The organism is uncultured Sphingomonas sp. (assembly GCF_936927845.1).
Taxonomy (GTDB): Bacteria; Pseudomonadota; Alphaproteobacteria; order Sphingomonadales; family Sphingomonadaceae; genus Sphingomonas.
In genome coordinates, this window is record NZ_CAKZHV010000067.1 from 115,018 (window position 1) to 170,117 (window position 55,100).

A 55,100-nucleotide genomic window follows, 5' to 3' on the forward strand; every position below is an offset into this window, starting at 1 on the left:
TGGGCATCAACTCTCCTGTGGGCGCTGGCTGTCGCGCCAGTCGCGTTTGACCTTTTTCGCGAGGCTCCATTTGTGCACCTCGGTCGGCCCGTCGTAGATGCGGAACGCGCGCACTTCGCGGAATACCTGCTCGACGATCGTGTCGCCGGTGACGCCGGTGCCGCCCATCACCTGCACGCAGCGGTCGGCGATGCGCATCAGCGCTTCCGATACCGCGACCTTCGCCATCGAGCTTTCCGCGGTGCCGAGCGCGCCGGTGTCGAGCACATCGGCGCACCAGTCGATCATCAGCTCGGCCTGTTTCAGGTCGATCGCATTCTCGGCCAACATGAAGCCGACGCCCTCGTGATCGATCAATGGTTTGCCGAAGGCGTGACGCCGGTTGGCGTAGTCGGTCGCGATTTCATGCGCGCGCTGGCAGCTGCCCAGCCAACGCATACAATGCGTCAGCCGCGCGGGCGCCAAGCGGATCTGCGCGAGCTTGAACCCTTCGCCCGGATTGCCGAGCACCTGGTCGGCGGGGATGCGCAGGTCAGTGATCTGCACCACCGCGTGGCCGCCTGGCATCGACGAGTCAATCGTGTCGAGCACGCGCTCGATGCGGATGGCCGGATCAGGCAGGTCGACGAGGAACATCGTCGCGCCTTCTTCCGCCTTTGCCATGACGATGCCGACGCGCGCGCCTTCCGCGCCGGTGATGAACGCCTTGCGTCCGTTCACCACCCAGTGGTTGCCGTCCGCGACCGCGGTGGTCAGCATCATCGACGGGTCCGAACCCGCGCCGCCGTCCGCTGCGGGTTCCGTCATGAAGAACGCCGATCGCGCCTCGCCGCTCACCAGCGGGTCGAGGAAGCGCGCCTTCTGCTCCGCGCTCGCAGCCCTGCCGAGCAGGTACATGTTGCCCTCGTCGGGCGCCATCACGTTGACCGCGAGCGGACCGAGCGGGGAGAGCCCGGCGGCGCGCAATACCTCTGCGGTCTCGCGATGCGTCAGGTGGCTGCCGTCGGCGAGGATGTGCGGCGTGAGCACGCCTGCGATACGCGCCAGCCCGCGCAGTTCCTGCACCAGTTCGTCGGACGGGCCGTGCGCGCCGCAGCGCGGATCGCGCTCAAACGGCGCGACCGTCTCGCGCACGAACGCGGCGACCTTCGTCGCGATGTCGGTTCCGCGGGTCATGGTGCGCTCCTGAATGCCGGTTCCACGCTCCCTTGTCCTGTTTCGTTTGGTGTCGCCAGCCTCCGACATAACTTTTGTTGCGCCCCGCTCAGACGATCCAGCGCCACATGCCCGCTGCCCAGCCCGCCAGCGGAACGTGCGCCCATGTCGCCGCCAGCCACAACACCACGCCACCGCCGAGCGCGTGGCCCCCGAGCGTGCCGATCCGCGCGCGGCCGCCGACGATGGCGGCGAATGGCAGGTAGCTCGTCCGCCGCTCCCACTCGGGCCAGAAATCGGGTTGCAACCGCGCCTTCTTGCGGTCCTGCATGTGTGCACCCGCCAGTGCGAGGATGATGATCGCGCTCGCCAGCGCAACGTTCGAGGGATCGGGATAGACCAGGATGTGCACCCCGCCCCACAAAGCGAACGCCCACATCATCGGATGCCGCGTGATCGCGTATACGCCGCGCGCCTCGGGCACCGGCTTCGCCTTGCCGCCCGGGTCGGGGAGCGCGGGGTTGCGCACCAGCGAGCCCATGAACAGCACGCTCGCCACCAGCATGACGATCGTCGCAATCGCCCACAGCCCGTCACCGACCGGCCATAACGGATCACCCGCGGGTGCGGCGCGGTAGGCGCGGGCGAGCCAGATCAGCGTCGCGAACGCGACCAGACTGTAGATGCCGGCGAACCCGCGCTCGCCGACGCGCGCGACCAACGGCGCGCGCAGCTGGTGCGACAGGAGGAAGTGCGTTCCGACGAACGCCGCAGCGGCGATCAGCACTTCCCCCATGTCTTACCCTTTCCGCTTGTTATTGTACCCCGTGCATCCAGCGCTTGATCAGCGGCGACAGCGCCAGCAGAACCGCGCCGATCACCGCCGCGGTCAGCCCGATGGTCCAGAACACCTGATTGTAGGTGTCGAGGCTGACCTTCAGGTTGGTCACCTGGCCGCCGACCGTCTCGACCGATGCGACCTGCGCGACGATGCCCGCAACGTACTGCGCAACCGAGATCGACAGGAACCACACGCCCATCATCAGCCCGACGATGCGCGCGATTGACAATTTGGTGATCATGCTCAGGCCCACCGGCGAGATGCAGAGCTCAGCGACCGAGTGGATCAGGTAGAGCCCGGCAAGCCACCAGATCGCGACCTTGAAGTCGCTGCCCGCGAACTGCCCGCCCCAGACGAGGAACAGGAAGCCCAGCCCGACGCCGATCAGCGCGAGGCCGAACTTGACGGGTATCGTCGGCTCGATCCCGCGCGCGGCGAGCTTGGTCCACAAAATCGACATGACCGGCGCGAGTGCCACGATGAAGAACGCGTTGAAGAACTGCGTCTGCGGCGCGGTGATTGCGAAGCTCCCTGCGATTGTCAGGTCGGTGTTGCGATCAGCAAACAGCGTCAGGCTCGATCCCGCCTGCTCGAACAGGGTCCAGAACACGACGTTGAAGACGATCAGGATCATCGCCGCCAGCATCATCTGGAACTCGGCCTTGCTCCCCTTGGCATAGGACCAGATCAGGATGCCCGGCACGCTGACCAGGAAGGTGCCGAACAGCAGCTTACCCATCAGTGATAGGGACGCGATATAGCCGAGGATGCCCGAACCGGGCTCGGGCGCGGTCGAGTTCATCAGGTTGACGAACAGGAAATAGAATACCGGCACCGCCAGGATCGCGCCCGCGAAGATCGCGAGCGTGCGGTCGGGTCCGGCGCGCACCGGTGCCTCGCCGATGCCGTTCAGCTTGCCGCCGTTGAACTGGATCAGCGCCCAGGAGATCAGCATGCCGAACGCCGCGAGGCCGAAGCCCGCCCACCAGCCGACCTTGTCGGCGAGCAGCGGGCAGAGCAGCTGCGAGCCCAATGAGCCGAGATTGATCCCCATGTAGAAAATCGTGAACCCCGCGTCACGGCGGCGGTCGCCGCCGGCGTAGAGCTCACCCACCATGGTCGAGATGTTGGGCTTGAAGAAACCATTGCCGACCGAGATCAGGCTGAGTGCTAGGAGCAAAATCGCGGTCAGCAGCGCGCTGCGCTCGCCACCGGTCTCGAACCCGCCCTTCGCAATCGTGCGCGACACGCTCTTGTCGGGGTTGAGGAGCGAGACTGAACCGTCCTCGTTGCCCTTGATCTCCAGCCGCCCCTGCGGCGTGACGAGATAGCGCACCTCGGCCGAGGCACTCGTCGGCGCATCGCGGAAGCCGTCGACCTGCACCGCGTAACGCTGCCCGTCGATCGTCGCGTACGGCTTGGCCGTCTCGCCGCCGAAGCAGAGCGTCAGATAGCCGACCGCCATCATGATCGCGCCGAACTTAACCGACCGCTTCGAGCCGAGATACTGGTCGGCGAGATACCCGCCCACCAGCGGGGTCAGGTAGACGAGCGCGGTGAATCCGCCGTACAGCCCGGTCGCCTCGCGATCACCGAACACGAAATGCTTGGTGAGATACAGCGTCAGCAGCGCGCGCATCCCGTAGTAACCGAACCGCTCCCACATCTCGGTGGTGAACAACCGCGCGAGCTGGCGCGGGTGGCCGAACCAGGTTTCCTCCGCGGCGGGATTGGTGTGGGTGATGTCGGGTTCGGCGCGGTTGTCGGCCGTCGGGGTGTCCACCATTGTTCGAAATACGCTCCCTGAACTCACGTTCGCGCTTACGCTGACGCGGCGCGCGCGATGGTTGCAGCGGAGACTAGCGGCAACAGCCGTGCTGTAAATACGCGTTAACATTTCCTAGATGCGCGCCCATGTTCAACGACCGCTCCTCGCTGCTTTCGCATCTCTCCACCCGTCGCTCGGGCAAACCCCGCGATCTGGTCGCGCCCGGCCCTGATCACGCCGAAATCGTGCAGATGATCGCACTCGCCGCGCGCACCCCCGATCACGGCAAGCTCGCGCCGTGGCGCTTCGTGATCGTCGGCGCCGATCAGCGCGAGCGACTGGCCGCGCTGCTGGTCGAGGCGTACCGCGCCGAGAAGCCCGAAGCGCGGCAGGCCGAGCTCGACGCGATGGTGCAGTTCGCGACCCAGGCACCGGCGCTGGTCGTCGCGCTCTCCTCCCCCAAGACCGACAACAAGATACCCTTGTGGGAACAGGAATTGTCGGCCGGCGCGGCGTGCATGAACCTGCTCCACGCCGTCCACGCGCACGGTTACGCCGCCGGCTGGCTGACCGGCTGGCCCGCCTTCTCCCCTCGCGTCCGCGACGCGTTCGGCCAGCCGCACGAGCGGATCACCGGTTTCGTGTTCGTCGGCACGCCCGGCCGCGCGCTCGACGAACGGCCACGTCCCGCGATCGAACAGGTGTGGAGCGACTGGTAGACTTGCGCCCCATTTGCTGTATTAACGCAGCATGGCAGCATTGAGCAACGAGGACAGCCCGGTTTACATCCGGCTGCGCGCAACCATCGCCGCGGGGATCCTGCGCGGGGACTTCGTGGCGGGCGACCAGCTTCCCTCGGTCCGCGCGCTGGCGGCGGAACACGGCGCCAACCCGCTGACGGTCGCGAAAGCGTACCAGAGCTTTCAGGACGACGGCTATGTCGAGGTGCGCCGCGGCGTCGGCATGTTCGTGCTGGCGGGCGCGTCCGAGCGGCTGCGCACTGCCGAGCGCGAGAATTTCGTCGCCAATCAATGGCCGCGCATCCGCGGCTATATCGACCTCCTCGGGCTCGACCTGTCCGAATTGATAGAGCGTCACGACGCCTGAGCCGAACGGGGCGTGCGAAACCGTGCCGCCGGCTCGGCCGTTGTCGCACGCATGATCCTGCTCGTCTCCGCCCTGTTCGCCAGCGCCGCCGTTGCGACGCCGTCCGCCACCCCCGCCGCAGCGCGGGCGGTCGTGCAGCGTTATTATGCCGCGATCGACCGGCGCGACTATCGCACCGCATATCGCTTGTGGGACCGCGGCGGGCAGGCGAGCCGTCAGAGCTACGCGCAGTTCGTCCGCGGTTTCGCTGACACGCGCCACACTCGCATCATCACGGGTGCGCCGACGCGACCGGAGGGCGCCGCCGGATCGACCTACATCCGCGTGCCGGTGACGGTGCGCGCGACGCTCAAGAACGGAACGGGGCAGGTGTTCGCGGGCAGCTATACGCTTCGCCACGTCAACGACGTCGACGGCGCGACGCCCGAACAGCGGCAGTGGCACATCGACAGCGCGTCGCTGCGCCGGCGATGAGATACACGCCCGCGCTCCTGCTGCTGACCGCGCTGGCCGCGTGCAGCCGCGCGCCCGAGCCGCAGCCTGAACCCACACGTGCCACGGCAACGCCGACGCCCACCCCGAGTGCGACCGTCGCCGCCACCAACCTGTCACGCTATGTCGGCCGATACCCGTTCGATCTGGTCGCGGGTCGGCGCTTCGTCGACGAACCCGCGGTGCGCGCCGCGGTCGCGCGGATCGTACCCGATGCCGAGGTTCGCGATACCGTGCTCAGCCGCGACGTGACCGCCAATCCGGTCGCCGAACAGGACGGGCGCATCCTATCCTGGGCGTGCGAGGCGCATAATTGCGGGCCGCACAATTGGGCGATCGCGATCACCCCTGACGGGCGCGACGCGGCGGTCTGCTACCACGACCAGGACGCGGGCGTGTCGCGCTGGTACCCCGCCGACTATCGCAGCGCATCGCCCGACGGCTGCCCGTCGGGCGAATAGCCGGTCAGAACGCGTCGACCGAGTAAGCGTCAGAACGCGTCGGCGGTCAGCGCGTAAAGCTGGCTCGCCGGCGCATTCGCCGCCGCCTCCAGCCCCATCGCCTCGGGCACGATCTGGTCGAGGTAGAAGGCGACGCTCGCCTGCTTGACCGCGTCCGCACCTTGCGCACGCGCCTGCCGTTCGAGCAGCCAGCCGCAGGTCGCGACCGACAGCATGGTGAGAAACGGATAGCTCGCCGCCTGGCGATCATCCGCATCCACGGTCTGCAACCGCCGCCCGACTGCCTCGCATGCGTCGACCAGCGCAGTCAGTCGCGGGTGCTGCGCCTCGGCACGCATGTCCGCGATCAGGCTCGCGAACGCGCCGCCGTTCGACAGCGACAGCTTGCGCCCGACGAGGTCGGCGGCCTGAATGCCGTTCGTGCCCTCGTAGATCGGCGTGATGCGCGCGTCGCGGAAGAATTGCGCCGCGCCCGTCTCCTCGACGAAGCCCATCCCGCCATGGACCTGGACGCCGATGCTCGCGATCTCGTTGCCCAGATCGGTCGCGTGCGCCTTGGCGAGCGGGGTAGTGATCTCGAGCCGATCCTTCGCGTGCGCATCACCCATGCCCGCACGGTCGACCTGACCGCAGGCGTAATAGACGAGCGCGCGCGCCGCCATCGTCTGCGCCTTCATCCGCATCAACATGCGGCGCACGTCGGGATGTTCGATGATCGCCGACTGCGCTCCGGCGCGCGCGCCCTGGACGCGCTCGCGGGCATAATCGACCGCCTTCTGCGTCGCGGCCTCGGCGACCTGCACGCCTTGCAGGCCCACGTTCAGGCGCGCGTTGTTCATCATCGTGAACATTGCCCGCATGCCGCCGAACTCGGGGCCGATCAGCTCGCCGACGCAATCGTCATGATCGCCGAACGACAGCACGCAGGTCGGCGAGGCGTGCAGCCCCATCTTGTGCTCGATCGAGACGACGCGGACGTCGTTCATCGTGCCGTCCTCGCGCACCTTGGGCACCAGGAACAACGAGATGCCGCGCGTGCCCGCGGGCGCATCGGGCGTGCGCGCGAGCACGAGGTGAACGATATTGTCCGCCATGTCATGGTCGCCGAACGAGATGTAGATCTTGGTGCCCTTGATGCTGAACGTGCCGTCGCGCCCCCCCTCCTTTACGATGGGCGTCGCGGTCGCGCGCAGCGCGCCGACGTCGCTGCCCGCCTGCGGCTCGGTCAGGTTCATCGTGCCGGTCCACTCGCCCGTCGCGAGCTTGGGCAGATAGGTCGCCTGCTGCTCAGGGGTGCCGTGATGCTCGATCGCCTCGATCGCGCCGACCGTCAGCGTCGGGCAGAGCGCGAACCCCATGTTGGCGCTGCCCAGCGTTTCGAGCACCGCGGCCTGGACGACGAAGGGCAGCCCCTGTCCGCCGAACGCTTCCGACACGCCGATCGTGCCCCAGCCGCCCTCGACATAGGCTTGGTATGCCTCTCGGTAGCCGTCGGGCATGACGACGCCGTTCGGGGTCCATTTCGCACCCACCGTGTCGCCCACGCGGTTGAGCGGTGCCCATTCGCCGGCGGCGAACTGCGCCGCACCTTCGAGCACCGCGTCGATCACGTCGGGAGTCGCGGCGGCGAAGCGTTCGGTGTCGGCGAGCTCGCCGATGTTCGCGACGGTGTCGAGGACGAAGCGCTGCTCGGCGACGGGGGCGGTGAAGGCCATTTCTCTCTCCTGATCGTGCCCGCTATAGCGTGCGCACATGGAGGCTCAACCACCCGTCATCCGCGCCTTCGGTGAGGCCGCGATCGCTGAGGCCGCCGCGCTGATCCGCGCCGGCGGGATCGTCGCGGTGCCGACCGAGACGGTGTACGGGCTCGCCGCCGACGCCCGCGACGCTGCCGCGGTCGCAGGCATCTACGCGGCGAAGGGGCGGCCGAGCTTCAACCCGCTGATCGTCCACGTCGCCGACCTCGCAGCGGCGGAGCGGATCGCGCAGTTCGACGACGACGCGCGCACGGTTGCGGCGCGGTTCTGGCCGGGGCCGCTGACGCTGGTGCTGCCCCTTCGGGCCGACGCGGGGATCGCATCGCTCGTCACCGCCGGGCTCGAAACTATCGCGATCCGCGTGCCCGCGCACCGCGCGATGCAGGCGCTGATCGCCGCCAGCGCCGCGCCGCTCGCCGCACCGTCGGCGAATGCGAGCAACGCGATCAGCCCAACCCGCGCCGAACACGTCGCCGCCAGCCTCGGCGTGCGCGTGCCGTTGATCATCGACGCTGGCGCAACCGCGGCGGGGGTCGAGTCGACGATCCTGGCGGGTCGCACGATCCTGCGCCCCGGACCGATCACCGCCGAGATGCTGGCGGAGGTGCTGCCCGTAGCATCCGGCACCACGGCACACGTCAGCGCACCGGGCCAGCTCGCGATCCATTATGCCCCATCGAAACCGCTGCGCTTGGACGCGATCAGCGCACATTCCGATGAATGGCTGATCGGCTTCGGCGCGGTCGCGGGCGACGACACACTGTCGGCGCGTGGCGAGGTGGTCGAAGCGGCCGCGCGGCTGTTCGACGCGCTGCACCGCGCCGACGCATCATCCGCCGGGCGTATCGCGGTCGCGCCGGTGCCCGAACGCGGGATCGGCGTCGCGATCAATGACCGGCTGCGTCGCGCCGCGCACCGCTGATCACATCACGCGCGGTGATTGCAGCGATTGCAAACACCCTCTTACGCGTATGACACCTTGTCGCGCTCGACCCCGGCGCACTGCAAGGCGCCGGGGTCGCCTCGCGTCAGCGGACCGCCGGCGCCTGATTGTCGACGATCGCGGCCTTCTGCTCGGGGCTCATCGCGTGCGTGTTGAGGTCGGCGGCGTCGATCGCGTCGGCACGCTTTTCGCCGACCTTGCGCACCTGCTCGGCCTGATCCTTCAGATCGTCGGCGCGCTGTTCAAGCTGGTCGGCGCGATTGTCTGCCGCCTTCTTGACCTGATGCGCGAGCTTGTCGTCACCCGAACCGCCACAGGCAGCGAGCGGAGCGGCGAGGAGCAGGACGGCGGCGGCGAGACGAAGCGTGGACATGATCTCTTCCCTGTTCGTGGGCACCGGTCATTCCGGCAGCGCACTAACACAGATCAGCTATCCTCGTTCCCTCGCCGCCCCTCTGCCTGCAATCAGCCCTGCGCCTCGGCCATGCTCTTGGTGCGCGCGGCATAGCTCTTGCGCAGCTTCTGCAGCTTGGGCGGGATCACCGCCATGCAGTAAGGATTGCTGCGCCCCTGCGTCTCCCAATAATCCTGGTGATAGCCTTCCGCCGGATACCAGGTGTCGTTCGCCTCGATCGTGGTGACGATCGGCTTCGACTGGTCGCCCTGCGCGCGCTGGATCGCGGCCTTCGCCTCGGCGGCCTGCTCCTCCGACTGCGGGAAGATCGCCGAACGGTATTGCGTGCCGACGTCGTTGCCCTGACGGTTCAACTGCGTCGGATCGTGCGTCGCGAAGAAGATGTCGAGCAGGTCGCCGTAGCTGAGCTGCGCGGGATCAAAGCCGACCTTGATCGCCTCCGCGTGGCCCGTGTCGCCGCCGCAGACCTGCTTGTAGGTCGGGTTGGGCGCGTGGCCGCCGATATAGCCGCTCTCGACGCTCTCGACGCCGATCACGTCCTTGAACACGGCTTCGGTGCACCAGAAGCAGCCGCCGGCGACAATCGCGTATTCGGTCATATGAAGAAGTCTCCTTTGAGAAGGATGTAGGAAGCCGCTAGGGCGCCTGAAAGGGAGATGCAGATGGCTGGCGCAGCGACACTCGACGGCAAGGTGATGGTGACCGGCGGCGCGGGTTATATCGGCAGCCACGCGGTGCTGGCGCTGCTCGACGCCGGATACCAGGTGGTCGTGATCGACAACCTCGTCACCGGGTTCGACTGGGCGGTCGACGACCGCGCGACCTTCGTCGAGATGGCGGTCGAGGACCCGCGCGTCGCCGACGTGCTCGCCGAGCACGAGGTCCGCGCGATCATGCATTTCGCCGGATCGGTGGTAGTGCCCGAATCGGTCAGCGACCCGCTCAAATATTACCGCAACAACACCGCGGCGACGCGTAGCCTGATCGAAAGCGCGGTGAAGGCGGGCGTGCCGCACTTCATCTTCTCCTCCACCGCCGCGACCTATGGCACGCCCGAGCGCGTGCCGGTGACCGAGACCGACCCCACGGTGCCGATCAATCCGTACGGCATGTCGAAGCTGATGACCGAGGCGATGCTGCGCGATGTGTCGGCGGCGCACCCGATGAACTATGCTGCGCTGCGTTACTTCAACGTCGCGGGCGCCGACCAGCAGGGGCGCAGCGGGCAGTCGACCGTGGGCGCGACGCACCTGATCAAGATCGCGGTCGAGGCGGCGACCGGCAAGCGCGCCGCAGTCAGCGTCTTCGGACAGGATTTTGCCACCCCCGACGGCACCGGCGTGCGCGATTACATCCACGTCAGCGACCTCGCCGACGCGCATGTCGCGGCGCTCGCGTGGCTGGTTGAGCATCCGGGCGACAGCGTGACGCTGAACGCGGGCTACGGCCGCGGTTTCTCGGTGCTGGAGGTGCTCGACTCGGTCGACCGCGTCACCAACATGACGATCGAGCGCAAGATGGAGGGGCGACGCGCTGGCGATCCGGCCGAGCTGATCTCCAACAATGCCGCGATCCTCGCAACCATCGACTGGACGCCTAGCCGCGCCGACCTGGACGGCATCGTGCGCGACGCATTGGCGTGGGAGCGCAAGCTCGCCGAGATGGGGCGCTGAGCGTGCGACTGCGCTCGTTGTTGTTCGTGCCGGGCGATCGGCCCGAGCGGATAAAGAAGGCCGCCGGGCTCGGCGCCGACGCGCTGATCCTCGATCTGGAGGATTCGGTCGCGGCCAGTGTCAAGGCAGCGGCACGCGCCGCGGTGCGCGAGTTCGTTGACATGCGCAGCGCCGACGCGACCTTGTTCGTCCGCGTCAATCCGCTCGACAGCGCCTTCATCGCCGACGATCTGGCGGCACTCGACGGTGCGGCGATGGCCGGCGTGGTACTGCCCAAGGCAGAGGGGCGCAGCTCGGTCGCCGAGCTGCGGCGGCGGTTGCCGGGCGACTATCTCGTGCTGCCGATCGCGAGCGAAACGCCGCGCGCGGTGTTCACGCTCGGCGATTATGACGGTACTGGGCTGGCCGGGTTGACCTGGGGGGCGGAGGATCTGCCCGCGGCAATCGGCGCGTCGACCAGCCGCGAGGCGGACGGCAGCTATACCGATCCGTACAAGATGGTGCGCGCACTGACGCTGTTCGGCGCGCATGCCGCGGGCGTTCCCGCGATCGAGACGGTCTATCCCGACTTCCGCGATCTGGACGGGCTCGCCGCCTATGCGGCACGCGGGCGGCGCGACGGCTTTACCGGCATGATGGCGATCCACCCCGCGCAGGTGGCGGTGATCAACGCCGCCTTCTCCCCCAGCGACGCCGAGGTCGCGCACGCCCGCGCCGTGGTCGATCTGTTCGCCGCCAATCCGGGCGCAGGGGCGCTGCAATTGGACGGCAAGATGGTCGACGCGCCGCATCTGAAAGCGGCCGAGCGATTGCTTGCGCTGGTGGGCGACTAGGGTCCGATCAAGGGGCGACGAGGAGCGGACGCGTCTGCCGCGCGATCTGCCACCAGCCGATCGCCCAGAGCGTCCCGAAACTCCACCCCGCGAGCACGTCGGACGGCCAGTGCACGCCCAGATAGACGCGGCTCGTGCCGATCGCGCCGACCAGCAGGATCGCTAGGCTAAGCACCGTGTTGCGTGTCGCGCGGCCCGGCGTCACCTGCGTCACCAGCGCGGCGAGCGTCAGGTAGACGATCGCCGAATTCGCCGCGTGGCCGCTCGGGAAGCTATCGCCCGTCACCTCGATCAGCCGGTCGGCAATGGGCGGGCGCGGGCGCATGAAGACGAGCTTCAACGCATTGCTCCCCGCCGTGCCCGTGATCACCGCGGCGGCCACCAGCCCCGCGGTCAACGCGAGCCGCTGCGCGATCAGGATCGCCACGGCAGCGATCGTGACGATCGTCAGCACGGTGCCGCCGCCCAGCGCAGTCACGTCGATCATCGCCTTGCGCAGCCACGCCGGCCCAATGCCGCGCAGCGCGTTGCTGACCGGCAGATCGAACCCGAACGGATGCCGGCTCAGCGCGAAACCGATCACCAGCAGCAGCGCGATCGCGCCCGCGCACAATCCGGCCCCGCGCAACACGGACGGGAGGTGCCAGTTCCGTGCTTCCTGCGCGGGCTCGGCCGCGGTCAGCGCGGGGGCGATGGTCGGATGATCGGTCATCCATCGTCTGTAAAAGCGTGATCCGCCGCGCGTAACCCCTTCAGGCATCCGCGCGGCGGCACGCACCTCAATAGGTCGCGTCGTCGGGCTCGTCGAACAGGTCCTTGAACCGGCGCGGTTGCGAGCGGAGATACTGGTCGGGCGCGCGCACCCGCCCGCCCAGATGCGCCGCGGCATGCCACGGCCAGCGCGGATCGTAGAGGATCGTGCGCGCCAGCGCGATCAGGTCGGCATCGCCGGTCGCGACGATCGCCTCCGCCTGCTCAAAGTCGGTGATCAGCCCCACCGCGACAACCGGGATCGACACCGCCCCCTTCACTGCGCGCGCCAGCGGCACCTGGTAATTGGGGCCGACCGGAATGTCCTGGCGCGGATCGAGCCCGCCGCTCGACACGTGGATCGCGGCGCACCCGCGCGCCTCCAGCGCCTGCGCGAAGGCGATCGTGCCCTCGATGTCCCAACCACCCTCAACCCAGTCGGTGCCCGACACGCGCACCGTGACAGGCTTGTCGGCCGGGAATGCCGCGCGCACCGCGTCGAACACCTCCAGCGGATAGCGCATCCGGTTTTCGAGGCTGCCGCCGTAGTCATCGTCGCGTCGGTTGGAGAGCGGCGACAGGAATTCGTGCAGCAGATAACCGTGCGCGGCGTGAATCTGCACTGCGTCCAGCCCCAGCCGCGCGGAGCGACGCGCCGCTTCCGCAAAGGCGTCGCGGATCTCGTCCATGCGCGCGCGGCTCAGCGCCACTGGTGCTGCCTCACCGTCGCCGAACGCCAGCGCGGAGGGCGCCTCGGTCTGCCAGCCGTTCGCGTCACCTGCCGCGATCTGCTTGCCGCCGTGCCACGGCAGTTCGGTCGACGCCTTGCGCCCGGCGTGCGCCAACTGGATCGCGATCGGCATCGGCGAGTGCGCGCGCACCCCGTCGAGCATGCGCTTCATCGCCGCCTCGGTGGCATCGTCCCACAGGCCGACGTCGCCGTAAGTGATCCGCCCCTCGGGCACCACCGCGGTCGCCTCGATCGTCAGCACGCCCGCGCCCGACAGCGCCAGATGGCCGAGGTGGATCAGATGCCAGTCGGTCATGCAGCCATTGTCGGCCGAATATTGGCACATCGGCGCGATCACGATGCGGTTGGCGAGCGACAGGCCGCCCACGTCCAAACGCTCAAACAATCTGGGTCCGCTCATACCATCAGCTCTCGTCAGTGAGCCGCCCCAACGCGCCGCGGTGATTTGGGATGCGGCGCTCCGCACGCCGATCGCCTCACGGCCGAGATGATGATGGCTGCGGCTGCGGCGTGTCGAGCAGATTGCGGGTCAGCGCGCGATACGCCTCGCTGTCGGCGATCACCGCCGCCTGCTGCTCCAGCGTGCGATAGGCGGCGAGCACTGCGCGCCCCTCCCTGGTCAGCCGCGCGCCGCGGTTCTGCCCGCCGCCCGCCGACGCTTCGACCAGCCGTTCGCGAAAGCAGCGGTTCATTTCATCGACCAGCAACCACGTGCGACGATAGCTCATGCCGAGCGCGCGTCCTGCCGCCGAGATCGAGCCTTCGCGGTCGATCGCCTCGAGCAGGTCGGCCTTGCCCGGCCCCATCGCGAAGCCATCGCCGCAGACGAGCTGTAGCTTGAGCTTGAGCGCGCCCAGCCTCACGGTCGCTTATCAGGGCATATGCGTGCCATGCCTGTCGGCATATCGCGTCCGGTCGCCGCGCGCTACGCTCGCGCACATGGCAAGGGTTGGCATGGCAGGGGTAGTGTCGCGCGCGGACCGGCGGGTGTCGTTGGCAGTGACGGGAGTGATCGCGCTCACCGCGGCGATCCTACTGGCAATGGGACGCAGCGCGATCTGCACCTGCGGGCACGTCGCGCTATGGAACGGGCGCGTCAACTCGGCCGAGGACAGCCAGCAATTGCTCGATCCCTACAGCGCGACGCACCTCGCCCACGGGTTGCTGTTCTACGCCGTCGGCTGGCTGCTGCTGCGCCGCTGGAACTGGCGTGTGCGGCTGCTGCTCTCAGTGGTCGTGGAGGCAGCTTGGGAGGTAGCAGAGAATTCGCCCGCGGTAATTGAGCGCTATCGCAGCGTCACCGCCGCGCTCGGCTATACCGGCGACAGCGTGCTCAACTTTGTCGGCGACATCGCGTGCATGATCACCGGGTTCCTGCTCGCGCGCGCGTTGCCGGTCCGCGTGAGCGTCGCGCTGGCGCTCGCAATCGAACTGCTGCTCCTCGCCACGATCCGCGACAATCTGACGCTCAACGTCGCGATGCTGATCGCGCCCGACCCGCGCATCGTCGCGTGGCAGCACGCGAGCGGGTGATCGTGCTTCACGCCGTGCTTACCAATGGCGGCGTAGGGCAGCGGGCATGTTCCACGACTCAAGCCTCGCGGGCGCGACCCGCAGCGATCCTCGTCCCGCCAGCGCGGTCAGCCAGGGCGTCGGCGTCGCCGGGCTCGCTGGGCTGATCGCCTGGGTCGCGGTCGCGAGGCATTTCGGCATGGACGGCACCTACGCCGCGCTCGCCAACGTCGCTGCCTGTGCGCTCCCGATGGTGCTGTGGTCGCTCCTAGTCGACAAGGTCCACCGCCGCGCCTCGACCGGCATCGACTGGAGCCGCGCTCGGCCGTGGCGCGAAACGATCGACACCAGCCTCGTCAAGCTGGCGGGACTGTGGATCACCTGGGCGGGGATCGCGCTCATCTACATGACCGGGCGCTTCTACTGGGACGGCAATTACCGCTTCGCCATGTGGTGCCTGGAGGGCGCCGCGCCGTGGCTGTTCGCCGCGTCGATCCCCTATGTGCTGTGGCTCGACCGCAATCTCGTCGAACCGCGCGACGGCGCCTGGGCGCTGGGCGCGTGGATCACCGGCACCGCGCCGGCCGACCACGAGGCGATCTACGCGCACCTGCGCGCTTGGGGGGTGAAGGCGTTCTTCCTCGCCTTCATGCTGGCGATCGTGCCGCCGGGCTTCGCCGATTTCGTCGACGCCGACGTCGCCAATCTGCTCCGCTCGCCGACCGCGCTCGCCAACTGGCTGATCAACTTCATGTTCGTGGTCGACGTGGCGTTCGCAACGGTCGGTTATCTGCTGACGATGCGCCCGCTCGACGCGCACATCCGCTCGGCCAATCCATTCATGGCCGGCTGGACCGCCGCGCTGATCTGCTACCCGCCGTTCATCATGATGGATGACGGGCGCCCGTTCGACTACCGCCCCGGCACCGCCGACTGGACGCACTGGATGCAGGGGCATCCGACGCTGCTGGCGACGACGGGCGCATTGCTGGTGGTGCTGACCGGCGTCTACGCCTGGTCGACGGTGGCGTTCGGGCTGCGCTTCTCCAACCTCACCAACCGCGGCATCCTGACGCACGGGCCCTACGCGTTGTCGCGGCATCCGGCCTATCTGTCGAAGAACCTGTTCTGGTGGATCTCGACGATCCCGTTCCTGACCACCGGCAGTCTCACGGACGCGGCACGCGCAACGATCCTGATGGCGGCGGTCAGCGGCATCTATTATTGGCGCGCGAAGACCGAGGAGCGCCACCTGCTGCTCGACCCCGATTACCAAATCTACCACGCCTGGATGGCGGGCCGCGGAGCAGTGCCGCGCTTCCTGCGCTGGGCGCGGGGCGGTGGCGACGTAGTGGCAGCGCAGTCACACGCCTGACCTCCACACCGTTATCCAAGCCGACAGGCGTCATCCCGGCTATCGAGAAGGCTCGTCAGGCGCGGGCATGCCCGTACGTACCGCGCTCTCGGCGAGCCTCTAGAAGCTCGCCTCGTCGTACACCTTCGATACGTCGCCGTTCCACGCGCCGCCATACCGCTCCAGCAGCACCTCGGCCGGAACCTTGCCGCTGCGCACGATCTCGCGCAGCGGATCGAGGAAGCCCGTCTCGTCGTCGCCCGCCGCGCTCACACGCGCGCGCGCCTTGAGCCCAGCATGCGCGATGTCGAGCACGCGCCCTGCCACGTCGCGCAACTGCCCGCCGCCCGCGATCGGTGCCGACAACCCTTGCGCCGGCACCGCGTCGCGCAGGCTCTGCCGTTCCTCCAGCGTCCAGTCCTTGACCATGTCCCACGCCGCGTCGAGCGCCGCATCGTCGTAGAGCAATCCGACCCAGAACGCCGGCAGCGCGCAGATGCGGTTCCACGGCCCACCGTCCGCACCGCGCATCTCCAGGAACGTCTTCAGTCGCACCTCGGGAAAGGCGGTCGACAGATGGTCGTTCCAGTCATCGATCGTCGGCCGCTCACCGGGCAGCGCCGACAACTCACCGCGCAGGAAGTCGCGGAAGCTCAGTCCCGCCGCGTCGATGTACTGGCCGTCGCGGTAGACGAAGTACATCGGCACATCGAGCATGTAGTCGGCGTAGCGCTCGTAGCCGAAGCCGTCCTCGAACACGAACGGCAGCATGCCGGTGCGCGCGGGATCGGTGTCCGACCAGATGTGGCTGCGATAGGTCAGGAACCCGTTCGGCTTGCCTTCGGTAAACGGCGAGTTGGCGAACAGCGCGGTGGCGAGCGGCTGCAGCGCGAGCCCGACGCGAAACTTCTTCGCCATGTCGGCTTCGCTGGCATAATCCAGGTTCACCTGAATCGTGCAGGTGCGCAGCATCATGTCGAGCCCCATCGTGCCGACGCGCGGCATATGGCGCAGCATGATCGCGTAGCGACCCTTGGGCATGATCGGTAGCTCAGCGCGCGTCTTGTCGGGCCACATGCCGAGCCCGAGAAAGCCGATCCCCAACTTCTCGCCCGCGGCCTTTACCTGAGCCAAGTGGCGGCCGGTTTCGGCGCAGGTCTGGTGCAGATTGTCGAGCGGTGCGCCCGACAGTTCGAACTGCCCCGCCGGCTCCAGGCTGACCGATCCGTCCGCGCCGGTCAGCGCGATGACCTTGCCGTTTTCCTCGACCGGGCGCCAGCCGTATTGCTCCAGCTCGCCCAGCAGCGCGCGGATGCCTGCCGGCTCGTCCCATGACGGCGCGTGATGATCGGCGCGGGCGTAGACGAACTTCTCGTGCTCGGTGCCGATGCGCCAGCGGTCGCGCGGTTTCTCGCCAGAGGCGAAATGCTGGATCAATTGCTCGCGCGATTCGATCACCGCTGCGTTGCTGTCCGAAACGGTTTTCGTCGTCATAGCGGCGCGCTTACGCGCGGATGAACGACAGCGCTAGTGGCTGCGTGGTGGCGATCAAGACGCCTGCGTCACAACGAAAAAGGGAGGCCGGCGCGATGCCGACCTCCCCACTTTTTGGTCAACGTTGTTGATTGACTTACTGGCCCGAACCCGGACCGTAGGTGATCTCCACGCGACGGTTTTGCACTTCGCGCACGCCGTCGGCGGTCTGGACGCGCAGGCGGGTTTCGCCGAACGCTTCCGTGGTCATCACGCCGTCCGGGATGCCCTTCGACGCGAGGTAAGCCTTCACCGAGTCCGCGCGACGCTGCGACAGGCCGACGTTGTACTGCGAGGAACCCGACGTGTCGGTGTAACCCGCCAGCATGACCTGCGCGTTGCTGCAGTTCTGATACTGCGTCACCGCGTTGTCGAGGATCGACGCTGCTTCCGGCGTGACGTCCGACTTGTCCCACTCGAAGAAGACAATGAACGGACCCGGCGAGCAGACCACTTCCGGCGGCGGCGGCGGAGCCGGCTCGGGCGGCGGCGGTGGCGGCGGCGGCGGCGGCGGCGGTGCTGCCGGCTCACCGAAGTTGTAGGTCACGCCGCCCAGGATGCTGTGCGAACGGAACCGGCCGTCGTAGCCGCTGGTGCGCGCGTCGACGAGGTTGACGCTGTCGGCGTTGAAGAAGCGATACTTGACCGACACGTCGACCCGGTCGCTAAGCGGCGCACGGACGCCTGCGAGAGCCTGCCATGCAAACACGGTGTCCGAGTCGTCAACCAGGTCGTAGCTGCGGCCCAGGCCGTACTTGCCCTTCACGCGCGCCACACCGGCGCCGCCACCGACGAAACCCTGCAGACCATCGTCCGGACCGAAGTCCAGCAGGCCGTTGATCATGAAGCTGAGCGCCGAGCTCTTGCCGCCGGCATAGTTGTAGCTGCCAGCCGGAACGGTCTGCACGGCGTTCGGGCCGAACGGAATGCGGCCAGACGAGCGAATGCCGTCCACCGTCGCTTCGCGATAGCCAACTTCCGCCTCAAGACGGAACGCGCCGAAATCGTAACCGATCACACCGTCAAGGTCGTAACCATAGTTGTGATCGATGGAGGTGGTGCCGCTCAGCGTGGTGGCCGCGCCATTGACGTTGTAGTCGATGTCTTCGACGATCATCGCACCGCCCTCAACGCCCACGTACCACGCGTTGTCGCGGGCCAGTGCGGGCGAGGCGAGCGCGGTCGAAGCGAGCGCCACAGTTATGGCAAGCTTCCGCATACTATTCCCCTTTCCTTGGTGTCACTACGGACAGCGCAAACCCACTATCCGAGCCTTGGTTTCCGCACAAGCGATCAAAATAGCTGAGTGTGGCACCAAGGACACAGTTTGGATCAAGCGACCAGACCGTGCGCGCGCATCGCCGCGAGCATGTCGGCGATCGCGGCGCGTGCCTCGACGTCGATCACCGCCCCTCCTTGCGGTGTCGTGATCGCCGGCTGGCGCGGCCCCACGACGGGCACGCCGTCCACGAGCAGGCGCGTCGCGCGGACCACGCCGTCCTCCCAGCAATCGTGGAACGTGACCCGCCGCGCCCGCGCGATGCACCATGCGGACAGGCCCGGTACGGGCGCGACGAAGCGCCATCCGCCGACCGTCCATCCCGCGATCGCCTGCGCGTTTCCGATCCATTCCGCGGCCGGCGCATCGCCCACGATCCAGCATTGTCCAACCGCCGGATCGGCCGGCGGCACGTTCACGCCGACATCCTCGACGGCCGCTGCTGCCACCAGGTCGAGCAGCGCAAGTGCTTCATTGTGCGTCGCTTCCTTGGCCGACTGACCGATTTGCAACACTGGCAGCTTCAGCCGCGGCGTTTGATCCTCACTCATGATCAATTCCCTTGCATGATGATGGCGGGACGGGAGGTCGCGGCAGTGCCGACCTGCTCGACAGAGACGTGGACGCCACCGCCCGCCACCTCGTCGCGCGTGATCGAGGCGAGCGGCTGGTCGACCAGGAACACGCGCGTGCCCAATGCACTCGTCACCGCCACGCGGTAGCATTCGCGCTCCTCGCCGAGCGGAACCTCGCCGTCGGCCCAGCGCCAGCCGACCCGGCTCCGCCTGATCCAGGTGACCCGCGCGTCCCCTGCGGCGAGCGCCTGCCAGCGCAGGTGAACGGGCGTGAGCGGCGCCACCGAACGCCCATCGACCGCGACGTCGGCGTTCGCGACGACATCGTCCGAGTCGCCGATTCCGCGCGCATTCACCCGCACGCGATCGCCGATCCGCACCGCACCCGCGGTTGGCAGCAGCAGCGACTCGCGCTCGAGCAGCACGAATCGCGTTCCCGCCGCATGCGGGCGCGACTCGCTGCCGTTCAATCCACGCCCAAGACCCGACAGCCGCCACCGCGCCGGGCCGACCTGCTCGGCGCGCGCGAACCGGATCACCTCGTCGCCCAGCAGCGCCAGATTGGCACCGCGATCGAGCGCGTCCGCGGCGGCGCTTTGCACCGTCATGCTGTCGTGCAGCAGCGCCACCTCGATCACGTTGGCGCGGTCGATCAGCGCGCCGCCGCCAGCGCGCACTGGCGCCACCGTGCGGCCGATCACCGCAGGCGCGGCGGTGTCGCCGATCGCCTCCCAGGTCACGCCCTCGTCGCGGCTCATCTCGACACCAGCGCGCCGCCATCCCGGCTGGTCGCCCGCAGCCGCGATCGCGATGATCGGCGCGGTCGGCGCGTCCTCCCCGTTCGGGAATAGCTCAAACACTTCGATCACGGTGCGGCCCGCGGCGACGTCGGCGCTGGCGTTCACCGTCCCGGAGTCGGCGGCGCGCGGGATCGCGGCCGCGCTGATCGGCACCAGATCGAGCGTCACGCGCATCGCCTCCACGCTGCTGCGCACCACCCGCCACACGCGCGCCTGGTCGCCCAGCCTCACCGCATCGCCCGGCGCCAGCGCGATCGCGCGCGCGTCGGTCACCACCTGCCGCGTCTCGCGCACCTGTTCACGCGCGAGCAGCGTTGCAAGCGCGATCCCCTTTGCGCGCTCCGCCGGCAACGCCGCGGCGAGCGACACATCCTCGCCGCGTCCGCCGCTGCCTGCGCGCACCGCGCGTTGAACCCCGATTTGATAGTCACGCGCGGGATCGTAATGCGCCACCGCGACGCTCTCGGGCACGCGGTCGAGCGGCAGGCGCGTGCGCGCGGTCGTGCGCGCCTCGATCTGCCGGGGCGCATGCACCCGGTTGGCGAGCATGACGCCGTCGCCGCGATCGACGAACCACCCGCCGCTCAACCGGCCAAGCGTTTCCGCCGCGCCCGCGATCGTGTCGCCGCTCGCGGCGTAACCGTGGACGGGATCGTCCGGCCCCGCACCCACCAGCGCGCCGTCGCCGATCGCGCGCGCGATGTCGCCGACCCGCATCGTGCCTTCGTCCGCGATCACCTCGAAGGTGAGCGACGGAATACGGTTGCCGTAATCCGCCAGTTGCAGCATCTCGAACACCGCATAGGCGATCCCGCGATGCGCCGGCGTCGCCGCGCCTCCCGCGCTACCCACCGCGCCCGCGATCAGCGGGTCTGGTGCCTGCTGCTCGTCGCCCGGGTACAGCCGGAACCCGGTGTGCGCCTTCCAGTCGCCTGCCGCGCCGCGCAGCAGCTTGCCGTCCGCCCAGATCCGCCCGACCCCCGCGATCCTGCGCGCCGACAGCGCCACGGCGAACGACGCGGCATAGCTGTAGCTGGTGACGCTGCCCTGCCCCTTGCCGCCGCGGGTCGTGCCGCGCTGCTCGATCAGGTCGGTCGCCCAGATCACGCACCCTGCGACCCGCATGCGCCCGAACACCTTGGGCACCTGCGTACCATAGCTCGATGTCTGGACCTTGAGCTCGCTCAGCCGCGGTCCCTGCCGCCCCTTGGGCGCGAGCAGACCGGCGTCGACCCGCTGCCCCAGCACCGCCCCCACCGCCGCGCCGATCGGCCCGCCGATCGCGCCACCGACCGTTGTCAGCACCAACGTCGCCATCTCGTCTCCCCCGCCCCGCCCCGCCCCGCTTCTCGCGCCGAGCTTCACGCACGGCTCAGCGCTTCACTCGCGCGCGCGCCACGCCGCCACGATCGGCCAGTCGAGCACGCCCACCCGCTCCACCACGCGCCGCAGGCCGGCGTCGGCGTGGACGATCCCGCCCGCGGTACGCACCGCGACGTGAAGCTGCGTCGCATCGACGCGCAGCAGCAGCACGTCGCCAGCCTTGGTCCCGCCGCAGCGCATCAGCGCGCCCGGCTCGTCGCGCGGGTTCCACGCCGCCGATCGCAGCGGATAGTCGTCACGCACGGCCACGTGCACGCCCGCGCCGCGCAGCGCCACCACCGCTACCCCGACGCAGTCGAGCCCCAGCGCCGGATCACGCCCCTGTGCGCGGAACCGCACGCCGACCAGCGCGCGCGCCGCCACCGCGACGCGCTCTCCTGTCGCGCTCACGCGCCGGGATAGCGCGTCAGCAGGTCGATCCCCGGCAGGAACGGCTCACCGCGGAAATTCACCGCATTGGCAAACCGTCCCGCGCAGGTCGCGATCCGCTTGTCGCACCCTTCCACCACCTCGATCAGCGTGCCCGCCGCGACCGCGAACGGCGGCGCGGCGCGCAGCGTCACGCGCCGGCCCGCTGAATCGAGCACCGCTGCCTCCAGCCCGCAGTTCGCGCCGCCCAGCCAGCGCAGCCGCCCGTCACCATACGCGCCCGCGCTCGGCTCGGCGGCGTCGAGCGTCAGCACCGCGCCCTCGGCAGCCGCCACCCGCGCGAACCGCCGCCGCCCCGCCATCGCCACGCGGCAGCGCCGGTCGCCCAATTGGGCGCGGCACTCGGGCGAGGTCGCCTCGGTCACCGGCCGTTCCAGCCGCCCCGCCGCCCCCTTCAGCTCGGCGGAAAAGGCGCCGTCGCGCACTTCGACCTCGCCGATCACGCCCTGGCCCAGGGCAATCGGCACCGCGTCGTCGCGGCTCCAGTCGACCGCGCTCATCGCCACGCGCGCGCCGTCCCACCGCCCCGCATCCAGGTCGGCTTCCGAGATCGCCTCGGCGTGGAGCGCACCGCGCGCGTCCATCGTGTCGGCGTCCAGCCCTTCGGCCCGCACGATCGCCGACGGCGTCATCCCCGGCGCGGCGCGATAGGTGACGCCCGCCACCACTAGGTCGCGGTCATGATCGGTCAGCGCCAGCGTCACCCCGTCCCGGCGCTCGACCAGCCAGCACAAGGCCAAGGTCGTGAGCGCGTCGCTCATGCCTCGCGCACCTCGATCAGCGGAACCGATGCCGCCTCGCCCGCCAGATAGGTCGCGCGCGACACGCTTAACCGATCCTCCGCAAACCGCACCGGCACGTCAAAGGCGAACGACGCGGTCACCACCGCCCCCTTCGCCGGCGCCGCGTCCAGCGTCACCACGCCCGCGTCACCGACCGCGAACGCGTGCACCGCGCGCCCGTCGACCGCCACGCTCACGCTGCCCGCCACCGGCCGCGTGATCCGCCGCTCGGCATCGCCGTAGCGTTTCACCAGCGCGAATGCGCGCCTCGTCCCATCACCGACGCCGATCGGAACCTCGTCCCCGGCGTGATCGAACGGATCGCGCAACCGGAATCCGCGCGCCGGGCCTCGGCCGCCCGCTCGACGAGCGCGAACAGCGAGCCGAGCTCGCCCTCCGCCGCCGCCAGCGCCGCGAACGTCGGCCGCAGCACCACCTCCACCCCCGCGACCCGCAACGCCGCCTCTCCACGCGCCGGATTGGCAGAAGCCGGAATTGCAGGGGCCGGATGCGCCGCCCCGCTCACGAACTCAACCCGTCGCTCGACAGGACCGCGCCCGAGCTTTCCAGCGCCAGCGTGTAGCTGCGCTCGCCGTTGTAATCCCCGGCATAGTCGAGCCGCGTGACCAGGAACCGTCCCGTCATCATCTCGCCGCCCTCGAACGTCAGCCGGTAATCGTCGATCGTGCCGGCAAGCGCGCTCGCCTTGACGCGCATCTCCGCCGCCGATCCCGTGAACACCCCCGCGCCCGACACGCTGACGTGGCGTACGCCCGCCCCCGACAGTAATTCGCGCCACCCGCCCGAATCCTTGCTGGTCACCGCGACGCTCTCGCCGTTCACCGACAATTGCGTCGTCCTCAGCCCCGCGACCGTCCGATACGCCACCGGGCTGCCGCCATCGCCCACCTTCAGCAGGAACGCCGACCCCTTCTCCACCGCCATCGTATTTCTCCTGAAAAGCGCGCGCCCGTGTCGCAGGCGCGCAAACAAGCTGTCGCCCCTTCGGGGAGAGGGGAGGGAGCACCAAAGGTGCGGAGGGGAGAGGGGAAGCCCGGAAGCACACCCCCCGCCCCTCAGCTCCTACCCCGCCAGCACCCTGACCCGGTGATCCACGGTCGCCGCCCACGCGCCCCTGCCTGCCGCGACGACGCTCGATCGCACCAGCACCACGCTCGCGACACGCCACTCGCCCAAAACGCGCGGCAGCGCCGCCACGGCCGCCTCGACCGCCGCCGCCAGCGCACCCGCGCGCGCGGGCGTGTCACTCCGGTCGCGTACCGTCACCGCGATCCGCAGCTCCGCACCCGCCGCGTCCTTCGTGCCCCAGTCGCTCGCCACCACGTCGCCCAGCACCAGGAACGGCGCCGCCGCGCTCACCCCCGCCCCCTCCCACACGCCGTTCACCCCCGGCACCGCGCGCAACCGCGCCAGCACGCCCGCACGCACCGCGGCCCCTGCCGCCGCGCTCATCGCAGCCACCCCGCCACGTCGCGCAAGACCGCCTCCTCCAGCCGCCGCGCGTGGAGGCCCGCGCCCCGCACCACGACATGGTCGCCCGCTTCATCGACGCTCACGCCCGGCACGTCGCGCAACCGCGCCGCCAGCCGCGACACCACCCCCGCCACCGCGCGCGCGATCCGCGCGTCCGCCGTCGCATGCACGCGCTGCCCCAGCGCCGCGCTCACGCGTGCACCGCCTGCGCCAGCGTCATGCGGCGGAACGGCCGCCACAATGCGGTCACTGCCGCGGGCACTGGCTTTGCCCCGTCGCGATCTTCGAACAGGTGCGCCGCCAGCATCACCACGCCGTGCCGCACCGCCGCCGGCAAGCCCGCCCAGTCCGCGCTCACCCCCGCCTGCGCGATCACGCTCGCCCGCCGCCCGACCCGCACCCAGCCGAGCCCCTGCGCATCCACGTCGACGCCGTAGTCCGCGACCGGCAGCGCGGTCCCCACCGCCGTCACCGAAGTGATCGCGCGGACCGTGCCGACCGGCAACACCTGCCAGCCCCTACCCGCCTCCACCACTGCCGAGACCGCGCGCGCGATCAGCACCTGCCCCAGGAACTGCTCTGCCACGCCCAGCGCGCTCTCCGCCGTCGCCACGATCAGCGCGTCCTCGTCGCCGATGCTCGCGCGCAGGTGCGCCTTGACCGCCGCCACCACCTGCGCACGATCCTCCCCGCCCAGCACCGCGGCGCCGAGCCCGTTCAACACCGTCATCTCCATCCCCCGCCGACTGTTTGCCGCGCCGACTACGCTGCCCGCCCGCCACGCCGTCAGATGGATGCGGCGTCACCGCGCCCGCTGGCCGCCGTGGCGATCCCTCGGATTGCTTGGGCAATCCAAGGGCGCCCGCCTCACGCCGCGGCGAACTTCATCAGCTTGATCGCTTCGCTGTTCGACACGCACCCGCCGACGCGCTTGGTGGCGTAGAAGGTCACGAACGGCTTGTTCGAATATGGATCGCGCAAGACGTTGGTCTCCTGCCGCTCAGTGATCAGGTAGCCGGCGCGGAAATTGCCGAACGCGATCGACAGGCTGTTGGCCGCGATATCGGGCATGTCCTCGGCCTCGACCACCGGATAGCCGAGCAGGCTCGCCGGCTGCCCGCTCGCGAGACTCGGCTGCCACAGGAACTGCCCGTCGGCGGTCTTGAACTTGCGGATGCGCGCCGCGGTCGCCGCGTTCATCACCCAGGTCGCACCCTGGCGATACGGGCTGCGCAACGACTGCACCAGGTCGATCAGCCGTTCGGGCGCGCCGCTGCCGAAATCGCCCGCTGCCCCACTGGCGAGATATTGCAGCGTCCCGAAGCTGCGCGTCGCGTCGCCCGCGTTGCTGGTCGCGGCTTGCAGGAACCCGCGCGGGCGGTTCACCCCGCTGCCGTTCACGAACGCCACGCCCTCGGCCTTGGCGAACTCCGCCGCGATCTCCCCCGCCAGCCATGCTTCGACGTCGAACATCGCGTCGTCCAGCATCGCCTGGCTCGCCGACGGGTTGGCGTACAATTCGCCCATCGGCGGCGCGATCTCGGCGAACACGGGCGTCGCCGTCCCTGGCCGCGCATCGCTTTCCGCCGCCCAGCCCGACGGCGTGCCCCCCGTCGTCACCAGCTTGCGATAACCCGCCGACCCGACCTGCACCACGCTGGCGATACCGCGGATCGGGCTCGCGGATTTCAGCGTCGCGTCGATCACCGCGTCGATTTCCTTCGGGATCGCATAACCGCCCGCGTCCCCGGTCACCCCGGTGAACGCCTTGGTCTCGATCACCGCCCCCGACCGGACGAAGCCATCGAACGCCCCCGCCACCTCACGCGCGCCGTCCAGCACCGGCCGCACCACCACGTCGTTCATGCTCATTCTCCTCACACGAAAACACCTCGCCCGCACGCGCGAACGAGGTCACCCGGACGAGGCCCCCGCCCCACCCGAACCGAAAATGTCGACAAATAGGGCACCCGCCCTCGTCATCCCGGGAACTCGCGCTTCTTGTCGCGACCGCTTCGAATCTGGCCGCGACGCACGCTCGCTACACCGCGCTCACCCGCTCCACCCGCGCCGCCGGCTGCAGCGGCACCGCGACCAGGCTCACCTCGGCCAATGTCGCGCGCAGGATCTCGCGCCGTGCGCCCTGCCGCACGCTGCGCGCCCGGTACCCCACCGACAGTCCGCCGAGCGCGCCGCTTGCCACCGCCCGCGCGACGCCCGCGTGCGCCACTACCGCCACCACGCGAAGCCCACGCGCATCCTCGCCGATCGCCTCGATCCGCCCCACCGCGCGCCCGCGATGCTGCACCAGCAGCGGCACGCAGGCAGCATCCGCGAACGCGCCGCGCCGCACCACGTCGCCCGCGCGGTCCACCGCATCGAACACCGCGGCATAGCCCTCGACCCGGATCACTTGACCCACTCCCCGAAACCGAGCTTGACCGCCAGCCCCAGCAGCAGCAGCGCGCACGCCATCCGCGCGACCCAGGCGACCAACGCCTTCCATGCCGAGCGTTTCGCGTCGCGCCACGCCTTGAGCAGTTCGCGCAGCTCCGCGACATCCGCGCCCGCGCCCTCGTCGGCGAGCCCCAGCCGCGTCAGCGCGCGCACCGCGCCCAGTTCGCCCGCTTCTTCCGCGATTGCGCGCAACGTCGCCATGTCCGCGCCGCGCTCCCCGGCCTGGGCGAGCAATTGCGCCAGCACCGCGCTCCCCGCCGTCGCCCCGCCCGCCACCGCCCCGCTCACGACCAACCCACCATCTCGCGTTTCTCGTCGCGCGTCACGAAATCGGCCGCGGTCACCATCCGCCACAGCCGCTCGCGGTCCTCGACCAACGCCGGCACCATGTCCATGTCGACCTCCAGCACGGCGCCTTCGAACCACGGCGCCAGCCCCTCGCGCATCGCCGCCAGGATCGCGCCGGCGAGCGGCAGCACGCTCAATCGCCACAGCGCCTTGTTCGCTTCCTTGTAGTTCGCGTGCGTGCTGTCGCCCGGCAGCCCGAGCAGCATGGAGGGCACGCCGAACGCCAGCGCGATCTCGCGCGCTGCCGCCGCTTTCGTTGCCACGAAATCCATGTCGGCGGGCGAGAGGCTCATCGCCTGCCACTTCAATCCGCCCTCCAGCAGCATCGGCCGCCCGGCATTGGCGGCCCCCTGGAACCCCGCCTCCATCTCCTCCTTCAGGCGCTGGAACTGTTCCGCCGACAGGGTCGCGCCGTCGCCCGCGTCGTACACCAGCGCGCCCGACGGGCGGGCCGCATTGTCGAGCAGCGCCTTGTTCCAGGCCGCCGCCGCATTGTGGATCGCGATCGCACCCGACGCCGCACCCAGACACCCGAGCCCGTAATGGTCGTCGACCGGGTTGAATGCGCGCACGTGGATCACGCTCGGCGCGCGCCACCTTGCCGCGGCTCGCGTGCACCAGCGTCACCGGCAACCCCGTGTCGGCGATCTCCAGCACGCGCCCGACCATGTCGCCGCCCTGGTTCTTCTCGGCGACCACGCGGTCGGCGCCGTGCCGCGCCGCGCATGCCGCCACCGCGCGCGCCCAGCCTTCCGGCGAGGCACCCGCGACGCTCGCATCCTCCAGCACATAGCCGCAATCGTCGACACCCAGCGCCGCCGCCACGATCCCGCACGCGTCGCCGCCCGCGCTCGCCGGCGGATCGACCGCGACGACGATGCGGCGCAGCCGCGGCACCGCGCCCACCGCGATCCGCTGCGCCTCGATCAGCGCGCGCGGCCACAACGCGCCGACCACGTCCGCCATCATCTCGCCCTCCAGCTCCTGCCGCCCGAGCCGCGTGCCACCGTACGCCGCCTCCATCGCCTGCACGAAGCGCGCGGGCAGGTGCGGATTGTCGCGCGTGGCGCCCCGCGTCTCGACCGTCCCGGGCGCCGCCATCACCTGCCGCATCAACTGCGTGGTGCGCGGCGTCGTCGTCACCAGCGCGCGTGGATCATCCCCCAGCCGCAATCCCATCAGCAGGTTGTTCCACGCCTCCACCCCCTTCTATTTGCCCAGCTCGTCCGCCCAGGCGAGGTGATGCTCGGGTCCGCGCAGGCTTTCCGCATTGGCCGCGGAATAGACCGTCGCGACCGCACCCGATGGCCAGCGCACCTCGCCGCGTGCCGGTTTCCACACCACCGGCACGTCAGCGCCCGCGACCGCGATCACCCCGCTCGGCCCTTCGACCATCACGCGCCGCGCATCCTCGATCGTCGCGCCGACCAGCGCGACGCGGACCGCGCGCGCCCTGGCCGCGGCGTTGACCCATTCCGCGCCTGCGCGCGTCTTGCCAAACCCGCGCCCGGCGCGGATCAGCCACACCTGCCAGTCGCCCGGCGGCGCGATCTGCCCGCCGTGCGCGCGCAGCGACCAGCGCTCCGCCAGTTCGCGGCGATGCGCGATCGGCATCCGCGCGATGATCCGCTGGCGATACACCGGCGACAATCGCGCCAGCCGCTCGACCGCGGTTTCCCCATCGCCCGCCCCGTTTTCGCCCGCCCCGTTTTCGCCTGCCCCGTTCATCGGCGGAACTGCCCGGCCAGCCTGTCGAGCAGCGCCGCCAATCGCGCGTCGGTTTCCGCTTCGCTCGGCCGTGCAACGCGGATCGCGCGCTCGCCCTGCACGCCGCGCGCGTGCCGGCCCAGTATCGCCAGGACGAAGCGCAGGTCGGCATCGCTCGCGCGGCGCTCCACCACCGCGTTCACCGGGCTGTCCGCGATCGCTGCCCGCGCTGCCTCGGCGCCGCCGCCGCCGTGCGGGTCGACCGACGCGGGCAGTCGCTCCAGCGCGTAGCGCAGCGCCTCGGCCTCCAGCCGCGCATAGCCGCTCGCCAGCGCCGCATCCCATGCCGCCGCGAAGCTCGCATCCGCTCGCCGCAGCCTGTACGGCGTGCACGGATCGACCCCGCATCCTTGCGCCGCCAGCTTCACGTTGCACGTCGCGGCCAGCACCTCGATGAAGCTCGCCCGTTTCTTTGCGCCGAACTCGCCCCTTGCCCGCCGCACGCGCTGGATCGGCCGCGCCTTGCTCCCACGCAGCACCGGAACCTCGCCCGCTGCGACGCCGCCATCGTTCGCCAGATCGGCCATGTCCGCTCCCCCGTTTGCTGCACCCGTCACACGTCGCCCACCCACGCGACGTGTCCCCGTCTCGAAAGACTCCCCTTCAGCATCCGCGCTCACCCGGTCTGCCGCCTGACAACCGCCCTGCCCGCGCGCCGGCTCTGCCCCCGACCCGCCGCCGTGAAAACGACAAAGGGCCGGCGCGGCGGAGTGCGCCACCCCGAACCGCCCGACCCTCGACCATCCCACGCCGCGAACACCGCCTCGGGTGTCGCACCATCTCGATGTTCTTGTTTTGTACACAAACAGCGTCGCGCTGTCAAGCGGCTCGGATGCGACAAGCGCACGAATGTTGGAGCAGCGCGGCCGTGCGGCGGAAAAGCTGCGATACCCCGCGCCGGTCAGCGCCGCGCTTCCCCACAAATGTTCGTACCGCCCGGTGAACGACAGGCGCGGCGAGGGCGACCGGACGATCTACGATCTCGGCTGCGCTACATCTGCGCGACGCAACAGGTCCGCAAACACCAACCCGTCAGACCGCCGCCTCGCCGGTAAGGTAAGGGTCGACCGGCACCTCGGCGGGGACCGTCACAGCGGGCACCGCGCGTGATGCGGCCGCGGCGAGCCATTCGGCACCGCCCTCCCGGTGCCGCGTCGAGCCGTCGCCGCGCGTGGCGACACGCCCGTACACGGCGCGCTCGCGCTCGGCCGGCGCGCCGGCGAACATCGCCGCGATGTTGCCGTAGGTGCTCGGATCGCGCCCATCGAGGCTCAACCGATCGTTCAGGTAGCAGGCGGTCGCCCACGCCGCTTCGGGGCTCGGCGTCATCGCGATGATGCGCTTGCCCCAATACATCCGCAGGTTGTTGTGCATCCAACCCTCGGCCAGGAACTGCCGCTAGCAGGCGTTCCACGTCTCGTCCGCGGTCGTGCCCGACAGCATCGCGGCGAGCGTTTCGCGCTCGGGTCGCGGGTCCGCGGCATGGTTCGCGAGCGTCTGACGCGCCCAGCCCGCGACCCGGTCGTAGCGCTCGGGCGCGTCCGTTTGCCGCGCCTGGAAGTGGAACCACTCGCGCCACCCGAGCAGTTCATCGGCGAACTTGCGCTTGTGCTGCGCGCCCGCCGCCGTACCGTTCACCGCCGCCATGACCTCGCGCGGTCCGAGCACGCCGAAGTGCAGATACGGCGACAGGCCGCTCGCGCCGTCGGTCCGCGTCGCATCGTTGCGCGCCGCGGCATAGCCCGGCAGCACGGCCGCGACCAGGCGGGCAAGGCGGTCCTCCGCCGCGCGCCGGCCGGCAGGAAAGGTTTCGCTGACCGGCAGCGAATGGTCGATGTCGAGCCCCGCGACCAGCGCGTCGAGATCGCGCTCGGCCAGCCGATCGGGCGCAAACGGCAGCGCCCCGGCATAGGGCGGGGTGTCAGGCTCCTCCTCGGTCCATGTCATCGACGCGCCGCGCGCCGGCTCGTGCTGACGCAGGAACGCGGTCCGGCCCCGCGTCTCCGCGGCGATCACGGCGGGCGGCACCAGGCAGGCGGCGTTGACCCCGAACACCGCCACCTCAGCACGCTTCGCCACGCGTTCGGCCTGCCAGCGCGCGACAAACGTCGGCTGATCCTCGAGCACGACCGCCGCGGCTTGGACGGCGAGGCGGTGCACCAGCCCCTTCTCGCGATGCCCGGCGCGGTCGACGTGCTGGACGCACGCCAGCCCCCGCTGCCGGCATCCTTCGGCAAGACCGACGCTGGCGCCCAGGATGAAGCGGTGCAGCCGGTCCGACGCGTACGGATAGTCCTCGCGAACACCGTGATAGACCAGCACCGGCAATCGCAGCGCGTTGCCCAGATGTACCGCGGCATCGATCACCGGATTGTCGCGCGCGCGCAACGCCTGTTGCAACCAGCAGAGCACGTAGCGACCATCCGGTGACGGCACGCGCTCGTTCAACGCCCGCACGCGCACCGCCTCGCGCCATTCCGTGAAGGCATGGGCGGCGTTGGAAGCGGCGGTCATAAGCTCAGATTACGCCGTCGCATTTCGGCCGTCGCGAACACGCTCAGCGTTGCCTCGGGCGTTTGATCGAAGATGTCGGCGAGGTCGAGCAGGTCCTCGTCGCCCAACGCTTCGATCGATCGTCTGACCTCGGCGAGCAGCGCAACCGCGCGTCTGGCCTCGGCACCTTCTCGTCGCGCACGCAATTTCAACATGACGCCGCGGTAACAGGATCGGCGGCGATGCGGCAGTGCCCGTCGTCGCCCAATGATCGAATCCGCTACGAGGGTTTTGCGGCGGGCCCGGTCATGCATCCACCCTTAGGGCCGCCACCCTGCGGGCAACTCCTGCTTCGGCAGCGTCACCGTTGCGGTCTGCACGATCGCGTCGGATGCGCTGCCCAGCATCACGCGGTAACTGCCGCCGGCGATCGTCCAGCGTCGCGTCGCCTCGTCGAAGGTGGCGAACAGCCGCGGGTCGATCGTGACGCCGATGCTGCGCACCTCGCCGGGCGCCAACATGACCGAGGCAAAGCCACCCAGCCGCTTGGGCGCTTCCCAACCCGCCCCCGCGACATAGACCTGCGGCACCGCCTTGCCCGCGACCGTGCCCGTGTTGCGGACGGTGAAGTCCGCACGCGCGCCCTGCCCGGCGGGCACGGCGCGTAGCCCGTTCATCGCGAAGCTGGTGTACGACAGGCCGTGCCCAAAGGCATAGGCCGGCTTGCGCCCGCTGCGCTCGAACCATTTGTATCCAACCGCCGCGCCCTCGCTGTAGGTCACGTCGCCCTTGGCCGGCTCGCCCGGATGCGGCAGTTGCGCGACTGCGTCGGGGAAGGTCACGGGCAGGTGCCCCGACGGGTTGGTGCGTCCGAACAGCACGTCCGCGATCGCCGCGCCGCCCGCGGTCCCCGGATACCACGCCGCGATCAGGCCGGCGACGCGGTTGCGCCACGGCGTCAGCACCGCCGCGCCGCTTTCCAGCACCACCACCGTGCGCGGGTTGGCCGCGGCGACGCCCGCGATCAATGCATCCTGCCCGTCGGGTAGTTCAAGCGCCACGTCGAACGACTCGCCCGCCCATTGTGTTGCGAACACGATGGCGACATCGGCCCCTCGTGCCGCCGCGGCCGCTGCTGCCGGATCGCTCCCGTTGACGAAGGTCACCTCCGCGCCCGGCGCCTGCCGCTTGATCGCCTCCAGCGGCGAGGAGGGATAATACATCACCGGCCCCGGCCAGATTGTCGGCTCCAGGCCCGGCACGGCGTTCCCGCCCTTGGGATAGACCAAGGACGAGCCGCCACCCGCCAGCACGCCCTTGTCGGCGTGGCCGCCAATCACGACGATCCGCTTGGTTGCACGCGACAGCGGCAGGATCGCACCCTGGTTGCGCAGCAGCACCATGCTCGCTTCCGCCGCCGCCTGCGTCACGCGGGCATGGTCGGCGAGCATCGCGTCGGGCAAGTCCATCGGTGCCGCCGTGATCGGATGATCGAACAGCCCCTTGGCGAACATCGCATGCAGGATGCGCCCGGCCATCTGATCGAGTTGCGCGTCCTTGACCGTGCCGTTCGCCAGTGCGGCATCGAGGTTGGCGCTGTAATACGGTTGCTCGTCGAACGGATAACCCGATTGCTGGTCGAGCCCCGCACTGATCGCCGGGACAGTCGAGTGCGTCGCACCCCAGTCCGACATGACGTAGCCCGGCCATTTCCAGTCGCGCCTGAGCACCTCGTCCAGCAACCACGGGCTCTCGCACGCGAAGGGGCCGTTGACGCGGTTGTACGAACACATCACCGATCCCGGATCGGCGCGCTCGATCGTGAACTGGAACGCGAGCAGGTCCGACATGCGCGCCTGCGCCGGGTCGATGATCGAATTGCCCGCGTTGCGGTCGGTTTCCTGGTCGTTGATCGCGTAATGCTTGATCGTCGAGACGATATGGTTCGACTGGATGCCCGCGATCTGCGCGCCGACCATCGTGCCCGCGAGCAGCGGGTCCTCGCCGCCATATTCGAAATTGCGCCCGTTGCGCGGCTCGCGTGCCAGATTGACGCCGCCGGCCAGCAGCACGTTGAAGCCCGACGCGCGCGCCTCCGCGCCGATCATCGCGCCGCCGCGTTCGGCGATCGCGCGGTCCCACGTCGCCGCGATCGCGATGTTGGAGGGCAGCGCGGTGCGCTCGCGCTTGCGTGGTGCGCCGCCCTGGCTCGCGACGCCGATGCCCGCGTCCGACTGCCATTGCGGCGGGATGCCCAGCCGCGGCACACCGGGCACGTAGCCCGCGGACCCGTTGCGCGCGCCCGCGGGCGCGGTGAACTGCTTTGGCGGGAAATCGGTCGCGAAGAACCCCTGCACCAGCACCCGCTTCTCCGCGCGGGTCATCTGCGGCAGCAGCAGCGCGACGCGGCGATCGGCCGGCAGCGCCGCGTTCATCCACGGCCGCGCACCCGCGGGCACGCCTGCCGGCGCCTGCGCTTGCCCGGAAGCGCCGGCTGGCGCTTGCGCCGCCGCATCGGCGAGCGGCATCGCCGTGGAGGCAGTCGCTGCCAGCCAGATGGCGCGAACGAGCGTTCGTGGTGGATTGCGCACGTTATTCTCTCCCCCAAACCCGCGGTCGCAACCTGCGTCACAAGCGCCGATGGCCGTCGCTGCCGGTATAATGAGCAGTGCGACACCCGCGTCAACGGTGACCCTGCACCGCGATTGCGCCATTCGACCATTTCTGCGCGACGGAGCCCCGCCGATCGCTTGGACGAAGGCGGGTGCGAATGAGGCCGCTTACCACCCTTCCATTGCCGACATCCTGCAGCCTATCGTGCCCTTCCCGCCTATCAGGTCACGCTGACGCACTGCCCCTGCTCGCCTTTCAACGGAGTTCCGATCCCATGACCAAGTCTCCTTTCGCGGCGCTGGCGGTGCTCGCCGCGTTCACCGCGCCGGTCGTCGCCACGGCACAGAGCGGCGCAAAGCCCAGCGCGCCCGTCGTCGCGACCGATCACGGCCAGGTTCGCGGCACCGTCCGGGACGGCGTCGCCAGTTGGAAGGGCATCCCCTTCGCCGCGCCCCCGGTGGGCGAGCTCCGCTGGCGCGCACCGCAACCCGCCGCCGCCTGGACCGGCGTGCGCGAGGCCAGCGCCTACGCGCACGATTGCATGCAGAAGCCTTTCCCGAGCGACGCCGCCCCGCTCGGCACCACGCCCGCGGAGGATTGCCTCTACGCCAACGTGTGGAAGCCCACGAACGCGGGCGCGAACGCCAGGCTGCCGGTGATCGTGTGGATCTACGGTGGCGGCTTCGTCAACGGCGGCGCCTCGCCCCCGACCTATTCGGGCGCGAACCTCGCCAAACAGGGCGTCATGGTCGTCAGCTTCAACTACCGCGTCGGGCGCTTCGGCACCTTCGCGCTGCCGCAACTGACCAAGGCGAACGCCGACGGCATGCTCGGCAATTACGGCGTGATGGATCAGATCGCCGCGCTCAAATGGGTCAAGCGCAACGCCAGCGTGTTCGGCGGTGATGCAAACAACGTGACGATCATCGGTGAGAGCGCGGGCGGCATGTCGGTGCACATGCTCAACACCTCGCCGCTCGCGCGCGGCCTGTTCAGCAAGGCCGTGGTGATGTCGGGCGGCAACGGCCAGTCGGACAACAGGACACTCGCCGACGCCGAGCAGATCGGCGCTGCCTTTGCGCGTTCCAAGAACATCGACCCCCAAGCACCCGACGCGCTGGCGAAACTGCGTGCGCTCAGCGCCGAGGATGTGACCGACGGGCTCAACCTGACGCAGATGTCCGGCTCCACCGGCGGCCCGCCCACCAACACCGGCCCGTTCGTCGACGGCACGGTCGTGGTCGATCTGGGCCAGGCGTATGTCCGCGGCGATTTCGCACGCGTGCCGACGATCATCGGCGCGACCAGCGCCGACATCGGCGGCAAAACGGGGTTCATGATCGCGGGCGCGCGCGATGCGGCGGCTGCGATCGCGGACAAGGACGTGCCGGTGTGGGAGTATCGCTTCTCCTATGTCGCGGATTCGGTCGGCGAGCCGGGTGCGCAGCACGCGACCGACATCCCGTTCTTCTTCGATACGCAGGGGATCAAATACGGCACCAAGACCACGCCGCGCGACAATCGGGTCGGCGACACGATCAGCCGCTACGTCGTCAATTTCGCCAAAACGGGTGACCCGAACGGCGGCGGCCTGCCCCAGTGGCCGCGCTACACGCGCAGCGGCGACCAGATCATGGACTTCACCGCCGATGCTCGCGCGGTGGCGCAGCGCGATCCCTGGGGTGCCGACATCGACGCGAGCAAGCCGGGCCGCGATGCCGGCCGCACGACCGCGCGCTGACCCGTCGCGATCAGCGCTGTTTCTTCGTGATCGTGGCGGTGAAGTCCGGGTCCTTTTTCGCCACCCAGTCGACGAATTTGCGCACGCTCGGGTGTTCCAGCAATCCCGCGACGTTCATGCCGTGCCGCTGCAATTCCGAATTGGTAGCATTGGCGGTCAGCGTTTGCTGACAGATCGGATGCATCGGCACGACATCGCGCCCGCCGCGGCTCTTCGGCACGGGATGGTGCCACACGATCGTCGCACCCGTCGGCCGCCCGCACAGCCAGCATGGCACCGGCGGGGCGGCGGCTTCATTTTCTTTCGGAAGGTGATCGTAGGGGTCGTGCTTTGAACGTCTGGCCATGATGTGATCCGGTTGCGCTACTCGGCCCCGCTTGTAGCGGAGCGATGCGCCAGGTCATAAGGAAAGCCGCGAACGGCACGCGCGTCGCGGTCCGATTTGGGGGAAGATGGATGGCCGACGCTGCCAAACCGTGGAACGCGGCGCTGGTCCGCACCTGGCTGGAGCGCCGCTACGAGGCGTCACGGCTCGATCAGGCCGCGGCCGACCGGCGTGGCTACGACGCCCGCGACGATTTCGACCAGGCGGCGGCCGAGGAATGGGTGTGCCGCGCGCTCAAAACCGCCGATTGCGTCAACGATCAGCGTGCCTTCGCCGCCCGCCTGAAGGAGTTGATCGCGCAGGACGATTATCCAGCGACGGGCCTCAACGACGACATCCGGTTCGAGCGGTACGTGCGCAGCTATCTGCGAAAACTCGCCAAGATGACGAAAGCCAACGAAGGCTTCGAGAAGACTTTGCGTCACCAGTAAGGGTGCGCAGCGCGTCCGCTTCGATGTAGCGGCGCAGCCTCCAGGCGCCTAGAACGGGCGACACCCATCTTGCCGGATACCGCCATGCGTCACGCTTCCCTGTTCGTCCTCACCCTCGCGAGCATCCCCGCACTGCTCGCCGCACAGACCGCCGCGCCGCGCTACGGCCAATGGGGCCTCGAATTGCAGAACATGGACCGCAGCGTGAAGCCGGGCGACGACTTCTACGCTTATGCCGAGGGCAATTGGCTGCGCGATCACGCGATCCCGGCCGACAAGGTCGGCGCGGGCTACAATTACGACCTGCCCGACGAGATCGAGGGGCAGGTCCGTCGCATCGTCGAGAATGCCGCCGCGCACCCCGGCGACGCGACCGCGCGCAAGGTCGGCGACTTCTACGCCGCGTGGATGGACGCGCCCGGGATCGAGCAGCGCGGACTGGCACCGGTGAAGCCGTGGCTAGCGCGGATCGACGCGGTCACGACGCGTCCGCAGCTCGTCCAGTTGATGATGCGGCCCGGCTATGCCTCGCCGGTCAATATCGGCATCTCGACCGACGCCGACGATCCGACGCGCTACATGGTCGACGCCGGGCAGGCACGGCTCGGCCTGCCGACGCGCGATTATTACCTGCTGACCGGCGAGAAATACGACGCGATCCGCCGCGCCTACCGCGCTTATCTCGTTCGCATCCAGACGCTCGCCGGCATCCGCGACGCAGGCGCCCGCGCCGATCGCATCATCGCGCTGGAAACGCGGCTGAGCCAGGACCAGTGGACGCCCGAGCAGCGCCGCGATCCGGTGAAGACGCACAATCCGATGACCCGCGCCGCGCTGACGACGCTCGCGCCCGAACTCGACTGGACGCCGACGCTCGCCAGCATGGGATTGGGCACGGCCGAGCGCGTCAACGTGTCCGAGCCGAGCGCGGTCGCCGCCGCGTCGAAGCGGATCGGCGACGTGCCCCTGTCGACGTGGAAGGAGTGGATGACCGCGCGCTTCCTCTCGAACGCCGCTCCCTTCCTGCCCGCCGCGTTCGATCAGGCGAATTTCGATTTTTATTCCAAGACGCTGCGCGGCGTGCCCGAACAGCGCGCGCGGTGGAAGCGCGGCATGGCGCTGATCGACGACGCGCTCGGCGAGGCGGTCGGTGCGATCTACGTGCAGCAATATTGGTCGCCCGCGACGCAGGCGAAGGCGGACGAGCTCGTCGGCGACATGCAGGCCGCGTACAAGGACAAGATCGAGGCCGCGACGTGGATGGACGACGCCACGCGCCGCGCCGCGCTCGCCAAGCTGGCGACCTTCGATCCGCGCGTCGGGCACCCGAAGAAGTGGATCGATTATTCCGCCTTGCGCATCAGCCGCACCGATCCGCTCGCGAACAATCTGGCGGTCGCCGACTTCCAGTGGCGCCAGCAGCTCGCGCGCTTCCCCAAGCCGGTCGACCGCGGGCTGTGGTACATGACGCCGCAGACGGTGAACGCTTATTACGACCCGACGATGAACCAGATCACGCTGCCAGCCGCGATCCTGCAACCGCCGTTCTTCGATCCCAACGCCGACCCCGCGGTCAATTACGCCGAGACCGGCGCGACCACGATCGGGCACGAGATGGGCCACGGCTTCGACGATCAGGGCCGCCAGTTCGACGAGCGTGGCCGGCTGCGCGACTGGTGGAGCAAGGAGACGGCGGCCAAGTACACCATCCAGGCCGATCGGCTCGCGACGCAGTTCGACGGCTACGAACCGATCCCCGGCGTGCACATCAAGGGCCGGCTGACGCTGGGCGAGAACCTCGCCGATCTGGGCGGGCTGGAGACCGCCTACGCCGCCTACCGCCGCTATGTCGCACGCCACGGCGAGCCCGCGGTACTCGACGGGTTGACCGGCGATCAGCGCTTCTTTCTCGCCTATGCGCAGGCCTGGCAGGGCAAGCGCCGCGAAGAGGCGTCGCGCCAGGCACTGCTCAGCGACCCGCACTCGCCCGACAAATACCGCGTCAACGGCATCGTCCGCAACTTTGCGCCCTGGTAGGTAGTGTCTCAGTTTGAATTTCGCGGCTGATCCGGTGGCATCCAGCGCCCGCCTCCTATATGCTTAGCGGAAAGCATGGAGGCGATATGGCTACAAACTCGAGGGCTTGGCTGGAAGGCAAGTGCGCCGGCGATGCGGGCGAACCAGAACACAAGAACCCCTATCGCGGTGCGGATTTCGAAACTTGGTTGCAAGGGTGGAAAGCTGGTCGGTCCGAAAGCAGCGCGAGGAGCCGCAACAATGCCTAAAGGCCCCCGCGGAGAGAAGCGCCCCGCCGACGCGATCGGCCTAGCGGTAATGGTCGGCAAAATCGCCACCGGCGAGATCGATGACGAGCGCGAGACGCTATCCAGCGCCGCCGCTGAGCTTGGCCGCAAGGGCGGGCAGAAGCGCGCCGAGGGCATGTCACCGGAGCGGCGAGCAGAGATCGCGAAAGCGGCTGCGGCGAAGCGGTGGGCGAAAAGGGATTGACCGCCGTTACGTTTCTCGACATTATTTAATCGTCAGAAATGCAACGTTGAGGTCGAGATGCCGGCAGTCGTGAAGCACCAGGATTACGAGGTTCTTCCTCATCTGGAAGCCATGCACCTGCCGCGCGCGGTGCTGCTTGATATCTTTGATATCGCGCTGGGCGAGTGGGCCAACGTCAACGATGACGATCCCGTAGAAACGCGCCTTGATGAGATGCGGCGGTGGCTAACGCGACACCTGCGCACCGACATGCGGTTGCGCGAACTTGGCTGGACCAAGTGCAAGCACGGGAAAATCGAAGGGATCAAGCACGACGCGCTTGGCTTGAAGTTGGCAGCTTTTAACACCGACGCACGTACAGGTGTAGTCTCCAAGAAGCCGAGCAACGTGTCTAAGAAGGGGCCGCAAACAACGGAGCTAACCGAGCACAATAGCGCCGTAGCAGAGCCGGACATGTTCGGATATGTGAAGGGCGTTTGCAGCGACCCGGTGTCAAAATACGACTTTTGGTGTTTTTGTGTTCACGCCAGTGATGAGTCCAAGTCGGCAGAGATTTCGCGTCCTATCGAGATAGTAGGCGGTTTCGTGCGAGACTTTTCTACGCGCGTGATCCTTCTAGAGCCCGGTCAGCGACCAGGGCGCCTGAAGCCTAATCCTGTGCCGGAGGACTTCGCTGCGATTGAGACGCCGAGCATCAGCCGCCGTAAAGCCTAGCCATGTTCAATCCGCAGAGACTTACCATCGCCAGGGAACGCCGGGCGATGACGAAGAAGGCAGTTGCCGAACGCGTTGGCCTGTCTACAAACACAATCCATCGGTATGAGACTGGCGAGCTAAAGCCTAGCGACGACAATCTGCGGGAGATTTCGGCCGTCTTAGAGTTCCCTCTTGTCTTCTTTGAGGACGAGGAGGAGCTGGATCAGCCGCGACTCGACAACGCCAGCTTTAGAGGCCTTGCCAGTAAGACTGACAGGATAATGAAAGCCGCGCTGCAATCCGGTACGCTAGCTTACCGTTTTGATGATTGGATTTCGGAGCGGTACAATCGAGTGCCTCTCGATCTGCCAGAATATCCTGCTCAAATGAACCCGAAGGTTGCTGCAAGGATGCTCCGCCAGCAATGGCGCCTCGGCGACAAGCCTATCGAGAATATGGTTCACCTCTTAGAGGCGAAAGGCATCCGAGTCTTCTCGCTCGCCGAGAACAACAAAGAGATAGACGCGTATTCTGTATGGCGTGACGACATTCCGTATATATTTCTCAATCGCTTCAAATCCGCAGAGCGCAGCCGCTTTGACGCGGCTCATGAGCTATGCCATCTTTGCCTTCATAAGCATGGCGGCGCTACGGCGGAGAAGAAAAACAGTCCTATCGAAAAGGATGCTCAAGCTTTTGCTGGCGAGTTCCTTATGCCTGAGGCGGACGTTAGGTCGATCGTGAACACGGCGATTTACTCAGTAGACGATCTCTTGCCTTATAAGCGTCGTTGGCGTGTCGCGGCGGTAGCACTAGCGTACCGCCTATTGGAGCTTGGCGTTCTACGGCAAAGCCAGAGTAACTCCTTCTATGTAGAAATGTCACGTCGTGGATGGCTGAAAGAAGAGCCGCAGACAATCGCGCGGGAGCAGTCAAACCTTTGGCAGCAGATTTTCGATGATCTGCGCCAATCGGACATAACCAAAGCAGACATTTCTAATGAGACGGGCGTTCCAGTCTGGGAGCTCGAAGCTCTGCTTTTTGGGCTCGCGAATATGATAACTATCGACGGACGCGGGGAGCGCACAGCTCGGAGAAATCCGGGCCTTAGGCTCGTAAGCTGAGCTTTATGCTTGACGCTAAGCAAGAAAGTTCATATGCAATGCGTATGAACAAGCTTCCTCTCGCCAAGCGCACTCAAATCCTCGCCATGCTGTGCGAGGGTTCGTCCATGCGCTCGATCAGCCGCGTTGCCGACGTGTCGATCAACACGGTGTCAAAGCTGCTGGTTGAGGCTGGCGAGGCTTGCTTGGCGCTGCATGATGAAACCGTGCGCAACGTGAAGGCGAGCCGCATCCAGTGCGATGAAATCTGGTCGTTCTGCCACGCCAAGCAGAAGAACGTGGCGACCGCGAAGGCCGCGCCCGAGGGCGCTGGCGACGTGTGGACGTGGACCGCGATCGACGCCGATACGAAGCTGATCGTGTCCTATCTGGTCGGCGGCCGTGGCAGCGATAGCGCCATTGAGCTGATGGACGACCTGCGCGACCGCCTTGCCAACCGCGTCCAGCTCACCACGGATGGCCACAAGGCTTATCTGGAGGCGGTTGAAGGCGCGTTCGGCGCGGACGTGGACTATGCGCAACTCGTGAAGCTCTATGGCCCGACGATCACCGCGCCGGGCCGCTACAGCCCTGCGGAGTGCATCGGCGCAAAGAAGCAGCGGGTCGAGGGCAACCCGGATCTCGCGCACGTCTCCACCAGCTATGTTGAGCGCCAGAACCTCACCATGCGCATGTCCATGCGACGGTTCACGCGCCTCACCAACGGCTTCTCCAAGAAGCTGGAGAACCACGTTCACGCGCTGGCGCTCTACTTCGTGTTCTACAACTTCTGCCGCATCCATAAGACGCTGCGCATGTCGCCCGCGATGGCGGCGGGGATCACCGATCGGCTCTGGTCGCTGGAGGATGTGATTGCGCGGATCGACGCGGATGCACCCGCCCCCAAGCCGCGCGGCCCTTACAAAAAGCAAAATTCAAACTGAGACACTACCCCCTGGTACAAGGCGTTCGACGTGAAACCGGGCGACGCTATGTATCTTCCCCCAGCGCAGCGCGTCAGCGTGTGGCAGTAACCGGGCCGGGCTGACGCATGTCGCGCGGGCTTCGGTTCGCGCGACAGCACCGGACTACGACCATCCGATCGCCCGCCTTTCACATCTGGCCCCCTCGCATCCAGCGGCGCGCGCCCTATCTGCGGGCGGTCGCCGAACGGCGGCGACCAGGGGGCTTCATGACCGAACCAATCCTCACGCTCTCCGGCGTGTCAAAGACGTACAAGGGTGGCTTCACCGCGCTCCACGGCGTCGACCTCGCGATCAACAAGGGCGAGATCTTCGCGCTGCTCGGCCCCAACGGCGCGGGCAAGACGACGCTGATCAGCATCATCTGCGGCATCGTCACGCCCTCGACCGGCACGATCCGCGTCGGTGGGCACGACGCGCTTCGTCGACTACAAGGCCGCGCGCAGCCTGATCGGGCTGGTGCCGCAGGAACTGTCGGTCGACATGTTCGAAACGGTGCTCGCGACCGTCACCTTCTCGCGCCGGCTGTTCGGGCGCTCGGGGCACAGCGCCTATATCGAACAGGTGCTGCGCGACCTGTCGCTGTGGGACAAGCGCAACAACAAGATCATGGAATTGTCGGGCGGCATGAAGCGCCGCGTGCTGATCGCGAAGGCGCTGGCGCACGAGCCCGAGGTGCTGTTCCTCGACGAACCCACCGCCGGCGTCGACGTGGCGCTGCGCCGCGACATGTGGAAGCTCGTCCACTCCTTACGTGAACGCGGCACGACGATCATCCTGACGACGCACTACATCGAGGAGGCCGAGGAGATGGCCGATCGCGTCGGCGTCATCAACAAGGGCCGCCTGCTGCTGGTCGACGACAAGGCCGCGCTGATGCACAAACTCGGCAAGCGCGAGCTCGATCTGACCCTGGTCGACACGCTCGACCAGGTCCCGGCGGGGCTCGACCAGTGGCAGCTCAGCCTCGTCAACGAAGGCCGCACGCTGCGCTACGTCTTCGACGCGACGCGCGAGGATACCGGCATCCCGTCGCTGCTGCGCGAATTGTCCGCGCGGCACGTCGCGTTCAAGGATCTGGAAACATCGAAATCGAGCCTCGAGGACATCTTCGTCGACCTGGTGGAGGAACGCGCGTGAACCTCAATCTCCACGGCATCTGGGCGATCTACCGCTTCGAGATGGCGCGCTCGCTGCGCACCTTGTGGCAAAGCCTGGTCGGTCCCGTCCTCACCACCAGCCTGTATTTCATCGTGTTCGGCGGCGCGATCGGCAGCCGGATGCAAAGCGTCGACGGGGTCAGCTACGGCAGCTTCATCGTGCCCGGCCTCATCATGCTGTCGCTCCTGACTCAAAGCGTCGGCAATGCCTCGATCGGCATCTATTTCCCGAAGTTCACCGGTACGATCTTCGAGCTGCTATCCGCGCCGATCTCGTCGATGGAGCTCGTCATCGGCTACGTCGGCGCGGCCGCCACCAAATCGGTGGTGATCGGCGCGATCATCCTCGCGACCTCGGCCTTTTTCGTGCCCGTCGTGGTTGAGCATCCGCTCGCGATGATCGCGTTCCTCGTGCTGACCTCGGCCGCGTTCAGCCTGTTCGGGTTCATTCTCGGCATCTGGGCGAACAGTTTCGAGCAGTTGAACTTCGTGCCGCTGCTGCTCATCACCCCGCTCACCTTTCTGGGCGGCAGCTTCTACTCGATCGACATGCTGCCGCAGCCGTGGCGCACGGTCAGCCTGTTCAACCCGGTGGTGTACCTGGTCAGCGGCTTTCGCTGGAGCTTCTTCGGCCGGGGCGACGTCGATATCGCGCTCAGCCTCGGCGTGACCTTGGCGTTCCTCCTCACCTGCCTCGCGGTGATCGCGTGGATCTTCAAGAGCGGGTGGCGGCTGAAAAGCTGACGCGCCGTGACCATCGCCTCGGGCACCACGCCGTGGACGCCCATGTCGCGGCGAACGAAAAGGCGCGCCGCCCATCTCCGGGCGACGCGCCTTTTCACCAATTGCGGGTGATCAGCCCTTGCGCGTGCCCGACAAGGGGAAGCTTCCGAACGCGCCCGCGCCGACCTGGCCGGTCACGGTGTCGCCGTCGATCGTCGCGCTGCAATCCAGCGTCATCGGCATCGGCGAGGTCATCTGCTGCTTCCACTTGAGCGTGTCGCCGTCGACCTCGCCCGACACGTCGGACGCGCCCATCGCGCCCGATGCCTGCCCCGAGAAGCTGTTGCCCTCGGTCTTCACCGTCAGCGTCAGATTCTGGTCGCCCAGCGGCGACTTCACCGTGCAATCGTAGGTACCGTCGAGATTGGCCATGTTGCTCTCCTTTGAGGTCGTTTGAACGGGCTCAACGCCGCGTCTTGGCAGGCGTTGCGCGCGGGCTTGCTGCAGCCGCGGGCGGCGCGACCGGCGCGGGCGCGGCGGCGGAGGCCGAGGGCGCCACGATCGCGGCGGCGGGCATCAACTCGACCGGCAGGCCGACCGTGCCCAGTTGCGGCTGCACCTGCTTGGCGTCGCCCACCACCACCCAGACGAACTTGTTCGGGTCGATCGCCGCCTTGGTCGCGGCATTGACTTGGGGCAGCGTCAGCGCGCGGTATTTCTGCGTGATCGTGGCGTAATAATCGTCGGGCCGGCGGTACAGGTCGTTCGCCTGCATCGCGTTCAGCACGTCGTTCGACGTCTCGAAATCGCCCGACAGCGAGCGCGTCGCGCCGTTGATCGCGCGCTCGAACTCGGCCTGCGTCATCGGCTGCGCGCCGACATAGCCCACAATGTCCTGCCGCATCGCCGCGATCGAGGGGCCGGTCTGGTTCGCCTGCACCGGCGCCTGCACCGAATAAGGCGCCGCCATCTCGTTGCGGCGGAAGCCGCCGAACGCGCCGTAGGACCAGTGCTTGGTTTCGCGCAGGTCCATGTTGATGCGCCCCAGGAAGCTGCCGCCGAGCGCGTCGTTGCCGACCTCGACCGGCAGCATGTCGTCCGTGCCCTTCAGCCCCGTCTGCGCACCCGCGACGATCAACGACTGCGGGCTGTCGGGCCGATCGATCAGCACGATCCGCGGCCGGGTCGCCTGATCCGCCGGCGGAAACACCTTCTGCCCGGCGGCACCGGTTGCACGCCAATCGCCGAAACGCTGCTCCATCACCTGGCGCACCTCCGCGAGCGGACGGTCGGACACGACGAAGATCTTCGCCTTGTCGGGCCGCAGCCACGTCTGCTGGAACGCGACCAGATCGGCGCGCGTCAGCGCCTGCACCGCCTGCGGATCGCCCGACCCTTGCGCCTTGGCATATGGCGAATTGGGCGCGATCAGCTTGGGCAGCACGCGGCGTGCAAGGCCGTCCGGGCTGGTCAGCTCCTGCTTGATCTGCGTCAGTTGCTGAGTCTTGACGCGGCCAAGCTCGCTTTCCGGGAAGGCGGGCGCGCGCGCCACGTCGGCCCAGATCTGCGACGCCGCCGCCAGATTGGCGCTCGGCACGCGCAGCGACAGCGTGGTGCGATCGGCCGAACTGCCGGTGCCGATCGACGCGCCCAGCCGCTCCTTCGCTTCCGCGAGCGCGACCGAGTCGAGCGTGCGCGTCCCTTCGTCGATCATCGCGAGCGTCAGCGCCTGCGTGCCGAGCTTGTCGGCAACGTCGGCCGCGACGCCGGCGTCGAAACTCAGCACCGCCTGCGTCATCGGCACGGTGCTGCGCTGCGCGTAGATCAGCTCGATCCCGTTCGACAGCTTGGCGCGCTCGACCTTGGGAAAGCTCAATCCCGCGACCTGACCGACCGCGGGCAACGGCCCGCGCGTGCCCTTGGGCGCCTGCTCGGGGGCCGCCGCCACCTGCACCGCGGGCGGCACCTTGGCTTCGGCATAGGCGTCGCGCTTGCCCGGCACCACCGACACCGAATAGCTCGGCCGCGACAGCCACTGGTCCGCCGCCGCCTTCACGCTCGCGGGCGTCTGCGCCGCCAGCCGGGCGAGCTGTTTCTTGTAGTAACCCGGATCGTTCGAATAAAGCGCGCCCTCGGCCAGCGCGACCGCCTTGCCGCCGAACCCGCCAACCGATTCGAGCCCGCCGATCCGGCGCGACACCGTCTGCGTCACGTAACGGTTGACCTCGTCCGCGCTCGGCCCGTTCTTCAGGAACTCGGCCAGGATCTCGTCCATCCGCCTGGACACGACCGCCGGGTCCGCGCCGGGGCGCACCACCGCGGAGATGCTGAACGTGCCGACCTGCGCGAAGCTTTCGTTCTCCGCCGACACCTGCACGGCCAGCTTCTCGCGCTTGACCAGTTCGTTGTCGAGGCGCGAACTCTCCAGACCGCCGAGCACGCCCGCCGCCACGTCCAGCGCCTCCGCCGCGTCGTCGTTCAACCCCGGCACCGCCCAGGTCTTGACGATTAGCGTCGCCGCCACATTGTCCTTGATCACCTCGCTCGCCGGCCCCGGCAACGCCGTCGGGATCGCGGCGGCGGGCGCGACGCTCTTGGGGCCTGCGGGGATCGCGCCGAAATACTTCTCCACCAATTGCTTGGCGGTCGCGACATCGACGTCGCCCGCCAGCACCAGCACCGCGTTGTTCGGCCCGTAATGGTCGTGGAACCAGTCCTTGACCGTGGTCAGCGTCGCCGCGTCCAGGTCCGCCATCGACCCGATCGTCTCATGCCCGTACGGGTGCGACGCGGGGAACAGCCCTTCGTTCAACTTGTAGCGCAGCAGCCCGTAGGGCTGGTTGTCGCCCTGCCGCTTCTCGTTCTGCACCACGCCGCGCTGCTCGTCGAGCACGCCCTGCGTGATCGCCCCGGTCAGATAGCCCATGCGATCGGATTCGAGGAACAGCGCGCGGTCGAGCGCGGCGGTCGGCACCGTCTCGAAATAATTGGTGCGATCGTAATAGGTCGTGCCGTTCGAGTCGGTCGCGCCGACCTGCTGCAACGGCTCGAAGAAGTCGCCCGGCGCATTCTCGCTGCCGTTGAACATCAAATGCTCGAACAGGTGCGCGAACCCGGTCTTGCCCTTGGGTTCGTGCTTCGATCCGACGTCGTACCACACGCTGACCGCCACGACGGGCGCCTTGCGGTCGGTGTGGACGACGACGCGCAACCCGTTCTTCAGCGTGAACTGCTGGTACGGGATGTCGATGGCACTGACCAGCGACGACACGGGCGCCGCGGCAGGTGCCGCCGCCGTCGTCTGCGCCAGCACGGGCACCGTGAAACAGACAGAAGCGACGCTGGCGGCGAGGAACGACTTGAGCAAGGGTGGCACGCTCCGTGATGGTGTCATGCGCCACCATAGCGGCCGTCCGACGCGCGGCAATGGGCCACACGCGGCTTATTGTCACACCTGTCAGCAACAAGGACATTGACTGCCAAGGCAACCGTTGCCATAGCAATGGTCATGAACGCTTACACGCGGGACACCTTCTTTCCCGACACCTCGATCGGCTATCTCGTGCGCGCGATCCATCAGCTCGGGTACGCGCGGCTCGACGCGGCGTGCGCGGACGAGGGGCTGACCGGCATTCACTGGTCGGCGCTGATCGCGATCCATTTCGGCCAGACGACCTGCGCCGCGCTCGCGCGCGATCTCGCGCACGACAAGGGCGCGATGACGCGGATGATCGACGTGCTCGAGGCAAAGGGGCTGGTGCAGCGCGACCGCGACGACGCCGATCGCCGACTCGTCAATCTGTCGCTGACCGACGAGGGCCGCGCGGTCGCGATGCGCTGCCGCGACAAGGTGATCGACGTGTGGAACGCCGTGCTCGCCGATTGGAGCGCGGACGAGATCGCAACCTTTATCGCGCAACTGCAGAAGCTGCGCCGCACGCTGGAAGACGCCGCATGATCCGCCTTGCTACCATGCGCCGGCCCGGCACGCGCGGGATCGCTGCCGCGCTGCTCGCCGCCACCGCGCTCGCCGCCTGCACGCCCCCCGACACGCGGCCGACGCTGACGCCCAAGGCGGCGAGCGACCTCGCGCTCACCGGCCCGTCGGTGCAACTCGCGCCCGATTTCTGGACGGTCGTCGGCGATCCCCAACTCGACCGGCTGATCGCCGACGCGCTGGCGGGCAATCCGTCGCTCGACGTCGCCCTCGCACGCACGCGCCAGGCGCAGGCGGTGCTCGCGCGTCAGGGGTCGGAACGCGGTCCCAACGTCACCTTCGACGGACAGGTGCAGGGCTCGCGGCTGTCGGGCCGCTACACCATCCCGCCGCCCTTCGCGGGCACCGTGCGCGCGATCGGCACGGCGCAGGCCGGGCTCGACTGGAACCTCGACCTGTTCGGGCGGCAGAAGGCCGCGATCGCGCAGGCGGGCGCAACGCTACAGGCAGCTGAGTACGACATCGCCGCCGCCCGCCTGATGATCGCGGGTTCGGTGATGGGGAGCTACGCCGAGGTCGCGCGCGCCGAGCGTCAGGCCGCAATCGCGACGCGCACCATCGCCGCGCGCGAACAGAGCGTGCGGCTGATCGACGCGCGCGTGCGCAACCGCCTCGCCAGCCGGCTCGACCAGCAGGCCGCCGGCACGCTCCTCGCGCAGGCGCGGCTCGTGCTCGTCCAGGCGCAGGCCGCGCGCGTGCTCGCGACCAACGCGCTCGCCGCACTCGCCGGCCGCGGCAGCGATTACGCCGCGCAGATCGGCCCGACGCACCTGCCCGCCGACGCCGCGCGGCCGATCCCGGCGCAGATCCCCGCCGACCTGCTCTCGCGCCGCGCCGACGTGGCCGCCGCGCGCGCGCGGGTCGAGGCGGCCTCGGCCGGGCGGCAGGTCGCGCGCCGCGCCTTCTACCCCAACGTTAACCTGACCGCGTTGGTCGGCTTGCAGGCGATCGGCTTCGGCAATTTCCTCGACCTCGATGCCGGCACCGCGGGCGGTGGGGCGGCGATCCACCTGCCCTTGTTCGATAACGGCCGGCTTCGTGCCGAGCTGGAGGGCGCGACCGCGCTAGTCGACGTCGCCACCGCGCAGTACAACCAGTCGGTGATCGACGCCGCGCGCCAGGCCGCCGACGCGATCGCGCAGGTCCGCGCCGCCGACCTCGAACGCACGCGCCAGCAGCAGGTCGTGTCGGGCTTCGCCGAAACCGGCCGCCTGAACGCGATCCGCGTACGAAGCGGGCTCGATAGCCGGCTCGACCTGGTCGACAACGACGTGCGGCTGCTCGACGCTGAGCTCGCCGCCGCCAATCTTTCCATCGACGCGCTGCTCGCGCGCGCACAACTCGCCATCGCGCTCGGTGGCGGCTTCGATCCCGCTCAGGACGTGACCCCGCAATGACCGATTCTGCGACCGACACCGCACTCGAAACACCCGCCGGCAAGCCGCGCGCGCGCCGCCGCGCCTTCGCGATCCTCGGCATCGTCGTCCTGGTCGCGCTGGTCGTCTGGGCAGTGTTCCACTTCCTGCTGGCGGCGCCAGAGGAGGAAACCGACGACGCTTATGTCGCGGGCGACGTGGTCGCGATCACCGCGCGCGATCCGGGCACGGTGCTCGCACTCCACGCCGACAACACGCAGTCGGTAAAGGCCGGGCAGCCGCTGATCGATCTCGACCCGCTCACCGCCGACGTCAACGTCGCCGCCGCCGCCGCCGAGCTGGCGAAGGCAGTGCGCGCAACCCGCGCCGACATCACCCGCGTCGGGCAATCGGACGCGACGATCGTCCAGGCGCAGGCCGAACTCGCCCGCGCGCGCGATGATTATCAGCGCCGCCGCGGCGCTGCCGCGGAAGGCGCCGTCTCGGGTGAGGAACTCTCGCACGCCGCCGACGCGGTAAAGGTCGCCAGCGCCAATTTGCGCCTCGCGCAACAGCAGCGCGCGCAGGCGCAGAGCACCGTTCAGGGCACCGACGTCAACACCAACCCCGCCGTCCTTTCCGCGATCGCCGCCTATCGCCGCGCGGCGATCACGCGCAGCCACATGCATGTCGTCGCCCCCATCGACGGCGTCGTCGCACAACGCACGGTGCAGGTCGGGCAGCAGATCGCCGCCGGAACGCCGCTGATGGCGGTCGTCCCGCTCACCCGCGTGTGGGTCGACGCCAATTTCCGCGAAACGCAGTTAAAGGACCTGCGCATCGGGCAGCCGGTGCGCGTCACCGCCGACACCTACGGCGACGACATCGTGTTCCACGGCAAGGTCGCGGGCGTCGGCGCGGGCAGCGGCAACGCCTTCGCGCTTCTCCCGCCGCAGAACGCCAGCGGCAACTGGATTAAGATCGTGCAGCGCGTGCCGGTGCGGATCGCGCTCGACCCGCGCGAGCTCGCCGCCAACCCCTTGCGCATCGGTCTGTCGGTAAAGACGGTGGTCGACACCGCCAGCAAGTCGGGCGCGCGCTTAGCCGCGGTCGCCGCCGCGCCCTACAAGGGTGAGGTGGCGGGCACCGACCCGCAGGTCGAGGCCAACATCCGCCAGATCATCGCCGCGAACCGGTAAGCGCGCGCCGTGACCGAGCAGAGCGACGCCAGCAAGCTGGCACAGGCCGCGCCCGCGCAGGTGCAGGCGAATGCGCCGATCCGCCCCGCCGCCAACCCGGCGCGCGCGGCGGATGCGCCCGGCGGCCCGCCCGCCATGGTCGGCGGGCAGCTCGCGCTGACCTCGTTCGCGCTCGCGCTCGGCACCTTCATGATGGTGCTCGATTCCACCATCGCCAACGTGTCCTTGCCGACGATCGCGGGCAACCTCGGCGTCAGCAGCGACAATTCCACCTGGGTGATCACCGCCTTTGCGGTGTCGAACGGCATCGCGGTGCCCTTGACCGGCTGGCTGATGCGCCGCTTCGGCGTGGTGCGCGTGTTCTGCACCGCGGTCGCCTTCTTCACGCTCGCCTCGTTCCTGTGCGGTATCGCCTGGAACCTGCCCTCGCTGATCCTGTTCCGCGTGCTCCAGGGCGCCACCGCCGGGCCGATCATGCCCGGCAGCCAGGCATTGCTGATCTCGATCTTCCCGCCACAGAAACGCGCCACCGCGCTCGGCATCTGGTCGATGACGACGCTGGTCGCGCCGATCATGGGGCCGATCCTCGGCGGCTACATTTCCGACAATTACCATTGGTCGTGGATCTTCCTGATCAACGTACCCTTCGGCATCTTCGTCGCGTTCATCTGCTGGACCAACCTGAAATCGCGCGAAACGCCGACCTTCAAGCTGCCGATCGACGCGGTCGGGCTCGGCCTGCTCGTCCTCTGGGTCGGCGCGCTCCAGGTCATGCTCGACCTTGGCAAGAATGCCGACTGGTTCAACGACGACCTGATCGTCGTCCTTACCATCGTCGCCGCGGTCGGCTTCGTCGCCTGGGTGATCTGGGAGCTGACCGACGCCAACCCGACCGTCGACCTGTCGCTGTTCGCCAGGCGCAATTTCCTGATCGGCAATCTCGCCTTCTCGCTCGGCTACGCCGTCTTCTTCGCCAACATCCTGATCCTGCCGCTCTGGCTCCAGACGCAGCTCGGCTATACCGCCACTTGGGCCGGCCTCGTCGCCGCACCCAGCGGGCTCGTCGCGGTGGTGCTGACCCCGTTCGTCGCGCGACTGTCGGGCAAGTTCGACGCGCGGCTGCTCGCCAGCGTCGCATTCATCGGCTTCGCGATCAGCTATTACATGCGTTCGGGCTATACGACGACCGCGTCGTTCACCGACTTCATGTTGCCCTTGCTCGTTCAGGGCGTGTCGATGAGCACCTTCTTCCTCTCCATGCTGACGATCGCGATCGACCGCATCCCGCCCGAGCGGCTGCCCTCGGCGACCGGCATCTCCAACTTCACCCGCATCGTCGCGGGCTCGTTCGCCGCCTCGATCATCACCACCGCCTGGGATCGGCGCGAGGCGCTTCACCAGACCCGCCTGACCGAGGCGGTCGGCAACAACATGCCCGTCCAGATGGCGACCGAGCAATTGATGCGGCTGGGGCTGACCGCGCAGCAGGCGGCGGCGGCGATCACGCGGCAGATGGTGGGGCAGGCATACCTGCTCGCCTCGACCGACCTGTTCCGCATCAGCGCGTACCTGTGCGCGGGTCTGCTCGTGATCGTCTGGTTCTGCCGCCGTCCGACCCCGCCCGAGGGCCACGTCGTCGCGGCCGATTAGGGTCACCGCCGACTAGGACTGGCCTCAAGCAGCCGCTACACTCACGCGCATGACCGATTTCGCCGCCACGCGCGCGCTGTTCCACCTGCCCGAGGGCGTGATCTACCTCGACGGCAATTCGCTCGGCCCGCTGCCACTCGCCGCGGAAGCGCGCGTGGGACAGGTGCTGCGCGAGCAATGGGGCGATCAGCTCATCCGCGCTTGGAACGACAGCGACTGGATGACGCTCCCCTCCCGCGTCGGCGACCGTATCGCTCGGCTGGTCGGCGCACCGCCTGCCAGCATCGTCACCGGTGACACCTTGTCGATCAAGGTATTCCAGGCGCTCGCCGCCGCGCTCGCGCTCGCGCCCGCCGACCGCCGCGTGGTGTTGAGCGACAGCGGCAACTTCCCCAGCGACCTCTACATCGCCGACGGCCTGCTCGCGGCACTCGGCGGGCGCGAGCTGAAGGTCGTCGCGCCCGATGAGGTCGCGGACGCGATCGACGAAACCGTCGCGGTCACCATGCTGACCGAGGTCGACTACCGAACCGGCCGCCTCCACGACATGGCCGCGCTAACGAAACGCGCGCACGCTGCCGGCGCGATCACCGTGTGGGATCTGGCACACTCCGCCGGCGCGATCCCCGTCCACCTCGCCCTGGCCGACGCCGATTTCGCTGTGGGGTGCACCTACAAATATCTGAACGGCGGTCCCGGCAGCCCCGCCTTCATCTACGTCGCCCCCCGCCACGCCGATGTGGCGCAGCCGATCCTGTCGGGCTGGCTCGGCCACGCCGAACCCTTCGCCTTCCACCGCACCTACCGCCCCGCCGCGGGCATCGAGCGGATGCGCGTCGGCACCCCGCCGATCGTCGCACTGTCGATCCTCGACGCCGCGCTCGACGCGTGGGACGACGTCGACTTGGGGAGCCTGCGCGCCGCCTCGATCCACCTCTCCGACACGTTCATCCGCGAGGTCGAGCGCCGCTGCCCCGAAGCAGACTGCGGCCTGGCCCTCGCCTCGCCGCGCGACCCCCACGCGCGCGGCAGCCAGGTGTCGTTTCGCCACGACCACGCTTATCCGGTGATGCAGGCGCTGATCGCGCGCGGCGTGATCGGCGACGTGCGCGCGCCCGACATCCTGCGCTTCGGTTTCACCCCGCTCTACCTCTCCGAGGCCGAGGTGGTGCAGGCCGCCACCATCCTCGCCGACGTGATCGACACCCGCGCCTATGAGGCGCCCGAATACCAGCGCCGCGCGGCCGTTACGTGAGCGACGACGCAGCCCCATCCCATGCCCCACCCCATGCGGGCGCCGAACTGAACTTCGCCGGTAAGATGGCCTATGCCGACTACCTCGCGCTCGACCGCGTGCTGGACGCGCAGCACCCGCGCTCGACCGCGCACGACGAACTGCTGTTCATTATCCAGCACCAGACCAGCGAATTGTGGATGAAGCTCGCGGTCCACGAACTCACCAGCGCGCGCGACGCGATCCTCGCCCAAGAGCTGCCCCACGCGATCAAGATGCTCGCGCGTGTCAGCCGCATCCTCGAACAATTGAACGGCGCGTGGGACGTGCTGCGCACCATGACGCCCAGTGAATACACGACCTTCCGCGATGCGCTCGGCCAGTCGTCCGGCTTCCAGTCGTGGCAGTATCGCGCGATCGAGTTCCTGTGCGGCAACCGCCACCACGCGATGCTCGGCCCCCATCGCCACCGTAGCCACACGCTCGCCGCGCTTGAGAACATCCTCGCTGCGCCCAGCATCTACGACGCCGCCTTGCTGCTGCTCCACCGCCACGACCTGCTCGCCGACCCGACGCGCGACTGGCGTAGCGAACGCGCGACCGACCCGGCGGTGACGGACGCGTGGGCGACGATCTACCGCGACCCCGCGGCGCATTGGCCGCTCTACGAACTGGCCGAGAAGCTGGTCGACCTGGAGGATTATTTCCGCCGCTGGCGCTTCAACCACGTGACCACCGTGGAGCGCGTGATCGGCCTTAAGCGCGGCACCGGCGGCACCGCGGGCGTCGGTTATCTGCGCCGCATGCTCGAGGTCGAGCTGTTCCCCGAACTCTGGCAGGTCCGCACGCAGCTGTAACGATACAGGAATTTTGTGCGAATTAAGTCGCTTGATCAACATGGGCCGACAGGCGCAGCTTGCCGCTTCGGAGTTCGTCGACGGGCGGTTCCACGGCCGCGACACTTCCGAACAAGGAGAGATGTCACATGGCCTATTCCGATCAGGCACCCGGCAGCAGGCGCATCGCGACGATCGCCGGCGTCGCGGTCATCCACGGATTGCTCGGCTTCGCCTTCGTCACCGGCATGGCGACCAACTTCGTCGGTGAGGTCACGCGCACGCTGACCACCACCAATGTCCCCGTCGACGTACCACCACCGCCCGACACGCCGCCCCCGCCCGAACAAACCGCCACCGCGCCATCGAGCGCGTCGTCGATCACCGCCGTTGTCCCACGCGTACCGACGCCCGCCGCCAGCAGCATTGTGTCGGTCGATCTCCTGCCCGCCCCGCCGCTGCCCTTCCCGCCCGCGCATATCGAGGTAGCTCCGCCCCCGCCGCCGCCATCGCTCGCGCCCAGCAAGGCAAGCGGCGTCCGCGCGCTCGGCAACCGCAACAGCTGGATCACCACCGACGATTACCCCGCCGCCGCGCTCCGCGCCGAGGACGAGGGGGTCGTGTCGCTGTCGGTCCAGGTCGGCAGCGACGGGCGCGTCAGCGGCTGCTCGATTGTCGCATCCAGCGGGTCGGCCGCGCTCGATAGCGCCGCCTGCCGGCTGTACCAGCGCCGCGCCCGGTTCGAGCCGGCCCGCGACGATGCCGGCAACGCGGTCGCGACCAGCTATTCCGACCGCGTCCGCTGGCAGTTGCCACGCTGACGCATGTCGTGCTCCTCCGCCCGGATCGGGCGGGGGAGCATCGCGGTCAATCGGCCCGCATCGCCTGCGCGATCCCTTCGCGCTCGTTCGCGCGCGCGGTTTCGCTCACCTCGTGGTCGCGCGACAGCGCCACTGGCGTATAAGCCGGCGCGTCCATCCCGCTGACGTACGCTTCATCGGTCACTTCGACCGTGGCGCCGAGTTCGGTGATCTCGAACAGCTTCTTGGCAAAGGCGGTCGGCAGACGGATGCACCCGTGCGACGCCGGAAAGCCCGGGTTCGCGCCCGCGTGCAGCGCGACACCGTCCCACGTCAGCCGCTGCATGTACGGCATCGGCGCATTGTCGTAGAGGTTGGAGAAATGCTTCGCGTTCTTCTGCAGGATCGTGAAGCTGCCCGTGGGCGTGTCGTTGCCCGCCTTGCCGGTCGATACGGTTGACGCCGCCACCAGCGTCTCGCCGCGAAACACGTACGCGCGCTGATCGGGGATGGAGATCAGGATGCTGACCGGTC

The 55,100-nt window shown here is 68.6% G+C and carries 58 protein-coding genes and 4 pseudogenes (2 of these 62 only partly in view); 25 read left to right on the top strand and 37 right to left on the bottom strand.

All coding sequences use genetic code 11. The annotated features are described in order from the left end of the window. From Q0579_RS15360 to Q0579_RS15375, 4 genes are all read right to left on the bottom strand, one after another. Window positions 1-7: the start of a long-chain-fatty-acid--CoA ligase gene (locus Q0579_RS15360; protein WP_366522290.1), read on the bottom strand. Its footprint begins 1,646 nt before the window's first position; only the first 7 of its 1,653 coding nucleotides appear in the window; the start codon lies at window positions 5-7; its stop codon lies beyond the left edge, outside the window. Then, window positions 7-1,176, bottom strand: coding sequence for an acyl-CoA dehydrogenase (locus tag Q0579_RS15365; RefSeq protein WP_298813935.1), 1,170 nt, complete (start codon window positions 1,174-1,176; stop codon window positions 7-9). The genes Q0579_RS15360 and Q0579_RS15365 overlap by 1 nt, the downstream gene beginning before the upstream one ends. Window positions 1,177-1,264: 88 nt before the next feature. Further along, window positions 1,265-1,951 (bottom strand): NnrU family protein, encoded by a 687-nt coding sequence (locus tag Q0579_RS15370; RefSeq protein ID WP_298813937.1) that lies wholly within the window; start codon window positions 1,949-1,951, stop codon window positions 1,265-1,267. 19 nt (window positions 1,952-1,970) lie between these two features. Continuing rightward, complete coding sequence (locus tag Q0579_RS15375) at window positions 1,971-3,782, bottom strand: oligopeptide:H+ symporter (RefSeq protein ID WP_298813939.1); 1,812 nt, start codon at window positions 3,780-3,782, stop codon at window positions 1,971-1,973. A gap of 128 nt (window positions 3,783-3,910) precedes the next feature. On the opposite strand from Q0579_RS15375, the gene Q0579_RS15380 reads away from it, so the two are divergent. From Q0579_RS15380 to Q0579_RS15395, 4 genes are read left to right on the top strand one after another with little or no spacing between them, the layout of a single operon-like run. Further along, window positions 3,911-4,483 (top strand): nitroreductase, encoded by a 573-nt coding sequence (locus Q0579_RS15380; RefSeq protein WP_298813941.1) that lies wholly within the window; start codon window positions 3,911-3,913, stop codon window positions 4,481-4,483. A gap of 31 nt (window positions 4,484-4,514) precedes the next feature. Continuing rightward, window positions 4,515-4,871 (top strand): GntR family transcriptional regulator, encoded by a 357-nt coding sequence (locus tag Q0579_RS15385; protein WP_298813943.1) that lies wholly within the window; start codon window positions 4,515-4,517, stop codon window positions 4,869-4,871. 12 nt (window positions 4,872-4,883) lie between these two features. Beyond that, a complete protein-coding gene (locus Q0579_RS15390) occupies window positions 4,884-5,345 on the top strand; it encodes a hypothetical protein (RefSeq protein ID WP_298813945.1) in 462 nt (153 codons plus the stop codon). After that, window positions 5,342-5,824 carry a hypothetical protein gene (locus Q0579_RS15395; protein WP_298813947.1) on the top strand — a complete coding sequence of 161 codons (483 nt, stop codon included), beginning with the start codon at window positions 5,342-5,344 and terminating at the stop codon, window positions 5,822-5,824. Before Q0579_RS15390 ends, Q0579_RS15395 begins: the two co-directional genes overlap by 4 nt. A gap of 29 nt (window positions 5,825-5,853) precedes the next feature. On the opposite strand, the gene Q0579_RS15400 is transcribed toward Q0579_RS15395, so the two are convergent. After that, window positions 5,854-7,539, bottom strand: coding sequence for an acyl-CoA dehydrogenase (locus tag Q0579_RS15400; RefSeq protein ID WP_298813949.1), 1,686 nt, complete (start codon window positions 7,537-7,539; stop codon window positions 5,854-5,856). Between the two features lie 37 nt (window positions 7,540-7,576). On the opposite strand from Q0579_RS15400, the gene Q0579_RS15405 reads away from it, so the two are divergent. Next, the gene (locus tag Q0579_RS15405; protein ID WP_298813951.1) at window positions 7,577-8,503 is read left to right on the top strand and encodes an L-threonylcarbamoyladenylate synthase; all 927 of its coding nucleotides are present in this window, start codon (window positions 7,577-7,579) and stop codon (window positions 8,501-8,503) included. Between the two features lie 106 nt (window positions 8,504-8,609). Here Q0579_RS15405 and Q0579_RS15410 read toward each other — a convergent pair whose 3' ends face one another. Continuing rightward, entirely contained in the window at window positions 8,610-8,897 is a 288-nt protein-coding gene (locus tag Q0579_RS15410; protein WP_298813953.1) for a hypothetical protein, read from the bottom strand. A 92-nt stretch (window positions 8,898-8,989) separates the two neighbouring features. Then, window positions 8,990-9,538, bottom strand: a complete 549-nt coding sequence (gene msrA, locus Q0579_RS15415; RefSeq protein ID WP_298813955.1) for a peptide-methionine (S)-S-oxide reductase MsrA — start codon at window positions 9,536-9,538, stop codon at window positions 8,990-8,992. Between the two features lie 63 nt (window positions 9,539-9,601). Between msrA and galE the strand changes: the two genes are divergently transcribed. Both galE and Q0579_RS15425 read left to right on the top strand, forming a co-directional pair. Further along, window positions 9,602-10,612 (top strand): UDP-glucose 4-epimerase GalE, encoded by a 1,011-nt coding sequence (galE, locus tag Q0579_RS15420; RefSeq protein ID WP_298813957.1) that lies wholly within the window; start codon window positions 9,602-9,604, stop codon window positions 10,610-10,612. Window positions 10,613-10,614: 2 nt separating this feature from the next. After that, window positions 10,615-11,445 carry a CoA ester lyase gene (locus tag Q0579_RS15425; RefSeq protein ID WP_298813959.1) on the top strand — a complete coding sequence of 277 codons (831 nt, stop codon included), beginning with the start codon at window positions 10,615-10,617 and terminating at the stop codon, window positions 11,443-11,445. A 7-nt stretch (window positions 11,446-11,452) separates the two neighbouring features. Here the strand turns inward: Q0579_RS15425 and Q0579_RS15430 are convergent, their stop codons facing one another. The 3 genes from Q0579_RS15430 to Q0579_RS15440 all read right to left on the bottom strand — a co-directional run bounded on the left by Q0579_RS15430 (window position 11,453) and on the right by Q0579_RS15440 (window position 13,809). Further along, on the bottom strand, window positions 11,453-12,157 hold the full coding sequence (locus Q0579_RS15430; RefSeq protein ID WP_298813960.1) for a phosphatase PAP2 family protein: 705 nt from the start codon (window positions 12,155-12,157) through the stop codon (window positions 11,453-11,455). A 67-nt stretch (window positions 12,158-12,224) separates the two neighbouring features. Then, window positions 12,225-13,346, bottom strand: coding sequence for an NADH:flavin oxidoreductase/NADH oxidase (locus Q0579_RS15435; protein ID WP_298813962.1), 1,122 nt, complete (start codon window positions 13,344-13,346; stop codon window positions 12,225-12,227). Window positions 13,347-13,422: 76 nt separating this feature from the next. Further along, window positions 13,423-13,809: a LysR family transcriptional regulator gene (locus Q0579_RS15440; RefSeq protein WP_298813964.1), complete on the bottom strand. Its 387-nt coding sequence runs from the start codon at window positions 13,807-13,809 to the stop codon at window positions 13,423-13,425. Window positions 13,810-13,885: 76 nt separating this feature from the next. Between Q0579_RS15440 and Q0579_RS15445 the strand changes: the two genes are divergently transcribed. Together Q0579_RS15445 and Q0579_RS15450 are read left to right on the top strand one after the other, a co-directional pair. Continuing rightward, on the top strand, window positions 13,886-14,479 hold the full coding sequence (locus Q0579_RS15445) for a DUF2585 family protein (protein ID WP_298813966.1): 594 nt from the start codon (window positions 13,886-13,888) through the stop codon (window positions 14,477-14,479). A 46-nt stretch (window positions 14,480-14,525) separates the two neighbouring features. Then, window positions 14,526-15,833: a DUF1295 domain-containing protein gene (locus tag Q0579_RS15450; protein ID WP_298813968.1), complete on the top strand. Its 1,308-nt coding sequence runs from the start codon at window positions 14,526-14,528 to the stop codon at window positions 15,831-15,833. A gap of 99 nt (window positions 15,834-15,932) precedes the next feature. Here Q0579_RS15450 and Q0579_RS15455 read toward each other — a convergent pair whose 3' ends face one another. From Q0579_RS15455 to Q0579_RS15560, 23 genes and pseudogenes are all read right to left on the bottom strand, one after another. Continuing rightward, window positions 15,933-17,306, bottom strand: a complete 1,374-nt coding sequence (locus Q0579_RS15455; RefSeq protein ID WP_298813970.1) for a glutamate--cysteine ligase — start codon at window positions 17,304-17,306, stop codon at window positions 15,933-15,935. Between the two features lie 136 nt (window positions 17,307-17,442). Further along, window positions 17,443-18,564, bottom strand: a complete 1,122-nt coding sequence (locus Q0579_RS15460; RefSeq protein ID WP_298813972.1) for an OmpA family protein — start codon at window positions 18,562-18,564, stop codon at window positions 17,443-17,445. Window positions 18,565-18,677: 113 nt separating this feature from the next. Beyond that, entirely contained in the window at window positions 18,678-19,175 is a 498-nt protein-coding gene (locus tag Q0579_RS15465) for a DUF2793 domain-containing protein (protein ID WP_298813973.1), read from the bottom strand. Between the two features lie 2 nt (window positions 19,176-19,177). Further along, complete coding sequence (locus Q0579_RS15470) at window positions 19,178-21,316, bottom strand: phage tail protein (protein WP_298813975.1); 2,139 nt, start codon at window positions 21,314-21,316, stop codon at window positions 19,178-19,180. A gap of 63 nt (window positions 21,317-21,379) precedes the next feature. Continuing rightward, the gene (locus Q0579_RS15475; RefSeq protein WP_298813977.1) at window positions 21,380-21,772 is read right to left on the bottom strand and encodes a peptidoglycan endopeptidase; all 393 of its coding nucleotides are present in this window, start codon (window positions 21,770-21,772) and stop codon (window positions 21,380-21,382) included. Next, window positions 21,769-22,572 (bottom strand): DUF2163 domain-containing protein, encoded by an 804-nt coding sequence (locus Q0579_RS15480; RefSeq protein WP_298813979.1) that lies wholly within the window; start codon window positions 22,570-22,572, stop codon window positions 21,769-21,771. The genes Q0579_RS15475 and Q0579_RS15480 overlap by 4 nt, the downstream gene beginning before the upstream one ends. Further along, window positions 22,569-22,943: pseudogene (locus tag Q0579_RS15485) on the bottom strand (DUF2460 domain-containing protein); the annotation flags it as partial. The pseudogene Q0579_RS15485 and the gene Q0579_RS15480, both read right to left, overlap by 4 nt. Further along, window positions 22,841-23,089 (bottom strand): GTA-gp10 family protein, encoded by a 249-nt coding sequence (locus tag Q0579_RS15490; RefSeq protein ID WP_298814135.1) that lies wholly within the window; start codon window positions 23,087-23,089, stop codon window positions 22,841-22,843. The pseudogene Q0579_RS15485 and the gene Q0579_RS15490, both read right to left, overlap by 103 nt. Window positions 23,090-23,115: 26 nt before the next feature. After that, window positions 23,116-23,538 (bottom strand): phage major tail protein, TP901-1 family, encoded by a 423-nt coding sequence (locus tag Q0579_RS15495; protein ID WP_298813983.1) that lies wholly within the window; start codon window positions 23,536-23,538, stop codon window positions 23,116-23,118. Window positions 23,539-23,676: 138 nt separating this feature from the next. After that, entirely contained in the window at window positions 23,677-24,066 is a 390-nt protein-coding gene (locus Q0579_RS15500; protein ID WP_298813985.1) for a DUF3168 domain-containing protein, read from the bottom strand. Next, window positions 24,063-24,281 carry a hypothetical protein gene (locus tag Q0579_RS15505; protein ID WP_298813987.1) on the bottom strand — a complete coding sequence of 73 codons (219 nt, stop codon included), beginning with the start codon at window positions 24,279-24,281 and terminating at the stop codon, window positions 24,063-24,065. The genes Q0579_RS15500 and Q0579_RS15505 overlap by 4 nt, the downstream gene beginning before the upstream one ends. Continuing rightward, window positions 24,278-24,817: a hypothetical protein gene (locus tag Q0579_RS15510; RefSeq protein WP_298813989.1), complete on the bottom strand. Its 540-nt coding sequence runs from the start codon at window positions 24,815-24,817 to the stop codon at window positions 24,278-24,280. The genes Q0579_RS15505 and Q0579_RS15510 overlap by 4 nt, the downstream gene beginning before the upstream one ends. A gap of 137 nt (window positions 24,818-24,954) precedes the next feature. After that, on the bottom strand, window positions 24,955-25,953 hold the full coding sequence (locus Q0579_RS15515) for a phage major capsid protein (protein WP_298813991.1): 999 nt from the start codon (window positions 25,951-25,953) through the stop codon (window positions 24,955-24,957). A gap of 175 nt (window positions 25,954-26,128) precedes the next feature. After that, window positions 26,129-26,497 carry an HK97 family phage prohead protease gene (locus Q0579_RS15520; protein WP_298814137.1) on the bottom strand — a complete coding sequence of 123 codons (369 nt, stop codon included), beginning with the start codon at window positions 26,495-26,497 and terminating at the stop codon, window positions 26,129-26,131. Then, window positions 26,497-26,745: a DUF6127 family protein gene (locus Q0579_RS15525; protein WP_298814139.1), complete on the bottom strand. Its 249-nt coding sequence runs from the start codon at window positions 26,743-26,745 to the stop codon at window positions 26,497-26,499. The genes Q0579_RS15520 and Q0579_RS15525 overlap by 1 nt, the downstream gene beginning before the upstream one ends. Window positions 26,746-26,828: 83 nt before the next feature. After that, window positions 26,829-27,473: pseudogene (locus Q0579_RS15530) on the bottom strand (phage portal protein); the annotation flags it as partial. Window positions 27,474-27,534: 61 nt separating this feature from the next. Continuing rightward, window positions 27,535-28,071 (bottom strand): annotated as a pseudogene (locus tag Q0579_RS18315) (ATP-binding protein); the annotation flags it as partial. A gap of 30 nt (window positions 28,072-28,101) precedes the next feature. Further along, a complete protein-coding gene (locus Q0579_RS18320) occupies window positions 28,102-28,620 on the bottom strand; it encodes a terminase family protein (protein ID WP_366522291.1) in 519 nt (172 codons plus the stop codon). Beyond that, on the bottom strand, window positions 28,617-29,186 hold the full coding sequence (locus tag Q0579_RS15540) for a hypothetical protein (RefSeq protein ID WP_298813993.1): 570 nt from the start codon (window positions 29,184-29,186) through the stop codon (window positions 28,617-28,619). The genes Q0579_RS18320 and Q0579_RS15540 overlap by 4 nt, the downstream gene beginning before the upstream one ends. 505 nt (window positions 29,187-29,691) lie before the next feature. Next, window positions 29,692-30,033, bottom strand: a complete 342-nt coding sequence (locus Q0579_RS15545; RefSeq protein WP_298813995.1) for a hypothetical protein — start codon at window positions 30,031-30,033, stop codon at window positions 29,692-29,694. Between the two features lie 24 nt (window positions 30,034-30,057). Further along, entirely contained in the window at window positions 30,058-31,173 is a 1,116-nt protein-coding gene (locus tag Q0579_RS15550; RefSeq protein ID WP_298813997.1) for a deoxyribodipyrimidine photo-lyase, read from the bottom strand. Next, window positions 31,170-31,367, bottom strand: coding sequence for a hypothetical protein (locus Q0579_RS15555; RefSeq protein WP_298813998.1), 198 nt, complete (start codon window positions 31,365-31,367; stop codon window positions 31,170-31,172). The genes Q0579_RS15550 and Q0579_RS15555 overlap by 4 nt, the downstream gene beginning before the upstream one ends. A gap of 105 nt (window positions 31,368-31,472) precedes the next feature. After that, entirely contained in the window at window positions 31,473-33,743 is a 2,271-nt protein-coding gene (locus tag Q0579_RS15560) for a beta-glucosidase (protein ID WP_298813999.1), read from the bottom strand. 296 nt (window positions 33,744-34,039) lie between these two features. Here Q0579_RS15560 and Q0579_RS15565 point away from each other — a divergent pair, with 296 nt between their 5' ends. Then, window positions 34,040-35,506 carry a carboxylesterase family protein gene (locus Q0579_RS15565; protein WP_298814000.1) on the top strand — a complete coding sequence of 489 codons (1,467 nt, stop codon included), beginning with the start codon at window positions 34,040-34,042 and terminating at the stop codon, window positions 35,504-35,506. A gap of 10 nt (window positions 35,507-35,516) precedes the next feature. Here Q0579_RS15565 and Q0579_RS15570 read toward each other — a convergent pair whose 3' ends face one another. Beyond that, window positions 35,517-35,852, bottom strand: coding sequence for a hypothetical protein (locus Q0579_RS15570; RefSeq protein ID WP_298814002.1), 336 nt, complete (start codon window positions 35,850-35,852; stop codon window positions 35,517-35,519). Between the two features lie 110 nt (window positions 35,853-35,962). Here Q0579_RS15570 and Q0579_RS15575 point away from each other — a divergent pair, with 110 nt between their 5' ends. The 8 genes and pseudogenes from Q0579_RS15575 (at window position 35,963) to Q0579_RS15610 (ending at window position 43,516) form a co-directional block, all read left to right on the top strand. After that, window positions 35,963-36,322, top strand: a complete 360-nt coding sequence (locus Q0579_RS15575) for a hypothetical protein (RefSeq protein ID WP_298814004.1) — start codon at window positions 35,963-35,965, stop codon at window positions 36,320-36,322. An 84-nt stretch (window positions 36,323-36,406) separates the two neighbouring features. Next, window positions 36,407-38,359, top strand: a complete 1,953-nt coding sequence (locus tag Q0579_RS15580; protein ID WP_298814006.1) for a M13 family metallopeptidase — start codon at window positions 36,407-36,409, stop codon at window positions 38,357-38,359. A gap of 240 nt (window positions 38,360-38,599) precedes the next feature. After that, complete coding sequence (locus tag Q0579_RS15585) at window positions 38,600-38,830, top strand: hypothetical protein (protein WP_298814008.1); 231 nt, start codon at window positions 38,600-38,602, stop codon at window positions 38,828-38,830. A 57-nt stretch (window positions 38,831-38,887) separates the two neighbouring features. Further along, on the top strand, window positions 38,888-39,544 hold the full coding sequence (locus Q0579_RS15590) for a hypothetical protein (protein WP_298814010.1): 657 nt from the start codon (window positions 38,888-38,890) through the stop codon (window positions 39,542-39,544). A gap of 2 nt (window positions 39,545-39,546) precedes the next feature. Then, a complete protein-coding gene (locus Q0579_RS15595) occupies window positions 39,547-40,650 on the top strand; it encodes an ImmA/IrrE family metallo-endopeptidase (protein WP_298814012.1) in 1,104 nt (367 codons plus the stop codon). Between the two features lie 44 nt (window positions 40,651-40,694). Further along, entirely contained in the window at window positions 40,695-41,573 is an 879-nt protein-coding gene (locus Q0579_RS15600; protein ID WP_298814013.1) for an IS1 family transposase, read from the top strand. A gap of 248 nt (window positions 41,574-41,821) precedes the next feature. After that, window positions 41,822-42,752 (top strand): annotated as a pseudogene (locus Q0579_RS15605) (ABC transporter ATP-binding protein). After that, window positions 42,749-43,516: an ABC transporter permease gene (locus Q0579_RS15610; RefSeq protein ID WP_298814015.1), complete on the top strand. Its 768-nt coding sequence runs from the start codon at window positions 42,749-42,751 to the stop codon at window positions 43,514-43,516. The pseudogene Q0579_RS15605 and the gene Q0579_RS15610 overlap by 4 nt, the downstream one beginning before the upstream one ends. A gap of 111 nt (window positions 43,517-43,627) precedes the next feature. Here Q0579_RS15610 and Q0579_RS15615 read toward each other — a convergent pair whose 3' ends face one another. Together Q0579_RS15615 and Q0579_RS15620 are read right to left on the bottom strand one after the other, a co-directional pair. Then, complete coding sequence (locus Q0579_RS15615) at window positions 43,628-43,927, bottom strand: hypothetical protein (protein ID WP_298814016.1); 300 nt, start codon at window positions 43,925-43,927, stop codon at window positions 43,628-43,630. Window positions 43,928-43,958: 31 nt separating this feature from the next. Next, entirely contained in the window at window positions 43,959-46,814 is a 2,856-nt protein-coding gene (locus tag Q0579_RS15620) for a pitrilysin family protein (protein ID WP_298814141.1), read from the bottom strand. A 189-nt stretch (window positions 46,815-47,003) separates the two neighbouring features. Between Q0579_RS15620 and Q0579_RS15625 the strand changes: the two genes are divergently transcribed. From Q0579_RS15625 to Q0579_RS15655, 7 genes are all read left to right on the top strand, one after another. Then, window positions 47,004-47,453, top strand: a complete 450-nt coding sequence (locus tag Q0579_RS15625; protein WP_298814018.1) for a MarR family winged helix-turn-helix transcriptional regulator — start codon at window positions 47,004-47,006, stop codon at window positions 47,451-47,453. Next, on the top strand, window positions 47,450-48,889 hold the full coding sequence (locus Q0579_RS15630; protein ID WP_298814020.1) for an efflux transporter outer membrane subunit: 1,440 nt from the start codon (window positions 47,450-47,452) through the stop codon (window positions 48,887-48,889). Before Q0579_RS15625 ends, Q0579_RS15630 begins: the two co-directional genes overlap by 4 nt. Then, window positions 48,886-50,046, top strand: a complete 1,161-nt coding sequence (locus Q0579_RS15635) for an efflux RND transporter periplasmic adaptor subunit (RefSeq protein WP_298814023.1) — start codon at window positions 48,886-48,888, stop codon at window positions 50,044-50,046. The genes Q0579_RS15630 and Q0579_RS15635 overlap by 4 nt, the downstream gene beginning before the upstream one ends. Before the next feature lie 135 nt (window positions 50,047-50,181). After that, window positions 50,182-51,696: a DHA2 family efflux MFS transporter permease subunit gene (locus tag Q0579_RS15640; RefSeq protein ID WP_298814143.1), complete on the top strand. Its 1,515-nt coding sequence runs from the start codon at window positions 50,182-50,184 to the stop codon at window positions 51,694-51,696. 49 nt (window positions 51,697-51,745) lie between these two features. Continuing rightward, complete coding sequence (kynU, locus tag Q0579_RS15645) at window positions 51,746-52,951, top strand: kynureninase (protein ID WP_298814025.1); 1,206 nt, start codon at window positions 51,746-51,748, stop codon at window positions 52,949-52,951. Continuing rightward, window positions 52,948-53,787, top strand: coding sequence for a tryptophan 2,3-dioxygenase family protein (locus Q0579_RS15650; RefSeq protein WP_298814026.1), 840 nt, complete (start codon window positions 52,948-52,950; stop codon window positions 53,785-53,787). The genes kynU and Q0579_RS15650 overlap by 4 nt, the downstream gene beginning before the upstream one ends. 128 nt (window positions 53,788-53,915) lie before the next feature. Then, window positions 53,916-54,587 (top strand): energy transducer TonB, encoded by a 672-nt coding sequence (locus Q0579_RS15655; protein WP_298814028.1) that lies wholly within the window; start codon window positions 53,916-53,918, stop codon window positions 54,585-54,587. A 46-nt stretch (window positions 54,588-54,633) separates the two neighbouring features. Here Q0579_RS15655 and Q0579_RS15660 read toward each other — a convergent pair whose 3' ends face one another. Next, a protein-coding gene (locus tag Q0579_RS15660) for a L,D-transpeptidase family protein (RefSeq protein WP_298814030.1) crosses the window boundary here: on the bottom strand, window positions 54,634-55,100 show its 3' portion. Its footprint extends 157 nt past the window's final position; 467 of the gene's 624 nt are visible here — the last part of the coding sequence; its start codon lies beyond the right edge, outside the window; the stop codon is at window positions 54,634-54,636.

What these genes read in the sequence shown, in the direction of transcription:
- Q0579_RS15410 (WP_298813953.1), bottom strand. Translation starts at nt 8,897, where the DNA reads ATGTCCACGCTTCGTCTCGCCGCCGCCGTCCTGCTCCTCGCCGCTCCG.
- Q0579_RS15585 (WP_298814008.1), top strand. Translation starts at nt 38,600, where the DNA reads ATGCCTAAAGGCCCCCGCGGAGAGAAGCGCCCCGCCGACGCGATCGGC.
- Q0579_RS15600 (WP_298814013.1), top strand. Translation starts at nt 40,695, where the DNA reads ATGAACAAGCTTCCTCTCGCCAAGCGCACTCAAATCCTCGCCATGCTG.
- Q0579_RS15575 (WP_298814004.1), top strand. Translation starts at nt 35,963, where the DNA reads ATGGCCGACGCTGCCAAACCGTGGAACGCGGCGCTGGTCCGCACCTGG.
- Q0579_RS15430 (WP_298813960.1), bottom strand. Translation starts at nt 12,157, where the DNA reads ATGACCGATCATCCGACCATCGCCCCCGCGCTGACCGCGGCCGAGCCC.
- Q0579_RS15625 (WP_298814018.1), top strand. Translation starts at nt 47,004, where the DNA reads ATGAACGCTTACACGCGGGACACCTTCTTTCCCGACACCTCGATCGGC.
- Q0579_RS15630 (WP_298814020.1), top strand. Translation starts at nt 47,450, where the DNA reads ATGATCCGCCTTGCTACCATGCGCCGGCCCGGCACGCGCGGGATCGCT.
- Q0579_RS15545 (WP_298813995.1), bottom strand. Translation starts at nt 30,033, where the DNA reads ATGCACAACAACCTGCGGATGTATTGGGGCAAGCGCATCATCGCGATG.
- Q0579_RS15540 (WP_298813993.1), bottom strand. Translation starts at nt 29,186, where the DNA reads ATGGCCGATCTGGCGAACGATGGCGGCGTCGCAGCGGGCGAGGTTCCG.
- Q0579_RS15470 (WP_298813975.1), bottom strand. Translation starts at nt 21,316, where the DNA reads ATGGCGACGTTGGTGCTGACAACGGTCGGTGGCGCGATCGGCGGGCCG.
- kynU (WP_298814025.1), top strand. Translation starts at nt 51,746, where the DNA reads ATGACCGATTTCGCCGCCACGCGCGCGCTGTTCCACCTGCCCGAGGGC.
- Q0579_RS15435 (WP_298813962.1), bottom strand. Translation starts at nt 13,346, where the DNA reads ATGAGCGGACCCAGATTGTTTGAGCGTTTGGACGTGGGCGGCCTGTCG.
- Q0579_RS15370 (WP_298813937.1), bottom strand. Translation starts at nt 1,951, where the DNA reads ATGGGGGAAGTGCTGATCGCCGCTGCGGCGTTCGTCGGAACGCACTTC.
- Q0579_RS15460 (WP_298813972.1), bottom strand. Translation starts at nt 18,564, where the DNA reads ATGCGGAAGCTTGCCATAACTGTGGCGCTCGCTTCGACCGCGCTCGCC.
- Q0579_RS15455 (WP_298813970.1), bottom strand. Translation starts at nt 17,306, where the DNA reads ATGACGACGAAAACCGTTTCGGACAGCAACGCAGCGGTGATCGAATCG.
- Q0579_RS15640 (WP_298814143.1), top strand. Translation starts at nt 50,182, where the DNA reads ATGGTCGGCGGGCAGCTCGCGCTGACCTCGTTCGCGCTCGCGCTCGGC.
- Q0579_RS15655 (WP_298814028.1), top strand. Translation starts at nt 53,916, where the DNA reads ATGGCCTATTCCGATCAGGCACCCGGCAGCAGGCGCATCGCGACGATC.
- Q0579_RS15400 (WP_298813949.1), bottom strand. Translation starts at nt 7,539, where the DNA reads ATGGCCTTCACCGCCCCCGTCGCCGAGCAGCGCTTCGTCCTCGACACC.
- Q0579_RS15565 (WP_298814000.1), top strand. Translation starts at nt 34,040, where the DNA reads ATGACCAAGTCTCCTTTCGCGGCGCTGGCGGTGCTCGCCGCGTTCACC.
- Q0579_RS15500 (WP_298813985.1), bottom strand. Translation starts at nt 24,066, where the DNA reads ATGAGCGCGGCGGCAGGGGCCGCGGTGCGTGCGGGCGTGCTGGCGCGG.
- Q0579_RS15480 (WP_298813979.1), bottom strand. Translation starts at nt 22,572, where the DNA reads ATGAGCGACGCGCTCACGACCTTGGCCTTGTGCTGGCTGGTCGAGCGC.
- Q0579_RS15580 (WP_298814006.1), top strand. Translation starts at nt 36,407, where the DNA reads ATGCGTCACGCTTCCCTGTTCGTCCTCACCCTCGCGAGCATCCCCGCA.
- Q0579_RS15550 (WP_298813997.1), bottom strand. Translation starts at nt 31,173, where the DNA reads ATGACCGCCGCTTCCAACGCCGCCCATGCCTTCACGGAATGGCGCGAG.
- Q0579_RS15395 (WP_298813947.1), top strand. Translation starts at nt 5,342, where the DNA reads ATGAGATACACGCCCGCGCTCCTGCTGCTGACCGCGCTGGCCGCGTGC.
- Q0579_RS15450 (WP_298813968.1), top strand. Translation starts at nt 14,526, where the DNA reads ATGTTCCACGACTCAAGCCTCGCGGGCGCGACCCGCAGCGATCCTCGT.
- Q0579_RS15445 (WP_298813966.1), top strand. Translation starts at nt 13,886, where the DNA reads ATGGCAAGGGTTGGCATGGCAGGGGTAGTGTCGCGCGCGGACCGGCGG.
- Q0579_RS15615 (WP_298814016.1), bottom strand. Translation starts at nt 43,927, where the DNA reads ATGGCCAATCTCGACGGTACCTACGATTGCACGGTGAAGTCGCCGCTG.
- Q0579_RS15465 (WP_298813973.1), bottom strand. Translation starts at nt 19,175, where the DNA reads ATGAGTGAGGATCAAACGCCGCGGCTGAAGCTGCCAGTGTTGCAAATC.
- Q0579_RS15515 (WP_298813991.1), bottom strand. Translation starts at nt 25,953, where the DNA reads ATGAACGACGTGGTGGTGCGGCCGGTGCTGGACGGCGCGCGTGAGGTG.
- Q0579_RS15570 (WP_298814002.1), bottom strand. Translation starts at nt 35,852, where the DNA reads ATGGCCAGACGTTCAAAGCACGACCCCTACGATCACCTTCCGAAAGAA.
- Q0579_RS15590 (WP_298814010.1), top strand. Translation starts at nt 38,888, where the DNA reads ATGCCGGCAGTCGTGAAGCACCAGGATTACGAGGTTCTTCCTCATCTG.
- Q0579_RS15525 (WP_298814139.1), bottom strand. Translation starts at nt 26,745, where the DNA reads ATGGCGACGTTGCGCGCAATCGCGGAAGAAGCGGGCGAACTGGGCGCG.
- Q0579_RS18320 (WP_366522291.1), bottom strand. Translation starts at nt 28,620, where the DNA reads ATGAACGGGGCAGGCGAAAACGGGGCGGGCGAAAACGGGGCGGGCGAT.
- Q0579_RS15635 (WP_298814023.1), top strand. Translation starts at nt 48,886, where the DNA reads ATGACCGATTCTGCGACCGACACCGCACTCGAAACACCCGCCGGCAAG.
- msrA (WP_298813955.1), bottom strand. Translation starts at nt 9,538, where the DNA reads ATGACCGAATACGCGATTGTCGCCGGCGGCTGCTTCTGGTGCACCGAA.
- Q0579_RS15555 (WP_298813998.1), bottom strand. Translation starts at nt 31,367, where the DNA reads ATGTTGAAATTGCGTGCGCGACGAGAAGGTGCCGAGGCCAGACGCGCG.
- Q0579_RS15365 (WP_298813935.1), bottom strand. Translation starts at nt 1,176, where the DNA reads ATGACCCGCGGAACCGACATCGCGACGAAGGTCGCCGCGTTCGTGCGC.
- Q0579_RS15595 (WP_298814012.1), top strand. Translation starts at nt 39,547, where the DNA reads ATGTTCAATCCGCAGAGACTTACCATCGCCAGGGAACGCCGGGCGATG.
- Q0579_RS15380 (WP_298813941.1), top strand. Translation starts at nt 3,911, where the DNA reads ATGTTCAACGACCGCTCCTCGCTGCTTTCGCATCTCTCCACCCGTCGC.
- Q0579_RS15405 (WP_298813951.1), top strand. Translation starts at nt 7,577, where the DNA reads ATGGAGGCTCAACCACCCGTCATCCGCGCCTTCGGTGAGGCCGCGATC.
- Q0579_RS15495 (WP_298813983.1), bottom strand. Translation starts at nt 23,538, where the DNA reads ATGGCGGTGGAGAAGGGGTCGGCGTTCCTGCTGAAGGTGGGCGATGGC.
- Q0579_RS15375 (WP_298813939.1), bottom strand. Translation starts at nt 3,782, where the DNA reads ATGGTGGACACCCCGACGGCCGACAACCGCGCCGAACCCGACATCACC.
- Q0579_RS15510 (WP_298813989.1), bottom strand. Translation starts at nt 24,817, where the DNA reads ATGACGGTGTTGAACGGGCTCGGCGCCGCGGTGCTGGGCGGGGAGGAT.
- Q0579_RS15385 (WP_298813943.1), top strand. Translation starts at nt 4,515, where the DNA reads ATGGCAGCATTGAGCAACGAGGACAGCCCGGTTTACATCCGGCTGCGC.
- galE (WP_298813957.1), top strand. Translation starts at nt 9,602, where the DNA reads ATGGCTGGCGCAGCGACACTCGACGGCAAGGTGATGGTGACCGGCGGC.